The sequence below is a fragment of the Microbacterium paulum genome (genome assembly GCF_015707995.1).
Taxonomy (GTDB): domain Bacteria; phylum Actinomycetota; class Actinomycetes; order Actinomycetales; family Microbacteriaceae; genus Microbacterium; species Microbacterium paulum.
This window is the reverse complement of record NZ_JAAGRY010000006.1, coordinates 1-56,142: the sequence shown is the minus strand read 5'-3', so window position 1 is coordinate 56,142 and position 56,142 is coordinate 1. Positions and strand designations below refer to the sequence as shown.

The 56,142-nt window shown below is 66.3% G+C and carries 54 protein-coding genes and 3 pseudogenes (1 of these 57 only partly in view); 32 read left to right on the top strand and 25 right to left on the bottom strand.

Translation table 11 applies throughout. The annotated features are described in order from the left end of the window. On the bottom strand, positions 1 to 2,024 hold the 5' portion of the coding sequence (locus G3N18_RS02945) for an alpha-galactosidase (protein ID WP_338038202.1). 163 nt of this gene lie to the left of the window's left edge; the window shows 2,024 of its 2,187 coding nt (coding positions 1-2,024); its start codon is at positions 2,022 to 2,024; its stop codon lies beyond the left edge, outside the window. 216 nt (positions 2,025 to 2,240) lie between these two features. Between G3N18_RS02945 and G3N18_RS02940 the strand changes: the two genes are divergently transcribed. Beyond that, positions 2,241 to 3,251, top strand: coding sequence for a LacI family DNA-binding transcriptional regulator (locus G3N18_RS02940; protein WP_196382818.1), 1,011 nt, complete (start codon positions 2,241 to 2,243; stop codon positions 3,249 to 3,251). Positions 3,252 to 3,291: 40 nt separating this feature from the next. Here G3N18_RS02940 and G3N18_RS02935 read toward each other — a convergent pair whose 3' ends face one another. Beyond that, complete coding sequence (locus tag G3N18_RS02935; protein ID WP_196382817.1) at positions 3,292 to 3,774, bottom strand: glycerate kinase; 483 nt, start codon at positions 3,772 to 3,774, stop codon at positions 3,292 to 3,294. On the opposite strand from G3N18_RS02935, the gene G3N18_RS02930 reads away from it, so the two are divergent. Next, positions 3,773 to 4,048, top strand: coding sequence for a substrate-binding domain-containing protein (locus G3N18_RS02930; RefSeq protein ID WP_196382816.1), 276 nt, complete (start codon positions 3,773 to 3,775; stop codon positions 4,046 to 4,048). The two genes, G3N18_RS02935 and G3N18_RS02930, sit on opposite strands and share 2 nt — an antisense overlap. Positions 4,049 to 4,308: 260 nt before the next feature. Here the strand turns inward: G3N18_RS02930 and G3N18_RS02925 are convergent, their stop codons facing one another. Beyond that, positions 4,309 to 4,626 (bottom strand): ArsR/SmtB family transcription factor, encoded by a 318-nt coding sequence (locus G3N18_RS02925; protein ID WP_196382815.1) that lies wholly within the window; start codon positions 4,624 to 4,626, stop codon positions 4,309 to 4,311. Between the two features lie 252 nt (positions 4,627 to 4,878). On the opposite strand from G3N18_RS02925, the gene G3N18_RS02920 reads away from it, so the two are divergent. The 10 genes from G3N18_RS02920 to G3N18_RS02875 are packed head-to-tail and all read left to right on the top strand — an operon-like array spanning position 4,879 to position 15,242. Further along, positions 4,879 to 5,607, top strand: coding sequence for a hypothetical protein (locus tag G3N18_RS02920; RefSeq protein WP_196382814.1), 729 nt, complete (start codon positions 4,879 to 4,881; stop codon positions 5,605 to 5,607). Position 5,608: 1 nt separating this feature from the next. Then, positions 5,609 to 6,235, top strand: coding sequence for a M23 family metallopeptidase (locus G3N18_RS02915; protein WP_196382813.1), 627 nt, complete (start codon positions 5,609 to 5,611; stop codon positions 6,233 to 6,235). A 21-nt stretch (positions 6,236 to 6,256) separates the two neighbouring features. Then, entirely contained in the window at positions 6,257 to 6,553 is a 297-nt protein-coding gene (locus tag G3N18_RS02910) for a hypothetical protein (protein WP_196382812.1), read from the top strand. Beyond that, positions 6,553 to 8,079 carry an LTA synthase family protein gene (locus G3N18_RS02905; protein ID WP_206692904.1) on the top strand — a complete coding sequence of 509 codons (1,527 nt, stop codon included), beginning with the start codon at positions 6,553 to 6,555 and terminating at the stop codon, positions 8,077 to 8,079. Before G3N18_RS02910 ends, G3N18_RS02905 begins: the two co-directional genes overlap by 1 nt. Next, a complete protein-coding gene (locus G3N18_RS02900) occupies positions 8,076 to 9,566 on the top strand; it encodes an SCO6880 family protein (protein ID WP_196382810.1) in 1,491 nt (496 codons plus the stop codon). Before G3N18_RS02905 ends, G3N18_RS02900 begins: the two co-directional genes overlap by 4 nt. Next, the gene (locus tag G3N18_RS02895) at positions 9,566 to 11,164 is read left to right on the top strand and encodes a hypothetical protein (protein WP_196382809.1); all 1,599 of its coding nucleotides are present in this window, start codon (positions 9,566 to 9,568) and stop codon (positions 11,162 to 11,164) included. Before G3N18_RS02900 ends, G3N18_RS02895 begins: the two co-directional genes overlap by 1 nt. Beyond that, positions 11,161 to 12,453, top strand: coding sequence for a MinD/ParA family ATP-binding protein (locus tag G3N18_RS02890; protein WP_196382808.1), 1,293 nt, complete (start codon positions 11,161 to 11,163; stop codon positions 12,451 to 12,453). Before G3N18_RS02895 ends, G3N18_RS02890 begins: the two co-directional genes overlap by 4 nt. An 8-nt stretch (positions 12,454 to 12,461) precedes the next feature. Continuing rightward, a complete protein-coding gene (locus G3N18_RS02885) occupies positions 12,462 to 14,303 on the top strand; it encodes a type IV secretory system conjugative DNA transfer family protein (protein ID WP_196382807.1) in 1,842 nt (613 codons plus the stop codon). Then, positions 14,300 to 14,785, top strand: coding sequence for a DUF4913 domain-containing protein (locus G3N18_RS02880; protein ID WP_196382806.1), 486 nt, complete (start codon positions 14,300 to 14,302; stop codon positions 14,783 to 14,785). Before G3N18_RS02885 ends, G3N18_RS02880 begins: the two co-directional genes overlap by 4 nt. Positions 14,786 to 14,801: 16 nt before the next feature. After that, positions 14,802 to 15,242, top strand: coding sequence for a single-stranded DNA-binding protein (locus G3N18_RS02875; RefSeq protein WP_196382805.1), 441 nt, complete (start codon positions 14,802 to 14,804; stop codon positions 15,240 to 15,242). Between the two features lie 76 nt (positions 15,243 to 15,318). Here G3N18_RS02875 and G3N18_RS02870 read toward each other — a convergent pair whose 3' ends face one another. Then, positions 15,319 to 15,579 carry a hypothetical protein gene (locus G3N18_RS02870; RefSeq protein WP_196382804.1) on the bottom strand — a complete coding sequence of 87 codons (261 nt, stop codon included), beginning with the start codon at positions 15,577 to 15,579 and terminating at the stop codon, positions 15,319 to 15,321. A 77-nt stretch (positions 15,580 to 15,656) separates the two neighbouring features. Between G3N18_RS02870 and G3N18_RS02865 the strand changes: the two genes are divergently transcribed. Further along, entirely contained in the window at positions 15,657 to 15,956 is a 300-nt protein-coding gene (locus G3N18_RS02865) for a hypothetical protein (RefSeq protein ID WP_141381484.1), read from the top strand. Here the strand turns inward: G3N18_RS02865 and G3N18_RS02860 are convergent, their stop codons facing one another. From G3N18_RS02860 to G3N18_RS02850, 3 genes are all read right to left on the bottom strand, one after another. Further along, entirely contained in the window at positions 15,957 to 18,947 is a 2,991-nt protein-coding gene (locus G3N18_RS02860; RefSeq protein ID WP_196382803.1) for an AAA family ATPase, read from the bottom strand. Between the two features lie 362 nt (positions 18,948 to 19,309). Then, the gene (locus G3N18_RS02855; protein WP_196382802.1) at positions 19,310 to 20,251 is read right to left on the bottom strand and encodes a hypothetical protein; all 942 of its coding nucleotides are present in this window, start codon (positions 20,249 to 20,251) and stop codon (positions 19,310 to 19,312) included. 104 nt (positions 20,252 to 20,355) lie between these two features. Further along, positions 20,356 to 20,916 carry a Pycsar system effector family protein gene (locus G3N18_RS02850; RefSeq protein WP_196382801.1) on the bottom strand — a complete coding sequence of 187 codons (561 nt, stop codon included), beginning with the start codon at positions 20,914 to 20,916 and terminating at the stop codon, positions 20,356 to 20,358. A 228-nt stretch (positions 20,917 to 21,144) separates the two neighbouring features. Here G3N18_RS02850 and G3N18_RS02845 point away from each other — a divergent pair, with 228 nt between their 5' ends. Then, positions 21,145 to 21,747 carry a hypothetical protein gene (locus G3N18_RS02845; protein ID WP_196382800.1) on the top strand — a complete coding sequence of 201 codons (603 nt, stop codon included), beginning with the start codon at positions 21,145 to 21,147 and terminating at the stop codon, positions 21,745 to 21,747. Between the two features lie 177 nt (positions 21,748 to 21,924). Here the strand turns inward: G3N18_RS02845 and G3N18_RS02840 are convergent, their stop codons facing one another. From G3N18_RS02840 to G3N18_RS02830, 3 genes are all read right to left on the bottom strand, one after another. Then, entirely contained in the window at positions 21,925 to 22,647 is a 723-nt protein-coding gene (locus G3N18_RS02840; protein WP_196382799.1) for a head GIN domain-containing protein, read from the bottom strand. A gap of 14 nt (positions 22,648 to 22,661) precedes the next feature. Next, positions 22,662 to 23,132: a DUF6326 family protein gene (locus G3N18_RS02835; protein ID WP_076689277.1), complete on the bottom strand. Its 471-nt coding sequence runs from the start codon at positions 23,130 to 23,132 to the stop codon at positions 22,662 to 22,664. Positions 23,133 to 23,199: 67 nt separating this feature from the next. Next, positions 23,200 to 24,192, bottom strand: a complete 993-nt coding sequence (locus G3N18_RS02830) for an NAD(P)-dependent alcohol dehydrogenase (protein ID WP_230403788.1) — start codon at positions 24,190 to 24,192, stop codon at positions 23,200 to 23,202. A 133-nt stretch (positions 24,193 to 24,325) separates the two neighbouring features. On the opposite strand from G3N18_RS02830, the gene G3N18_RS02825 reads away from it, so the two are divergent. The 3 genes from G3N18_RS02825 to G3N18_RS02815 are packed head-to-tail and all read left to right on the top strand — an operon-like array spanning position 24,326 to position 26,833. Further along, positions 24,326 to 25,012: a DUF2306 domain-containing protein gene (locus G3N18_RS02825; protein WP_196382798.1), complete on the top strand. Its 687-nt coding sequence runs from the start codon at positions 24,326 to 24,328 to the stop codon at positions 25,010 to 25,012. A 31-nt stretch (positions 25,013 to 25,043) separates the two neighbouring features. Further along, positions 25,044 to 26,159, top strand: coding sequence for a sensor histidine kinase (locus G3N18_RS02820; RefSeq protein ID WP_076689282.1), 1,116 nt, complete (start codon positions 25,044 to 25,046; stop codon positions 26,157 to 26,159). Continuing rightward, entirely contained in the window at positions 26,156 to 26,833 is a 678-nt protein-coding gene (locus G3N18_RS02815) for a response regulator (protein ID WP_076689284.1), read from the top strand. The genes G3N18_RS02820 and G3N18_RS02815 overlap by 4 nt, the downstream gene beginning before the upstream one ends. Here G3N18_RS02815 and G3N18_RS02810 read toward each other — a convergent pair. Continuing rightward, positions 26,830 to 28,086: a DUF6596 domain-containing protein gene (locus G3N18_RS02810; RefSeq protein ID WP_196382797.1), complete on the bottom strand. Its 1,257-nt coding sequence runs from the start codon at positions 28,084 to 28,086 to the stop codon at positions 26,830 to 26,832. The two genes, G3N18_RS02815 and G3N18_RS02810, sit on opposite strands and share 4 nt — an antisense overlap. Then, the gene (locus tag G3N18_RS02805) at positions 28,083 to 28,475 is read right to left on the bottom strand and encodes a YciI family protein (RefSeq protein WP_076689288.1); all 393 of its coding nucleotides are present in this window, start codon (positions 28,473 to 28,475) and stop codon (positions 28,083 to 28,085) included. Before G3N18_RS02805 ends, G3N18_RS02810 begins: the two co-directional genes overlap by 4 nt. A gap of 242 nt (positions 28,476 to 28,717) precedes the next feature. On the opposite strand from G3N18_RS02805, the gene G3N18_RS02800 reads away from it, so the two are divergent. Next, the gene (locus G3N18_RS02800) at positions 28,718 to 29,350 is read left to right on the top strand and encodes a hypothetical protein (RefSeq protein ID WP_196382796.1); all 633 of its coding nucleotides are present in this window, start codon (positions 28,718 to 28,720) and stop codon (positions 29,348 to 29,350) included. A 170-nt stretch (positions 29,351 to 29,520) separates the two neighbouring features. Here G3N18_RS02800 and G3N18_RS02795 read toward each other — a convergent pair whose 3' ends face one another. The 3 genes from G3N18_RS02795 to G3N18_RS02785 all read right to left on the bottom strand — a co-directional run bounded on the left by G3N18_RS02795 (position 29,521) and on the right by G3N18_RS02785 (position 31,272). Beyond that, positions 29,521 to 30,123, bottom strand: a complete 603-nt coding sequence (locus G3N18_RS02795) for a cadmium resistance transporter (RefSeq protein WP_016997609.1) — start codon at positions 30,121 to 30,123, stop codon at positions 29,521 to 29,523. Next, positions 30,120 to 30,479: a Cd(II)/Pb(II)-sensing metalloregulatory transcriptional regulator CmtR gene (gene cmtR / locus G3N18_RS02790; protein ID WP_006590980.1), complete on the bottom strand. Its 360-nt coding sequence runs from the start codon at positions 30,477 to 30,479 to the stop codon at positions 30,120 to 30,122. Before cmtR ends, G3N18_RS02795 begins: the two co-directional genes overlap by 4 nt. A gap of 481 nt (positions 30,480 to 30,960) precedes the next feature. After that, the gene (locus G3N18_RS02785; protein WP_196382795.1) at positions 30,961 to 31,272 is read right to left on the bottom strand and encodes a hypothetical protein; all 312 of its coding nucleotides are present in this window, start codon (positions 31,270 to 31,272) and stop codon (positions 30,961 to 30,963) included. A 314-nt stretch (positions 31,273 to 31,586) separates the two neighbouring features. Between G3N18_RS02785 and G3N18_RS02780 the strand changes: the two genes are divergently transcribed. Continuing rightward, positions 31,587 to 32,993 carry an IS1380 family transposase gene (locus G3N18_RS02780; RefSeq protein ID WP_196382794.1) on the top strand — a complete coding sequence of 469 codons (1,407 nt, stop codon included), beginning with the start codon at positions 31,587 to 31,589 and terminating at the stop codon, positions 32,991 to 32,993. A 209-nt stretch (positions 32,994 to 33,202) separates the two neighbouring features. Here G3N18_RS02780 and G3N18_RS02775 read toward each other — a convergent pair whose 3' ends face one another. Both G3N18_RS02775 and G3N18_RS02770 read right to left on the bottom strand, forming a co-directional pair. Then, positions 33,203 to 34,552 carry a dihydrolipoyl dehydrogenase family protein gene (locus G3N18_RS02775; protein WP_082750005.1) on the bottom strand — a complete coding sequence of 450 codons (1,350 nt, stop codon included), beginning with the start codon at positions 34,550 to 34,552 and terminating at the stop codon, positions 33,203 to 33,205. Next, on the bottom strand, positions 34,549 to 34,863 hold the full coding sequence (locus G3N18_RS02770; RefSeq protein WP_060921760.1) for a hypothetical protein: 315 nt from the start codon (positions 34,861 to 34,863) through the stop codon (positions 34,549 to 34,551). The genes G3N18_RS02775 and G3N18_RS02770 overlap by 4 nt, the downstream gene beginning before the upstream one ends. A gap of 54 nt (positions 34,864 to 34,917) precedes the next feature. Between G3N18_RS02770 and G3N18_RS02765 the strand changes: the two genes are divergently transcribed. The 4 genes from G3N18_RS02765 (at position 34,918) to G3N18_RS02750 (ending at position 38,309) form a co-directional block, all read left to right on the top strand. Then, entirely contained in the window at positions 34,918 to 35,322 is a 405-nt protein-coding gene (locus tag G3N18_RS02765; protein WP_183151636.1) for a heavy metal-responsive transcriptional regulator, read from the top strand. A 185-nt stretch (positions 35,323 to 35,507) separates the two neighbouring features. Next, positions 35,508 to 36,104: a recombinase family protein gene (locus G3N18_RS02760; RefSeq protein ID WP_061015563.1), complete on the top strand. Its 597-nt coding sequence runs from the start codon at positions 35,508 to 35,510 to the stop codon at positions 36,102 to 36,104. A gap of 7 nt (positions 36,105 to 36,111) precedes the next feature. Further along, entirely contained in the window at positions 36,112 to 37,500 is a 1,389-nt protein-coding gene (locus G3N18_RS02755) for a Mu transposase C-terminal domain-containing protein (protein ID WP_196382793.1), read from the top strand. Continuing rightward, positions 37,500 to 38,309 (top strand): AAA family ATPase, encoded by an 810-nt coding sequence (locus tag G3N18_RS02750; protein ID WP_196382792.1) that lies wholly within the window; start codon positions 37,500 to 37,502, stop codon positions 38,307 to 38,309. Before G3N18_RS02755 ends, G3N18_RS02750 begins: the two co-directional genes overlap by 1 nt. Before the next feature lie 110 nt (positions 38,310 to 38,419). Here the strand turns inward: G3N18_RS02750 and G3N18_RS02745 are convergent, their stop codons facing one another. Next, complete coding sequence (locus G3N18_RS02745) at positions 38,420 to 39,922, bottom strand: pentapeptide repeat-containing protein (protein ID WP_196382791.1); 1,503 nt, start codon at positions 39,920 to 39,922, stop codon at positions 38,420 to 38,422. 256 nt (positions 39,923 to 40,178) lie between these two features. After that, positions 40,179 to 40,706: a DUF4238 domain-containing protein gene (locus tag G3N18_RS02740; RefSeq protein WP_206692903.1), complete on the bottom strand. Its 528-nt coding sequence runs from the start codon at positions 40,704 to 40,706 to the stop codon at positions 40,179 to 40,181. Positions 40,707 to 40,743: 37 nt separating this feature from the next. Here G3N18_RS02740 and G3N18_RS02735 point away from each other — a divergent pair. The 3 genes and pseudogenes from G3N18_RS02735 to istA form a co-directional block, all read left to right on the top strand. Next, positions 40,744 to 41,076, top strand: a pseudogene (locus G3N18_RS02735) (IS30 family transposase); the annotation flags it as partial. Positions 41,077 to 41,224: 148 nt separating this feature from the next. Beyond that, complete coding sequence (locus G3N18_RS02730) at positions 41,225 to 42,580, top strand: FAD-dependent oxidoreductase (RefSeq protein ID WP_055085869.1); 1,356 nt, start codon at positions 41,225 to 41,227, stop codon at positions 42,578 to 42,580. Between the two features lie 9 nt (positions 42,581 to 42,589). Continuing rightward, positions 42,590 to 43,497 (top strand): annotated as a pseudogene (gene istA / locus G3N18_RS02725) (IS21 family transposase); the annotation flags it as partial. Between the two features lie 9 nt (positions 43,498 to 43,506). Here the strand turns inward: istA and G3N18_RS16550 are convergent. Next, positions 43,507 to 43,746: pseudogene (locus tag G3N18_RS16550) on the bottom strand (DUF4238 domain-containing protein); the annotation flags it as partial. A gap of 384 nt (positions 43,747 to 44,130) precedes the next feature. Between G3N18_RS16550 and G3N18_RS02715 the strand changes: the two are divergent. Together G3N18_RS02715 and G3N18_RS02710 are read left to right on the top strand one after the other, a co-directional pair. Further along, positions 44,131 to 44,883 (top strand): hypothetical protein, encoded by a 753-nt coding sequence (locus G3N18_RS02715; protein WP_196382789.1) that lies wholly within the window; start codon positions 44,131 to 44,133, stop codon positions 44,881 to 44,883. Between the two features lie 176 nt (positions 44,884 to 45,059). Then, entirely contained in the window at positions 45,060 to 45,221 is a 162-nt protein-coding gene (locus tag G3N18_RS02710) for a hypothetical protein (protein WP_196382788.1), read from the top strand. Positions 45,222 to 45,297: 76 nt separating this feature from the next. On the opposite strand, the gene G3N18_RS16270 is transcribed toward G3N18_RS02710, so the two are convergent. Then, entirely contained in the window at positions 45,298 to 45,429 is a 132-nt protein-coding gene (locus G3N18_RS16270; protein WP_268932568.1) for a hypothetical protein, read from the bottom strand. Positions 45,430 to 45,899: 470 nt separating this feature from the next. Beyond that, positions 45,900 to 46,031, bottom strand: coding sequence for a hypothetical protein (locus tag G3N18_RS16265; RefSeq protein WP_268932567.1), 132 nt, complete (start codon positions 46,029 to 46,031; stop codon positions 45,900 to 45,902). A 259-nt stretch (positions 46,032 to 46,290) separates the two neighbouring features. Here G3N18_RS16265 and G3N18_RS02705 point away from each other — a divergent pair, with 259 nt between their 5' ends. The 3 genes from G3N18_RS02705 to G3N18_RS02695 all read left to right on the top strand — a co-directional run bounded on the left by G3N18_RS02705 (position 46,291) and on the right by G3N18_RS02695 (position 49,910). After that, positions 46,291 to 47,073: a hypothetical protein gene (locus G3N18_RS02705; protein WP_196382787.1), complete on the top strand. Its 783-nt coding sequence runs from the start codon at positions 46,291 to 46,293 to the stop codon at positions 47,071 to 47,073. Next, positions 47,070 to 48,233, top strand: coding sequence for a helix-turn-helix domain-containing protein (locus tag G3N18_RS02700; RefSeq protein WP_206692902.1), 1,164 nt, complete (start codon positions 47,070 to 47,072; stop codon positions 48,231 to 48,233). Before G3N18_RS02705 ends, G3N18_RS02700 begins: the two co-directional genes overlap by 4 nt. 645 nt (positions 48,234 to 48,878) lie before the next feature. Beyond that, positions 48,879 to 49,910, top strand: a complete 1,032-nt coding sequence (locus G3N18_RS02695) for an Abi family protein (protein ID WP_196382786.1) — start codon at positions 48,879 to 48,881, stop codon at positions 49,908 to 49,910. A gap of 176 nt (positions 49,911 to 50,086) precedes the next feature. On the opposite strand, the gene G3N18_RS02690 is transcribed toward G3N18_RS02695, so the two are convergent. Both G3N18_RS02690 and G3N18_RS02685 read right to left on the bottom strand, forming a co-directional pair. Beyond that, complete coding sequence (locus tag G3N18_RS02690; protein WP_196382785.1) at positions 50,087 to 52,582, bottom strand: DEAD/DEAH box helicase; 2,496 nt, start codon at positions 52,580 to 52,582, stop codon at positions 50,087 to 50,089. Continuing rightward, on the bottom strand, positions 52,579 to 54,354 hold the full coding sequence (locus G3N18_RS02685) for a site-specific DNA-methyltransferase (protein WP_196382784.1): 1,776 nt from the start codon (positions 54,352 to 54,354) through the stop codon (positions 52,579 to 52,581). The genes G3N18_RS02690 and G3N18_RS02685 overlap by 4 nt, the downstream gene beginning before the upstream one ends. A 333-nt stretch (positions 54,355 to 54,687) precedes the next feature. On the opposite strand from G3N18_RS02685, the gene G3N18_RS02680 reads away from it, so the two are divergent. Further along, a complete protein-coding gene (locus G3N18_RS02680; RefSeq protein ID WP_196382783.1) occupies positions 54,688 to 54,891 on the top strand; it encodes a hypothetical protein in 204 nt (67 codons plus the stop codon). A gap of 55 nt (positions 54,892 to 54,946) precedes the next feature. On the opposite strand, the gene G3N18_RS02675 is transcribed toward G3N18_RS02680, so the two are convergent. Next, positions 54,947 to 55,849, bottom strand: coding sequence for a hypothetical protein (locus G3N18_RS02675; RefSeq protein ID WP_196382782.1), 903 nt, complete (start codon positions 55,847 to 55,849; stop codon positions 54,947 to 54,949). Positions 55,850 to 56,142 lie beyond the last annotated feature (293 nt).

Genomic DNA, 56,142 nt, shown 5'->3' with positions numbered 1-56,142 from the left:
ACGCGCACACGGTAGGCACGCTCGGGGACGAGCCCCGGCAGGTGCACCCGGCCCACGGGCGACATCCCGGCCCGGCGCAGCGCGGTCAGCTCGAACAGGCCTCGACGTGCGTCGGGGTCGACGACGCCCCGCAGCGCCAGCGTTCCGTCGCCGACATCGCGACGGTGCAGTCTTCCGGTGAACAGCGTCTCGCGGTGGCGGCGGAAGCACTCGACCCAGCCGGCCAGCGCGTTCAGCTCGGCCTCGTCGGCGGAGGTCAGATCCCACTCCACGCCGAGATGACCGAAGAGCGCGCCCGTCGCGCGGAAGGCGAGCGTGCTCGTGCGTCCCGTGGTGCGCGAACGCGGCCCCGACACGTGCGCCCCGAGCATCTCGAGCGGCATGAGCTGGCTCGTCCATCGCATGATGTCGTAGCGCTCGAGCGGGTCGATGCAGTCGGACGGCCAGAATCGCTGCACGTGCTCGGCCATGCCGAGATCGATGCGGCCGCCTCCCGAGGCGCAGCTCTCGATCTCCAGGCCGGGCCGGCGTTCGGCGAGGGCATCCATCAGGCGATAGCACGCGAGGGTCTGTTCGTGCACGGCGGCGCGCCCCGCGTGCCCCACGTCGCCCGCCGAGACGAGCTCGCGGTTGTGATCCCATTTGAGATACGAGATGTCGTACTCGTCGAGTATCGCGGCGAGCTGGGAGTGGACGTGGGCGAACGCATCCGGGTCGGTGAGGTTCAGCACCTGCTGATGACGCCACGACACGGGCAGTGCGCCGCCCGCGGAGAGGATCCAGTCGGGATGTGCACGCGCCACGTCCGAGTCGGGGTTCACCATCTCGGGCTCCACCCAAAGCCCGAATTCCATGCCGAGCTCCCGCACGCGGTTCACCAGCGGATGCAGACCCGCGGGCCAGACATCCGTGTCGACGCGCCAGTCGCCGAGCCCGGCACGCTCGGTGCGACGCCCGGCGAACCATCCGTCGTCGAGCACGAAGCGCTCCACCCCGACCCGCGCCGCGACCTCGGCCAGCTCCAGCAGCCGCGTCAGGTCGTGATCGAAGTAGACCGCCTCCCAGACGTTGAGGGTCACGGGTCGATCGAAGCCGGGATGGCCGGGTCGCGAGCGCAGCCAGGCATGCACCTGGTGGGCGAGGGCGTCGAGGCCGTTTCCGGACCCGAAATAGACCCAGGGCGAGCGATAGTCTTCCCCTGTCCCGAGACGGATCTCGCCGGGCAGCAGCAGCTCCCCGCCCGCGAGGATCTGGATGCCACCGTGGTCGCGCTCGATCCACGATCGCTGATTACCCGAGAAGCCGACGTGCACTCCGAAGACCTCGCCGGCGCCGAAGTCGAACCCGGTCGCGCCGCAGACGAGCATGGGTGCCGCCGCGAATCCGGGGCGCCCCTCGCGTGATTCGTGCACGTGCGCATGCGGGCCCACCGGCCCCCGGAAAGCCGCGCGCTCGCGGCTCCACCGCCCGCCGAAGTCCAGCAGCTCGTCCGCCTCGAGCGGAGCGGGCAGGGCGACGGCGAGCTCGTCGAGGTGATAGGCCGACTCACCGTCGTTGCGCAACGTGGCGCGTGACCGGACCAGCCCGGAGGCCAGCAGTTCCACCTCGACGATCAGCTCCAGCTCCGACGTCTCGTCGACGAGCGTGAACCGCAGCCCGCCGTCGGCCATGCGCACGACGTCCGCGGAGCGGTGCGCACCGGAGTCCGCTTCGATCGACCGGAGCCGGAACGCGGGCGTCCACGCCGAGCCGTCGACGCGATGGCCGCCGATCCCCGGCCGTCCCTTCCAGGCATCGGACTCCAGCATGAGCAGACGCGGACGCACGGGCACGGCGTAGCCGTGCGACAGGTCGCGCGGCGCGATCACGGCATCGGCGAGCCCGACCACATCGCGATCGGAGAGTTCGCCGGCATCGGCGCCCCAGTGGGCGATGACCGGTACGCCACCGTCCCGGCAGTCGAGCAGCAGGGACGCACCTGCGACGCGCACGTAAGCGAACGCGACACCCGGCAGCAAGACCACGACGACTCCGTCTCGAAACTCGATGCGGGCTTCGATTGCCCGCGCTTGCGGTCGCCGATGTGGCGCCGTCGAGAAATCTACTCCAGTAGATATTCCGAATGCAACTGTTTCACGGCTTTGGAGTTCGAATGAATCACCTCGAGTAGACTTCGCGGGACGAGCCCGGACGTTCCCTAGGCGCGCGGCCGTCGGGACGCTACTCTCTGCTGGAGACCCATGACCCTTTCCGGACCCCCACGACCAGCGACCCGCGCCGACGTCGCGCGTCTTGCCGGTGTCAGCACGGCGGTGGTCAGCTATGTCGTCAACGACGGTCCTCGCCCGGTCGCCGACGCAACGCGAGATCGCGTCCTGCGGGCGATCCGCTCCCTCGACTATCGGCCGAACGCCAGCGCCCGCGCGCTCAAGCGGGGATCGACCAAGCTGCTCGGTCTGGTGCTGTCCGAGATCATCAATCCGTTCCACTCCGAGTGCATCGACGCGCTGGACAGCGCGGCGTCCCGCCGCGGCTACTCGATCCTGCTGGCCAGTACGCACGGCGATCCGGAGCGGGAGCGCCTGATGCGCGCCAGCCTCGTCGAGCGCGGCGTCGACGGCATGATCTTCCTGTCGCTCTTCCCCGACGATCCGGCGGACGCGGCCACCCGCGCCGTGGACGCGGGTATCCCGAGACTCATCCTCGACCGCTCCCATCCCGCGCAGGGCTTCTCCACGGTCGGGGCGGACGCCGTCGAAGGCGCGCGGCTCGCCACGGAGCACCTGCTCTCGCACGGGCATCGCCGCATCGCCTACATCGAAGGACCGCTGCACCCCATCGTCCGCGACGGCCGGCGCTCCGGATGGGAGAACGCGCTTGCCGCCGCGGGAATCCGCGCGCCCGCGCCGGTGGTCACCGACTGGAGCCGGGCGGGCGGCGCCGAGGCCGTGCGGATTCTGATGGATTCACCCGAGCCTCCGACGGCGGTCTTCGCCGGATCGGATCTGACGGCGGTGGGCGCACTGCAGGCGCTGCACGAGCGCGGCCTCCGCGTGCCCGAGGACGTCGCGATCGTCTCCTTCGACGGGACCGCCGAATCGGAGTACGCGTGGCCGCCACTGACCACGGTCCGCCAGCCGTTCGGGAAGATGGCGCAGGCGGCGATCGAGTCGTTCGTCGACGGTCCGAAGACGCCACGGGCCCAGGTGTTCCCGATGCAGCTGATCCTGCGCGCGTCCTGCGGCTGCTGACGTCCTCCCGACGCGACCGCCGGGCCGCCTCGTCACGCCGCTACGGGCGCTTCGGTGCCTCGAGGACGAGGGGGAGGTCGGCGAAGACGTGCTCCGCGGCGAGCGCGAGCACGCGGGCCGCGTCGTCGAACGCCTCCGCCGGGGATGCCGCACGGTCGAGGAGCGTATCGATTCGCGAGATCCCGGACGCCGCGAGCTCGTCCTCGGTCAGGGTGCTGCGTCCGCACAGCGCGACGACGAACGCGCCCGCGTCGGCCGCGCGGCGGGCGAGGGCGATCGGCCCCTTGCCCTGGAGCGACTGCGCGTCCAGCGACCCTTCGCCCACCACGACGATGTCGCTGTCCGCGACGGCCGCGTCGAACCCGATCAGGGCGGCGATCTCATCGGCTCCCGAGCGGATGCCACCGATGCCGAGCGCCACGAACGGCGCCGCGAACCCGCCCGCGGCTCCTGCTCCCGGCACCTGCGCGACCGGGACGGCGGTGCGGTCCTCGAACAGGGCACCCCAGTCTCTCACTCTCATGGAGGGCTGGTCGCCCGCGAACCCGCAGATCGACGCGATCATCTCGATGAACGACAACATGGCCTGCGTTGCGCTCGAGGCTGTCGAGGGCAAGTCGGGCTTCGAGAACACTCTCGCGTTCGGTGTCGACGGCACGCCCGAAGCGACGCTGCTCATCCAGAACGGCGTGATGGCGGCTACCTCGCTCCAGAACGCGCAGGAACTCGCACAACTGAATTTGAAAGCCGCTCACGACCTGCCGACCTGCCGACCTGCCGACCTGCCTCAAGGATGAGGTCAACGGCAACGTCGGCAACCCGCTCATCACGAAGGACAACGCGCAGGAGTACATCGATCCGTACAAGAAGGCCGGACTCATCAATTGACATCGATCCATCATCAAATGGAAGCGCCCCGGGAACAGTCCAGGCGCGCTTACCCATGGGCGCAGCAGTACTGCCGTGCGAACATCTCCCACCGTCAGCCGCGGGTGGGAGGGCTCGCCCTCCACTGAAACGGGGCGATTCAGGGGTTAGTCTGCACTGCGCGTTCTGCTCAGACCTCCCCGAGCACCTGCCCCAACTGCAGGTACAGCTCGCTGACTGCCGTGGCCTCTACCCGGTACCGCACCCACTGGCCCCGCGTTGCCGTCTCGCGCGGCGGATCGGGCACGACGAGCCCGTACTCGACCAGCGTCGCGAGCGCTTTCGCCGTGGTCGCCTTCGGGATGTCGAGTGCAGCCGTGATCTCTGCGCGGAGCGAGTCGGGGTGCTCGCGCAGGTAGCCGATGATCATGGCTCGGACTCGATTGCCGAGAGCGTTGATGGGATCCTCCGCGTGCTCACTGTTCGCGGGGCGGGTGTATCGGGGCACGGAACCATTGTCGCGGCTGCGGATGCACGCGTCCAACAAACTGATCAAGTTAATTCTTCACTTGCAGAGTGTATCGCTGTACTATCCACATATGTCAACGGTGCGAATGACGTCAAGAGCGTGGATGCCGAAGTTATCCACAGCCTCTGGCACGCGCGCTCGAGACGCGCGTAGCATTCGGCCACGGCCGTTCGCCACGGTTCGTCCTGGGGCAACGGCCGCCATCCTTTCCGTGCACGGAGGAGGCCGATGATGTCCGCACGATCGAACAGAGCACGCGCCTGGGCAATCGTCGGCGGCAGTGTGCTCCTCATCGGAATCGTCGCGGTCGTCGTCTCTGCGATCGCAGGACGCACCGGGACACCTGATCCCACGCCTTCATCGACAGCTGGCCGTGGTCCGACCACCACCGCGCCCGCCACCGGCGGCGTCGGTGAGTTCGTCGACGCCAACGTGGTGAAGAAGGGTTGGGTGCCAGAACCCATCACGACGGATGCCGACACGTACATTCGAGCGGCCCTCGCCGCGGCATCCACTTTCGACTCGACGCTGTCGACTCGCGATGAATGGCTCTCCTACCTCGACACGTGGCTCACTCCTGACACGCGCTACGACGAGTCCGAGCGCGCCGCAGACCTGCAGGCGGTGAAAGTCGAGCTTCGGCAAGCAGTGGTCATTCCGCAAGACCAATGGGACTCGCTCGCGCAGGAGAACGGTCGAGTCGCCGCCAAAGCGAGCGGCGATATCGCTCGCCAATCAGTGCCGGCAGACCAGACCGGCGACATGACCATCGGGACTGCCGATGTGGTGCTCACGACCACGTCGAGCGACGGGAGTTCTGGGGAACTCTCCTACGACGAGACGATTCGGGTGAGCGTGCAGGTCCTGTGCGGCGCGGGGTCGATCCCGACGCCGAACAGTGCGCAGCAGGCTGGGGACTGCAAGATCGTGCGCTACTTCACGGAGCCGCTGGAGCCCTGACATGCCCGCGCCGGTTGCAGGAGCTGCAGTCGTCCTCGGACGGTCGAGGACCGGCCGGAAGATCATCGCGGTTGCGCTGATCATCTCCTTCATCGTCGGGGGGCTCCTCTTCGCGCCGGCGTGGATCGTCCCCCTCGCCATCGCGGGTTCCGTGGCTGGTCCGGCCGCTCCCGGCCCTGTGCACGGCGCCGTCACCAACGGCAACTGGGGCTACCCGCTCGAGGGCGAGTGGACGGTTGGCCGGGGGTTCGGTTGGCAGCCCGTCGACGGGTGCGCCTACTGCCCCTCCGACCACAAGGGTTTCGACATGACGTCGGTCGCAATGCCCTGCGGCGCCATCATCCACGCGGCGAGCGCAGGGCACGTCGTCAACGCCGGGCCGATGCCCGGGTGGGGCAATACGGTGCGCATCGATCACGGCGGCGGAATCGTCACGCTCTACGGCCACATGCAGTGGGACTCGTTGCTGGTCGCAGTGGGCCAAGACGTCGACATCGGCGCCCCGTTGGGAGCCGAGGGCAGTACGGGCAAGAGCACGGGCTGCCACCTCCACTACGAGATTCAGCGCGACGGCGTCGCGATCGACCCGGAACCGTTCATGGCGGCACTGGGACTCCCCTTGCAGTAGATCACCACGAGAGGAACGTTCATGTATTCCACCATCAGGCCGCTCGACGTGGATGTCCCAGACATCCAGCCGGATTTCTCGGCACCCTTCTTCCAGGGCTTTCAGACGATCGCGTCGTACATCCTCGCCGCCGCTCTACTTGTCGTGCTCATCATGCTGATCCTTGCCGGAGCCGCACTCGCTTTCCGAGGGATCGCCTCCGACCGAGTGCGCACCTGGGCAGGCGAGAACATCCTCTGGATCTTCATCGCTGCCGCGGTGCTCGGCTCGGCGAGCGGGCTCTTCCAGTGGTTCGTCGGGTTCGACTTCGGGTTCTGATGAACGCGCGCTGGATGGTCGCACTCGGGATCCTCATCGGTGTCCTGATGAGCTCCGTCGCGCCCGCAGCGCAGGCCGCGCCCTCCGTTGACGTCGCTGACGTCGCTGCAGCAAGTACGCCGTCAGGGCGCGAACTGTTCGCCGAACCGTGGACGGCGCCGTATTTTCCGGTGCACTGTCTGGAGTCGGCCGCACAGGTCTCGTGCACGCCGGAGTCGCCCGCAGACTCGGTCGCCCAAAAGTGCTTCCTTCGTGTCATCCTCACGAGCGGTGAGCGCGCAACCGTCTGCACGACCTACGAAGCCCACACCCACGCCATTCAGGCCGCCGGCGGCAAGGAAGGAATCATCCAGTTCGGCTGCAGCCTGGGCGATGGCGTCTGCGGCATGTTCGAGAACGCCGGGCGCGGAATGGCGGCTGGGACGACGGCGGCGATGTTCGCCGTCGCAGAAACGATGCGTTTCGACACGTCCACGGCGTTGTGGAGTGCCGCGGTCGGTGAGTGGTCGTTCTGGCGATGGGCAGTGCTCGCGGTCATGTTCGCCGCGATGGTCTGGGCGATCGCGGCAGCCATCGTCTCGGGCGAGCGAGACCAGCTCGCGAGCGCCATCATCCGCTCATTTCTCGCATTTCCGGCGACGGCCGCGACGCTGTGGTTGACCGGCCACGTATTGAATGCGATCGATGACCTCACCTGGTACGTCATGAACCGCGACGGGCCCGCGGTTCTGTTCCGCACTCTGCAGCAGGTGATGTGGGCGGGAGGAAAAGCCAACTACTTCTTCGGGTTCGTCATCATCGGACTCCTGCTCATCGCGATGGTGCTTCTGATGCTCGTCTTCGCCTTTCGCAACATCGCCCTCGCAGCACTCATCATGGTTGGTCCCCTCGCCTGGATGCTCTTTCCCGTGCGCTCGATCGGGCCGCAGTGGGTCGTGCGGTACCTGTCAGCGGTCCTCGTCCTTCTGCTCACCGGACCTCTGACCGTCGGTTTCGTCACGTTGATCATCAACGGGCTGGCTTCTCTCGAAACGATCTGGAACCCCCAGGCATGGCCGTTGCTCGTCGGCCTGATATTCGTCGCCTTCGCGCCCTTTGCCGTGTTCGGCCTCTTCAGCTTTATCGGGGCGGTGGCGTCGGATGCCGGCGGTTCAAGTGTCGGCTCGCGTGCCGGCCACGCCGCCTCCACAGTGGCACGCAAAGCGATGAGCGTGCCGGCCCGCATCAACGCTCACCCCGCGGGGCGCGCGCCGTCGAACCCGAGTGGACCTCGATCGTCAACACGTTCGTCGGTGTCCGGAGTGAAGAGACCCTCTGGCACGACCGAGACGTCATCCGCCACCTCGAGCCGTTCGAGCACGTCCTCGGGTTCGACCACGGCCACGTCCCCGGGTTCGACAACGACAGGACCCAAGACGGCGAAGGCCAGCGCACCGACCAACGCCAGACCCGGACAGAATCCCCGCCCGTCTGGAGGGCCTCAATCCACACCGGCGCCGAGCCGCCCTGACCGGAGAACCTCATGACCCTCGACGACTACGCCCGTCCCGTGCGACTCCCGCGCCGATCACGGCAGGGGATCGTCATGGGGATGGATGGCTGGCAGCTTGCCTTCGTCACCGTTGCGGCCGCCTTTGTGCTGCTGTTCGTGAACCGATTCGGGCCTTTGGGCCTCCTCTACGGGGCACCGATCTATCTGGCGTTCGGTGCGCTCGCCGTCACCACCATCCACGGCGTTTCCGCGCCTCGAATGATCGGACTGTGGACCATGAAGCAACTACGCCACGCAACGGGGGCGACGGAGCAGACCTACCGCCCCGAAGGGCCTCACCTCGCGGGAACCCTCAACCTGCCCGGCGTCCGTGCGTCGGTGCAGCTCTGGGAGATCGACGGCCTCGCCGCTGCCTACAACCCGCGCGACCGCTCTGTCTCTGTCACGGCCGAGCTCGAGGTGCAGGGCTTTCTCATGAATGACCTGCCCGAACGGTTCGAGCTCGCGCAGCAATGGGAACGCGTGCTGGCATCTTTCACCCAGCGCCCCGGGATCAAGCGGGTCAGTCTGCAGGAACGCACACTGCCCACGACGATCCGCGCGGCACGAGACCACTACGAGAGCGTGCAGCAGCATCGCAATCTCGACAGCCAATCCCCCGTTGCAGAGAACTACGCAGAAGTGATGGATGCCTCCGAGCGCTTCGCCGTCGCGCACCGCAACTACCTCACCTTCACGATCGACCTGATCGGTCAGAGCGCCCAGCTGCGCGCGCTCGGCGGCGGAAAGGATGCGATCCTCTCCCTTGCCGCGATCGAGGCGGCGAACCTCGCCGACGCGCTGCGGGCAGCCAAGATCCGTGTGCGCCGTTGGCTCTCTCCCCGAGACATCGCCGCGCTCGCCCGCATCGCGTTCGATCCCGACTTCGCGGCGACCGTGCAGAATCGGGCCGGCGACCTCGAAGGTGTGGATCCGTCAGCCATCGGCCCCATGCATCTCGAAGAGCCGTCACGCCGCAACGCGGTCGTGCTGACCGACTCCGGCATCCACACGACGATGTGGATCCACGAGTGGCCACGGTCCGACGCTCCGATCGGGTTCCTCTCCCCCCTCGTGTACGCCAGGCACCCGGTCAGCGGAGAAGCGGTAAGCCACATCTTCACGCTTGTCCTCACGCCGGTCCCCGTTTCCAAGGCACTCAAGCGCATTCGCGACGAGAAGAAGATCTGGCGCGGAAACGAGCAGCTGCGCGCGAAGCGCGGCACCGACGGCTCGGCTGCAGATGCCGCGGACTGGGAAGCACTCGAACGCCAAGAAGAAGAAATCGTCGCAGGTCACGGCGAGTACCGCTACGGCGCCTACCTGACCATCAGCGCGTCGGACGACGAAGAACTCGATCAAGCGATCGCCGGCATGCGGAACGCTCTTTCGCGCGCAGGCATGGAGGCGCAGACCTTGTACTGCCAGCAGGCGGAGGCACTCATGGTCAACGCCTTGCCGTTGGGACTGGGGATGAAGTGATGGCACGCAAGACCGTTATCTTCGAGCCCGGCGATGCCGACCGCCGCGAGCGCCGTCGGCTGCGCAAGTCTGCGCGCGCGGCCGAACGGGCGCCGGCGACGGAGTCCTCGAGCCGCCGGGATCGCCGACTACCGGATGCTGCGGTGCCCGGCCCGTTCGGACCGGGCCTGTCGGAGGGCGGGTACTGGAACCTCGCGGTATCAGCGATCCCACCGCACCAGGCAACGTCGCAGCACATCGCCGGCATTTACCCGTTCGTCGCCGATGGTGGTCTCGGCCACCGCGGGCCGATCGTGGGCGTCGACCTGAACGCCGACGCGCTGTGGCACTTCTCGCCGTGGGAGGCCTACGTCGACACGAGCGACCGTGGGGCGTTCTCGACCAACATCCTGGTTCTGGGCGCCTACCGTTCAGGAAAGTCGGCGACGGTGAAGACGCTCGCCACGCGTTCGATCGCGTTCGGTCATCAGGTGGTCGTTCCCTCCGACCCGAAAGGCGAGTGGGTCACCGTCGCCGAGGCGATTCCCGGCCGGAGCGTCATCCGCCTCGGCGGCGGCACCGGTGCCCGTCTGAACCCGCTCGCACGCGGCCCCCGGCGCACCGGAACCAGCGACGAGCAGCACGAGCAGATGGTGAAGCAACGCCGCATCGCGACTCTCATCGCCCTGGTCGAGATGGCGCTCGGCACTGTTCGGCTGACCGCTGTCGAGCACGCGGCGATCCACGACGCTTTGGAACGGTGCATCGACCGGACCGCCGATCACCCGACGCTGCGCGGCGTCTACGACGAGCTGGGCGAAATGGCATCCGAAGCCAACACAGACCCTCACTCCCAGCAGGGCGCACTGCAGCCTCGATTCGTGCTTCGGCGGTTCGTGACCGGAGACCTTTCGGGTCTCTTCGAAGACGAGTCCACCGTCGAGTTCGACCAGGATGCCCCGATCGTCGTCACCGACACCAGCGAACTCTTCGCGCGCGGTGAGCTCGCCGCGCAACTGACACAGGTATGCACGACGGCGTGGATCCAGGCCGTGATCAGCGACAGGGGCGCGCACCGCACTCGTTACGTCGTGCGCGAAGAAGGCTGGCGCGACATGACCTCGCTCGCCGCCCTGCAGATGTTCCAGCAGTGGTTGAAGCTGTCGCGGCACTACGGCATCAGCAACATCGTCATCCTGCACAAGATCGGCGACCTCGACGCCGTCGGCGAGGCCGATTCCGTCGAGCGAGCGCTCGCGTACTCGATCATCGGCGACATCGAGAACAAGTTCGTCTTCCGCGTGAACCAGCAAGAGTACCGGGGCCTCCGCGACCGGTTACAGCTACCTCCAGCACATGCCGACCTCGCCCGGCAGCTGCGCAAGGGTGAGTTTCTCGCCTATGTGGGGCAGTACTCGTACCTTGTCGACTGCTTCGCGACCAGCACCGACTGGGAGCGAAACCTCTTTCAGACCGACGACGCCATCGATTCAGGCGACCACGACGACGACGCAGAGAACCTCGCGGTCGACCTCGACGCACTCTGGCCTATCGACGAAGAGATCGACACCGACATCGGCGGGTGGCTTTCCACCCCCTCCCCGGAGGAGCAGAAATGAGCACCACACTCAACCGAGCCTTCGCGACCGTCGAAGGGTCGACGGCAAGGTTCACGACACTCGACGGGCGCAGCGAAGATCTCGCCGCGCAAGACGGATCCGACATCCGGCGGGCGATCATCCAGCGCGCGATTGTCGAGGCTCGCCGCACCGGTTCCACAGTCGAGCTGGTGACGTCGGGCGACCGCGGCAGCCACCGCATCCACGTCGCTCCTGACGGCACGTCCTCGCCTGTCGATGACGGCGCGTCGACGCTGCGGCGCACGCGGAATGATCCCGACCTCGCGTCAAACCTGGACGCTGACACCCCGTCAGCAGTCGTCGACGAACTCCCGACCACCGAAACGCCTCACCCTGTCGAGCCGGCACCGACCGCGAAGCGCGCCTCATTCATCCCCGCGAGCACTGGGCCGAGCGAGCGAGCGAACGGGTGGCGCGCGCTGCTTGCTCGATGGGGGTTGGTGGTGAAGCCGTCACCCACGCAGGTTGAGCACGACGAACGCATTCGTCTCGCGTCCCGGCACTGGGCGGGCTGCCGCACGATCGCCGTCGTCAATGGCAAGGGAGGTGTCGGCAAGACGCTGACCACCGCGATGCTGTCGGCGGTGTTCGGTCGCTTTGGAGGCGGCAACGTGTTGGCGTGGGACAACAACGACACTCGCGGTACCCTCGGCTGGCGCACCGAGACGGGACTCTACGACACCACCATCCGCGACCTGCTGCCCGCAACATCGAACCTGCTCTCCCCCGATGCCGGCGTCTCTGACATCACCCGCTTCGTTCATCACCAATCGGCTGATCGATACGATGTGCTGCGTTCGAACCCCGAGTTGCTCGCGGCCGATCAGCGCCTCACATCGACCGAGTTCGAACAGCTCATGCGGGTCGCCGCGAGGTACTACCGGCTCGTCGTCTTCGATTCCGGCAACGACGAGTCGGCTGACCGCTGGCTGAGCATGGTCGACCACAGCACGCAGCTCGTTGTGCCGACGTTGACCGCACCCGAGTCAGCCGAGTCGGCCGCGCTCCTCCTCGAAGCGCTCGGAGCACGCGACGAACGGTCACACGATCTCGCGCGCAATGCCGTCGTGGTGGTTACGCAGGCCGAGCCGGCCCGTCCGGCCGAGCTGCGCGACATCGTGCTCGGCTTCGAGGGCCGTGTGCGTGACATCGTGGTCATCCCGTTCGACCCGGTCCTCAAGCGCGGTCCGCTCCGGTTCGATGACCTGCGCACTCCGACACGCGAAGCCTGGATCCGCGCGGCAGCCGCAACCGCTGCAGGGTTGTGAGGGATGGCATGAACGAGAGCGTGCTCGGCAAAGTCGTCGCGGTCGGCATCGCGATCGCGTTCCTGCTGAGCGTAGCCTTCGCGTTCATCGGCGAGACGGTCACGACGTGGATTTGCGGCACCGCACCGCAGGCCGACCATCTGTTCTCGGGGCTCTGGCTCGCGCTCACCGGACAGGCCGACGTGTACGAGGCATCCGGTGCGTGCGCGTTGCCGGTGTGGCAGATCCGCGTCGCCGATCTGCTGGCTGTCTTTATCGTTGTCGGCGGGGGCATCGCGCTCATCGTTTGGTACCGCCGCTACCGGCACTCAGACCGCGCGTTCATCGCGGATCTTCGAATGCGCCCAGGGTTCGCGACAGCAGCCGACATCCGCTCGCACCTCTCAGCGAAGGCTGCCATTCGCCGTGCGAAGCAGCTGCGCCCCGACCTCACACACCCGGCGGCGACCGATGTCGCCTGGCGGGTCGGAGCGTCACGCGGCATGGACGTGTTCGTATCCATCGAAGACTCCGTGACGCTCGAAGGACCTCCTCGGTCCGGCAAGGGATACCGCGTTCTGATCTCCGCGATCCTTGACTGGGCGGGTCCGCTCATCACGACCTCGACCACGAATGACAACCTGACTGCGACGATGCAGATGCGGGCACGCCGCGGAACGGTGCACGTTTTCGATCCGCAGGGGCTGTCCGGCATCCGCGACACGCTCCGCATAGACCCGATAGCGGGATGTGCAGACCCACTCGTCGCGATGCAGCGGGGCATGGCGATCATCACGGGCACCGCGCTCGGGCGCAGCAGCCAGAATGAAGAATGGGCGCAGGCCGCGGGGATCATCCTGGCCCGCCTTTTGCACGCTGCGGCGGTCGGCGGCGGGACGATCGATGACCTCTACGACTGGGGATCGAGCCCTTTCGCCGCCCGAAATGCCGTGCCCTTCCTCCGGGTGGCAGGAGCACCTGGCTGGGCGGAGAGTCTTGCGGCAACCATCAACGGTGACGAGAAGTTGCTTTCGTCGATCTGGTTCGGCGTGCAGAACGCTGTCGCGCCGCTCGCCGTCCCGCAAGTGCGTGACAGCCTGCAGCCGCGTGAGGGCGACGCGCCCCTCGTCGTCGAGGAGTTCCTCGCCGACGAGAACACCCTGTATCTGATCGGGTCGGCCGCAGGCGCCACGGCCATGGGAGGCTGGATCAGCGCACTGCTCGACAGCATTGTCGAGGATGCCAGAACGAAGGCACTCGCGACCCCCGGATCGCGTCTCCAGCTGCCGCTGGGGCTGATTCTCGACGAGATCGTGAATATGTTCCGGTGGGCGAACCTCCCCCGCATCATGGCCGACGGCGGAGGCCGCGGAATCTGCACCCTGGTTGTGCTGCAAGCTCTGTCGCAGGCTGAGACGGCGTGGTCGCGGGCTGAGGCTGACACCATCTGGGCTGCGGCGACCGCGAAGGTGGTGCTCGGCGGCGCATCCCACGTCGATCACCTGCGCGACATCGAAGCACTGCTCGGAGTTCGCGACACGAGCCGACGACAGCGCTCGTGGTCGACCCAGCAGACCGGACACAACACGACTCTCGTGAACGAACGCCGGCCGCTGATGTCAGTCGACGAGATCAGACGGATGCCACCCGAGATCGGCCTGCTCGCCTACCGCAACCAACGCACGGTATTGCTCGACCTTGCGGGGTGGGACGCCCGGCGCGATGCGCGGGACGTCAGCGCAGGCAAGGCTCTCACCGAGCGCGAGCAACGCGCCGTGTTCGCCGAAGCAATCACGGCTCCGCACACCCCCACGTCTCCGATCCCGTCGACGCCCTCGGTAGAAGTCCCGGCGAAGGAGGGCGAGGCATGAGCGATGACCCGAACGAGAAGATGCTGCAAGCACTTGCCCACCAGTCCGCGGGTCGCCCCGACCCGGGGCCGAGCTCGTACGCAAGTCGCACCGTCGACTGGCGAACGCTCACCGATGAGCGCGCACCGGTGGAATGGGGAGCGCTACGCGCATGGGTCGAGTGGTTTACCGTGCGCTTCGATGTGCCCGCCAATGTCGTGCCGGATTGCTGGTGGCGCCACGGCGAGATCGTCGAGGAGCTGGCCGCCCTGCGCTCCGCACATCTCCTGCTCTTCGATCCGTCCGATCGAGGGACGGGCCCGAGCACATGGCTGCAGTATCTGTCGACCGCTCTTCCCCGCCTCACGCGTGCGGGCGGTGGGTGTACGCGTGAGCATCGGGAGCAGCTCTCTCGCTCGTGGGTGAACGCCACCGACGAGCAGGCATGGACCGCATGGGTCACTCAGTCCCATGCTCACCAGGACGGCTCCGGCCGCCCCTGATCGAAAGGAAAGAGAGATGACAACGAGAATCCCGGTCACGCTCGAGGGCAACCTCACCGCTGACCCCGAGCACGGTGAAGCCGATGCCGGCAACCGGTGGGCGAGGTTCACCGTCGCGGTCAACGACCGGCGCCTCAACGAGACCACGGGTGTGTGGGAAGACGCCGGCACCGTCTTCCATCGCGTCGTCGTGTTCAACCAGCAGGCCAGCCATGTCGCCGCGTCGCTCCGCAAGGGTGACAGCGTGCTCGTCGCCGGCGACCTGCGGTTCGGGTCGTACACCGACAAGGAGTCGGGCGTGACCCGCGAGACGCGCGACGTCGTCGCTGAGAACGTGGGCGCTTCGCTCAAGTTCACCAACGTCGGTGTCGACCGCGCCCCAAAAGCTAGCGGCCCCGCAGCAACGGGGCCGGTAGCAGAACCGGCGCGGTACGCCGACTCGGGCATCACTCGCTGAACCGTCGAGAACAGGAGCGGGCGAGAGTCATCGTACTCTCGCCCGCTCCGCTGCGTTCGTGTGAACGGCAACCGAATCACGCGTAGCAGTGGAAGACACGCCACCCTTCCTCGGTGGGATAAACGTCGAACACCATGCTCTCGCCGGCGTTGTCGGTGCCCTGAAACCGCCAGCCATAAAAGCCACGCTCGGCTCGGGGATCGGTCGCCCACACGCTGTCGCGGAGCCGAGTGGGGACGTCGCTGACTCGCCAGCGGCGCCCTGCGTAGAACATGCGTGAGGGCACGTCGTCCTCGAACCACAAGGTGAGTTCATGTTCCACGAATACATCGATCATGGTTCCATAGTGTAGAAGTTTTGTTCGATCACGCCTAGCGTGAAGTGGCGCCGAGATGTCGAAAGGAAGCCGAGGTTGTGGGGACGAACCGCCGCTATGCCGAGTCGATCGATCGCGGCATCAACGAACGGATCCTCGACGGAATCGCTCGAGAAGGCAAGTTAGAAACCTTGACGAAAGTTGAGCTCGAACTCGATGCACGAACCGTGACAACCGACCCGAAGCCGGCAAAGGTTCGCGCGTGGGTCCGGTTCGGGAGCACGCCAGTGATCGTGGATGCCGAAGCGTGCATGTGGACCGAGCACGCGGTGGCGATCCGTTTCCGCGCCGACAAACGCGAGTGGCGCTGCTGGGTCTGGCGGGGCGCGGTGCGGTGATCAGCGACCGAGGGAGGTCGTCGCCCGCGCACCAACAGGCGCTGCCACCCAAGCGTCGTCCGAATCGAGCCGCATCTCGGTCGACGGATTGGCGTGAGCAGCGAGCAGCGCTTCAAGACGCTTCTCGGCAGCCTCGCGAGCCGCGATGTCCGTCAGCACATCAGCATCGACATCGTCGGCGCGCTCCCTGTTCGCCGATCCCCGAGCGTGGGTGATGGCGGCTCGACCCTGGATGCGGGACTCCAGGAGCTGCAGCGCGCTGAACGCTTCAGCGATCTGCTCGTCAATAGAGCTTGTGGCATCCGGCTGGCGATCGCGGGCCGCGCGCGCCAGTTCGGCGCGTGCTGCGTCTCGCGAGTCATCGATCGTCACCTCGGGAAGCCCGCGCATCATCGCGTCAGCGATCACTCCTGCGGCAGTTTGGTGCGGCCTGACGAGAGCGATCGCATCATTGCGCAGGCGCCCGCGCGTCATCCCGACGTACAGTCCGGCGGCATCCACACCGGGGCCGACCATCGAGACGTCGGTCGTCTCGCCTTGGATGCCGTGCACAGTCGAGGCGTAGGCGAGGTGCACGTGGTCGGCGGCATAGTCTGCGCTCACGTGGCGGATGTCCGCACTGTCTGTCGTACTCACCAGCTGGATACCCTCGGCGTTGATGTCGCGCACGAGCCACATAGCTCGGTTCTCCACCCCCGCGACGCTGTCGTTGAGACGCGTCTGGACGATGTCGCCGATCAGGATGCGTTGATCGTCCATCCCCACCGCGATCGCCCGTAGGTCAAGTTCCCCACGGTCGACCCGCCGTTGCTGAATCTCGTCGTTGATCGCGTCGGCTTCGTCGTTCGTGGCTACGACAAGCGCGATGCGCTGACGAGCGGATGCCGCGGTGAAGTACGCGTGCAGCATCACGTCTCGCGCCATGCGCTCGTCGGTGACGGCGTGCACCTGCCCACGCTGAGCCAGCGCTCCGGCCACTTCGAGGGCGGCGTCTCGCGACTCCGGGTCGCGCATTCGCAACGTCAGCGCCGCGTAGTCAGCGTCCCGGAAGCGGTGTACCGCCGACATCTCAACGACCGCACCACTGCGACGTGCCATGCACGCCATCGCTCCGGAGTGCCCCACGGGCATCGCTTGGAGGTGGTCGCCCACCATTGCGATCTGCGCGCCCGTTTCCTCGGCCAGCTCCGCGAGTGCACGAGCTGTGTGCAGGTCGACCATGCCGGCCTCATCCACGACGATGCGGGCGTCGACCTCGATTGGGTATCGGCGGGGTCCGAGATAGGCGATGCCCGCGGCATCCACCTCACCGACGCGGAGTCGCATCCAGGCCTCTCGACCAGCCCCGTCGTAGCCCCATCGCCACCCGTGATCGGCGAGCAGCGCGTGAAGGCTTGACGCATCCGCGCCGATCTCGCGGGCCGCGACCGACGCCGCCTTCTTTGTCGGCGCGACGACGATCATGCGGCGGTACTGCAGCCGAAGCGCCTCGCTCGCGAGCCGGAGCATCGTGGTCTTGCCCGCGCCGGCAGGTCCCGTGATGGCGACGAGTCGGTTCGTTCCGGCGATCGCCGCGGCAGCATCGAGCTGCCCGCGATCGAGGTCGACTCCAGCCAGGGCGCGGGCCGCAACGCGGTCGAGCACGTCTTCGCTGATGTTGATACCCGCAGCATTGAGCCTGTCGAACCTCTCGGCGAGTTCGAGCTTGAGCAAAGCGGTCTGCGGCGTCATGAAGGCTTTGACATGCTGGGGTCGGTCCGCGTCGATGCTCAGTACATCGACGAGCTCAGTCGTCGCGCGCGCGACGACGTCATCGATCAAAGGCGCAAGATCGTCGCGACTAGCGATGACGCCGGAGGAGGCGACCGCTCGCGTCGCGCCAGCCCGGACGTCGATGAGACTGAACCTCCCTCCGGATGCCGCGGACCGGCTGTCGGCGTCGACAAGGGCTTTGGCGGCGAGGAGGTCACGGTCTGGATCCGCTGGAGCTCGCGCGGCGACCGGTCGAGGCTCGACCGGTGACAACAGTGCAGGTTCGATCGCCGCGATCTCGTCGCGAACCAGCTGCTCCCACTCCCCCTCGTCGAGGTGCTGCGGTTTTGTCGGGCGGTCTTTCGACCACGCGAACCGGTCGATCTGGCGGATGATGTCGCGGTCGGGTTCCTGGCCGGGATGGTCCGCTCGCCATGCGGCGAGCTTGACCGCTCGATTCGCTTCGATCTGGTTGGAGCGGCGCGACATCGGTCGGACTGCGGCGGCGACCTCAGCCACCTCGCCATCGTCGTTGATCGTGTATCCATGCCGCGCCAATGCCTCGATCCACTGCGGATCGGTGCGCGCAGCGAGCTCACCCTCGGCATTGATCAACGTGTGCAGCTTCATCGCGACCCGCGAGTCGACGTTCGACCACGCGCCGTCCACTCCCTGCACCTTGACGCTCAGCCAGAGGTGGCGGTGGATGTGGGGGTCGAGCGCGCGCGAGCGTCGATGCTGCAGTTCGACGACTTCGAGCCGGCGGATGCTCTCTCGGATCTTGCCCCCGGCGCCGCGCCGACCGTTGAGTTCGCGCTGCCAGATGCGGATGACGCGATCGCGCAGCCGGTCTTGCAGCGCTTCGAACTCGACCGCGAGTTCCGGGTGCAGGATCGCGACGAGGCTGAACGACTTGGGCGCGTTGATCGTCCCGTCGAGCAGAAGGTCCGCTTGCGGCGAAGAAAGAACACGTCCGCGATGCTCGCCCGTGAGCGGATCGAAGCCGTCAACCCACTGGCAGAGCTGCCCCTTCGAGAGCTGGTCGGTCTCGATCGCTCCGTCTTCGACCGCGAACCTCGTGACCGTCCGCTGCCCGGTCTCGCTGTAGGCGGCGAGCGCCTCAACACCGCTCGAGAGTCGCATCGACGCATCGCACGTGCCCTCCAACGCGTAGGAGATCGCCGACCGCACCCCGTGCGAATCAACGCCGCGCTTCCAGCGCTCCAGTCCCCCGCGCATGCTCGCATACTACGCTCTTGCGTCTATTCGCGGCATGGATTCACAGAAAGTGCCTGCGTGCATTGCTCTTCTCTGTGGACGAGCTCGGCCGCCGTATGCACGCGGCGCCGTCGAGATGGCGGCCATGAGATGTCGGCTGGTATGAAGGTTCGCCATGACGAGCGGAGCGTTTGGCGCACCGCTTACGCGACTCAGAGCGGGCCGGTCAACTGAGACGCTTGCCAACCGGGCGCGGTACTCGCCGGCCATTGATCACCATTGCCCGCTGGAGGACCGCTCTGCGTTCCCGCGAGGAGCGCAATGTCGACGCGTCCAACGCCCGGCGAGGAACGTCTCGACCTTCAGCGTGAGCCGCGGTCCCCTTAGCGGAGTCCCAGCCTGCGAGCACGGAGATCCCGCCGCTTCTGCTGAGACGTCACTCGCAAGGCGTTCGCAAACAGCGACTTGAAAAGCACGGCCCGTGCGTCATCGGCGTCCTCACGCTTCGTCAAGCCGTCGAGGACAGCCGTCACGTACTCGTCACCATGAACGTCGCACCAGGTCGCAGACAGCATGCGTCCGTCGCGCTCAGAGTTGCCCTCCGGGATCTTCTCGATGTTGACGTCGGACCACAGTGTGGCACTGGGGCCATCGCTGCACGGGCAGGTGATGGTGAGGTAGTCGTTCTTCTCGATCTGATCCCACACCGACCCCGTGGCGATGAGTTCGTGCCGGTCGGCCTGCTGTGCTGCCTTCGTCGCGAAATTCACGGGTGTCCCGGCCCACACGGGCTCCTGCTCGGAAAGGTTTCGCGGCGTCCCGATCCGCTTCACGAGGACGCGACCGCTCGCGACTCCCACCTTGAAGCCGGTCGGGTGCTCCTCGGCGTGCGCGGGCCACTTGTTCTCGAGGCGCGGCACCAGTGACTTCTCACTGAAGGTCTTCACGGTGATCCCGGAGCACATGGCTCGCTCGTACCGCTGTTCGCCCCAAAAGAGCGCGAACGCTCCGTCTCCCTGGATAGCGATGAAGTCGGCGCCGAAACGGTTGAAGATGCTTACCGTCCCGCCGGTGGCTGCCTGATAGATGCTTGCCGTCGAGGCTGCATGCTTTCCTGTTCCGAGGTGTGTCGAGGACTTGAGGTCTGCGACGACCGCTACGACGTCGGGGATCTGAATCCATTTGCGCGCCTGGATGGGGAGGTCCGCGACATCGAAGTCGTCACTCCACTCCTCGACCGTCGGCTTGGAGGCGAACTCTTCCTTCGTACTGTCGTCGAGCGACTCAAGCAAGACGTCTAGGTCTACGTCCGTCTTTTGAGGCATTGGGCCCTCCCGCTAAGAACGATAGGCGGGACCTCCGACACCCGACCCGCCCGGGATACGCCGCGCTGAACGTAGGAGGCGTCCCTACGCGAGTGCGTCACCGTTCAGCTGTTCGTGACGCCGATGATTATGGCCAGCGCCGCCACTGCCGCCCCAGCGAGTAGGGCGAACCGGATCGCCCACAGTGCGTACTTCGCCTTGACCGTCGCGATCTTCGCGTTCGCGTGAATTTGGTCGGCGAGGTCTCTTACCAGTTCGTCGGGGTCGGCTGACAGCGTGCGGAGGACTTGGCTGTACCCCGTCCGATCCCCTTTGAAGTTGGTGGAGATGCTTGCGAAGAAGACCCGGTTGATTGCCTCGGGGTCCGCATCCTTGTCATTGATGCGAGGCGTGAGGGTCCATCCGCAGAGGGCCACCGTTGTCACGAGAAGGAGACATGCAAGGACCACGCACACGTCGAACAGGATGGTCCGTGCATCGAAGTCCTTCGTCAGGTTGAACGCCATTGTCGCGAGGACACCTGTGAAGGCGAGGGTCACTCCTGCCTTCGCGTCGGAGTGACGGATCCACTCGTTTACGAGCCCGAGGAGCTTCCACGCGTGGTCAGGGTTGGGCACGACGGGTGCAGGGCGGCCGTGTACGCGCGAAAAGAGTCTGAGCGCCATGGTGTCAACCTACTGACGTCGCACTCGAGTTACTGGACGACGTGCGGTGCCCTCGCGTCGAATCGACGGCACCTAGCATGAGCCGTACCCCACCGGAAGCCCGTGGCGGGCGCCCGATTTCCAAAACGGGCCCCGCTTGCGTGCACTGCCCGTATACGGATCGCGTGTCGGCTGGCTTCCATAGGATCGATAGGTCGGAAGTCCGACGACAGACCTGGGGAGTTCTTCGTGAAGATTCGTGGTGCGATCGTTTCGCTTATCGCTTGTTCGATGTTCGTGCTGGGCGGGTGCTCTGCCGGCGGAGACGTTGAGACCGACAGTTCGTCCGCCTCGCCTGCCGCGATTGAGGTCGAGGAGGATCTGGTCACCGTCGATGTGCGGATTGCCCGGTCGCTCCTGGACCAGGGCGGGTCGCTCTCCGACGAAGAGATCGTGGCCGGCGCAAAGGAGAAGGGCATCGCCGCGGTCGTTGAGGGCGACACGGTCGTCTACACGATGACGAAGCCTCAGCGTGACGAGATGCTCGCGCAGATGCGTTCTTCCGCGCAGGACGCCGCCGATGAGTTGATCGCTGACGACACGAACTCCGTAACTGGGGTGGAGTTCAACGACGCGATGACGTCGGTCAAGGTGTCTGTCGATGCTGCGAGGTACGGTGCGCTGGAGAGCTTGCTCGCGCTCGGGTTCTACATCCAAGGCGCGCTCTACCAGCAGTTCAATGGCGTCGCTCCCGACGACATCGACGTGATCGTCGAATTCGTCGACGACGCGACGGGCGCGGTGCTGGACACCGGGTCGTACCGGGAGATGGGCGAGAACCTCGGCCAGTAGGACTTCCCGCTCGGATCCCACCGCGCGGAGCGGCGCCCTCTGCGTGCACTGCCCGGAAGGGGATCGCCACGGCGAGGGGACCAATGGGAGGCCGCTGCCTATGCTTCGCGTCACCCATGCGCTCCCCGACCACGTCGGTGTGCATCGCCGCGACCCAGCCGCGCATGGGAGCGCGGCTCAGCCGGCAGCGATCTCACCGCTGCCGCTGGTGCCTCTTGTGATCTGTGCGGGGTCGCCCGTGTAGACGAGTTCGCTGCTGCCGCTCACGGTGGCGTCGAGGTCTTCGCTGACGTGCACGCGGGCGTCGGCGCTTCCCCTGAGCGAAGCGCTCGCGGTCTTCGTGCGCAGGTCGCCGGCGTCGACGTCGGCCGACCCGTCCAGGGTCAGCTGCAGCGACTCGCTCGCTCCTTCGACGGTGACGTCGCCCGAGCCCACGACCGTCACGGTCAGGTCGTCGGTCTCGACTCCCGTGAGCGTCGCACTGCCCGAGCCGCGGATCTCGATCGTGCCCGTCCGGCCGAATGCGCCGGCGCCTGACACGCTCCCCGAGCCCGTGATCCGCACTCGGTCGAGGCTCCGGACGGTGAGCTCGTACCGGATGAGCGTCGGCCCCAGCGCCCCGAGGTCGGAGTCGAGCACGAGCGTGCCGTCGTCCACCTCGGCCGTGAGCGACGAGATCACATTGCTCGCCGCGGTGATCGTGAGCGACTCGGTCTCACCGACTGTGACGGTGAGGTCGCCGCTCGTGCGCAGATCGAGTGCCGACACCCCGGCGATGTCTCGCTCCTGGGTCGCCCGCGGACCGGCGAGAAGCACCGGCCCGCAGGCTGCGAGCGGCGCGGTGACGGCGAGCGCTGCAACCACCAGGGTCGTGCGGCCGATCATACGACGGATGCCCATTCGCGCTGCGCCTCTCAGCGACGGATCTCGTCGACCGGCACCGGCGCCGCGGCCGGGATGCGCGGCCATGCCCACGACGCGCGCAGGATGAACGCGAGCAGCAGCAGCTCGACGCCGATCGAGAGGACGTAGAAGGGCGCCCACTCCCAGCTCTCCCCGACCGCGTTGAAAGCGGTGACGGGGATGTACAGCGCGGCCACCAGGAGGTTCGCGATCCGGTTCGCCTGAGCGGGGAGCACCACCGAGAGAGTGATCATGAGCGACGGGACTGCGAGCAGCGCGAGGAACGCGGTCATCAGGGGCGGGCTGATCTCGAACTCGAACACGAGCCCGGCCTGGATGTCGTCGAGGATTCCCGGTCGGTACAGGTGGTAGTAGTCGACGTAGATGTAGAGGAACATGAGGCTCGCCCATGCGGCGGCGAGCTTCGCCTGCACAGGCATCGCCACGGTGGCGAGCGGGGCCTGGAGCTTCGGAATGGTCATCGGTCCTTCTTTCCTTGAGGTGATCCGCCGGAGTGGCGGCAGGTTCGGTGCGCCCGAGTCGCGCTCGTCAGACGGCGACCACGACCTTCCCCCGGGTGTGGCCGGCGCCGACGTGGGCGAGGGCCTCGGCCGCGGCTTCGAGAGGGTAGGTGCGGTCGATGGCGGGCGCGACCTCTCCGGTGGCGAGCAGGTCGGCGAGGGCGAGCAGGTCCTGGCGCCTGCCGACGGATGTGAACGGCCTCAGCCGCTGTCGGGTGAACCCCGACAGGATGCGCGCCTTCGCGATGCGCCCCAGCGGCCCGAACCAGCGTCCACCGCGCCCGCTGTTGGGGATCAGGGTGCCGGTCGGCGCGAGCGCGGCGCGCACCTCGGCCAGCGGCTGCGCCTCGACGTTGTCGAAGATCACGTCGTACCGGCTCCCGGCGCGGGTGACGTCGGTCGCCGTGTAGTCGATGACGTGGTCGGCGCCGAGCATCCGGACCATTTCGAGGTTGGCGGTGCGGCACACGCCGGTCACCTCGGCGCCGAGCGCCTTCGCGATCTGCACCGCGAACGAGCCGACTCCGCCCGACGCGCCGGTGACCAGCACCGTCTGGCCCGGCTGCACCTTCGCGATATCGCGCAGAGCCTGCAGCGCGGTCATGCCCGACGTGGGCACCGCCGCCGCCTCTGTGATCGACAAGCCCGGGGGGACGGGAACGAGGTTCTCGGCCCTCACGCACGCGTACTGGGCGAGCGCACCCGAGCCGGTCCATCCGAACACCTCGTCGCCGGGGTGCAGTGCGGTGACATCGGTGCCCACCGCGGTCACGACACCGGCGAGGTCCATGCCGGGGATGCCGTGGCGCGGGCGCCGCAGCCCGAACATCAGGCGCACCATGTACGGTTCGCCGGTCATGACGAAGTAGTCACCCGGATGCACTGAGGCGGCACCCACCCGCACGAGCACCTCACCGCGCCCGGGCTCCGGTACGGCGACATCGCTCATCTCGAGCACCGAGGGCGGCCCGTAGCGGTGCTGCACCGCGGCTCGCATCGTCAGGGTCGTGTTCGTTGTCATGGCTCGAGCATCGCCGTCGCACCGGCGCCGCGTCATCGGCCGGGAGGCCCTCATCCCGTCAGCCGAAAGTACGGTTCGCAGTCCGTGCCGACGACGGATGCCCCGAGCCGGCCGCCCCGGCGAGCATCGAGGCATGTCGTATCCCACGAATGCCACCCGCCCGACAGCCGCGCACGGCACAACGCGCGCGAAGACGGGATGGCCGGTGATCGCGGGCCTGGTGCTGCTGAGCGTGCTCCCGGTGATCGGCGGCGCGCTTCGCCTGGGAGAGGTGAGCGCCGACCCCGGGAGCGCCCCGAGCGGGGTCGCGGCGGTGGCGATCGTCACGCACATCGTGGCGATGACGGTGTTCTGCCTGCTCGGCGGGTTCCAGTTCTCACCCGCGCTGCGAACCCGGCGCCGCTGGCACCGCACCGCCGGCCGCACCCTGATCCCCTCCGGGTTCCTCGCGGCGGCATCCGCGATCTGGTTGGCGGTCTTCTTCGGCGGGCCGCCCGATGAGTTCGCGACCGCGATGGTCCGTCTCGTCTTCGCCGCGGCGATGGCGGTATTCCTCGTGGAGGCGGTCATCGCGATCCGGCGACGAGACTTCACCGCGCACGGAGCCTGGATGACACGCGCGTACGCGCTCGCCGTCACCGGCGGAACCCAGGCGGTCGTCTCCATCGTGTGGTCGATCCCGTTCGGCGAGCCCGCTGCCGCCGGCGAGACGTGGGTCGTCGCGGCGGGGTTCGTGATCAACGCCGTCGTGGCCGAGGTGCTGATCCGGCGACGGGCCGCCCGGCGGATGCCCTGCGTGCCCGCCCACGCGACTCCGTGAGCATCCGGTCGTGCGCTTGTATCCTGACCCGGTGACCGGGCTCTGGCGTTCCGCGTGGACTGCGCCCGGCGCCGTGCCGTCACCGCCGCGCCGGGTCTGGCGGGACTGGCTGCTGCTCGCCCTCATCACGTCCACAGCGGTGGTCGAGGCACTCTTCCGCACCGACCTCGCACACCCGCTGCCCGCGGCGATCGCGCTGCTCGCGGTGGCGCCGACGGTGCTGTGGCGGCGCACCCGGCCGCTGCTCATGCTCGTGATCGTGATGGTGCCGGTCGATCTGCTGCTGCCCGACTCGGCCCTGTACGCGAGCCTGTTCGTCGTGGTGATGGTGTACGCCCTGTTCCGGTGGGGATCGGGACGCGACCTCATGATCGGCTCGGCCGTGATGCTCGTCAGCCTCGCCCTCACGTTCAGCCGGGGCGGCGGCATCGACGAGCTGGTCGGCGGGTTCGCGCTGCTGCTCGCTGCGGTGCTGCTGGGCGTCGCGCTGCGCAGCCGGGCGGCGTCGAGGGAGCGGCTGCTCGACAGCATCCGCACACGAGAGCGCGAGCACCTCGCGCGCGACCTGCACGACACCGTCGCCCACCACGTGTCAGCCATCGCGATCCGCGCGCAGGCGGGCCTGGCGGTGGCGGCGCACGACCCGAGCGCCGCACGCGACGCACTCGGCGTGATCGAGTCCGAGGCCGCCAAGACCCTGGGCGAACTGCGGTCGATGGTGCGGGTGCTGCGGCACGGCGAGACGGCCGATCTCGCGCCGAGCCCCAGCCTCGGCGACATCGCGCAGCTCGCCGGTACACGGCCAGGCGGCGTGGTGGTCGCCGTGACGGTCGAAGGCGACGACGGCAGCATCCCGCCGCCGGTGGCCGCTGCGGTGTTCCGCATCGCGCAGGAGTCGGTGACCAACGCCCTCCGTCACGCGCGCCAGGTCACCGACGTCACCGTGCGCGTCGAGGCCGACGAGCAGGGCGTGCGGCTGAGCGCCACGAACGACGGAGACATCCCCACATCGCCCACGCCAGGCTTCGGCATCATCGGGATGATGGAGCGCGCCGCGCTGCTCGGCGGCACCTGCCACGCAGGACCGGCGCCGGGCGGCGGCTGGGCCGTCACCGCTGTGCTTCCTCGTGTTGGATGGGCACCATGACCATCCGCGTGCTCGTCGCCGACGACCAGGAGCTCGTGCGCACGGGGTTGAGCATGATCCTTCAGGCGCAGCCCGGCATCGAGGTCATCGGACAAGCGGTCGACGGCAACGAAGCGGTCGCCCTGGCGCGAAGCCTGCGACCAGACGTCTGCCTGTTCGACATCCGGATGCCGGGCCTCGACGGCATCGAGGCGACGCGCATGCTCGCAGGCCACGGCGTCCACGACCCGATGGCGGTCGTCATCATCACGACCTTCGACCTCGACGAGTACGTCTTCGCCGCGCTGCGGGCGGGTGCCAAGGGATTCCTGCTCAAGGATGCCGGCGCGGAGCTGCTCGCCCAGGCGATCCGCGCCGCCGCCCGCGGCGACGCCCTGATCGCCCCCAACGTCACGGTGCGGCTGCTCGAGGCCTTCGCCGGAACCGGCCCCGCCGACCCACTGCCGCAACCGGTCGAACCGCTCACCGAACGCGAGGAGCAGGTGCTCGCGGCAGTCGCGCGGGGGCTGAGCAACAGCGAGATTGCGAGCGAGCTCTACATCACGCTGAGCACGGTGAAGACGCACGTCGCGAGCCTCATGACCAAGCTCGACGCCCGCAACCGCGTCGAGATCGCCATCTGGGCGCACCAGACGGGGCGGACCCGCGCGCGAAGTGACGGCGAGCGGAACTAACTTCCCGTGCCGCTCAGCGGTCCGCCGCCGAGCTGGCCGCGGCGCCGGCTGAGGTAGGCCCGCTCGGCCGGATTTCCGGCGAGCTCGAGGGCACGATCGTATGCAGCGCGGGACTCGTCGCTGCGCCCGATCCGCCGCAGCAGGTCGGCGCGCGTCGCGTGGAAGGCGTGGTACCTGTCGAGGGCGTGCCCGAGTCGCTCGATGTCGGCCAGGGCGACATCGGGTCCGTCCAATTCGGCAATGGCGACCGCGCGATTGAGCCGTGTGATCGGGGAGGCGTCCACCTGCATCATGCGGTCGTAGAGGGCGACGATCTGAGCCCAATCAGTGTCGCGCGCGGACGCGGCCGACGTGTGGACGGCGTTGATGGATGCCAGAAGCTGATACCGGCCGGGTGGGCTCCCGCTGGCGATCCTCTCGCGCACCAGCCCGTGCCCCTCAGCGATGAGGGCGCGGTTCCACGCGCCTCTGTCCTGTTCGTCGAGCGTCACGAGCTCGCCCGTGGCGGACACGCGAGCCGCGCGGCGGGCATCGGTGAGGAGCATCAGTGCGAGCAGTCCGGTGACCTCGCCCTCATCGGGGAGGTGCGCGCGAAGCAGGCGGCTGAGGCGGACCGCCTCATCGGTGAGCTCGGTGCGCACCGGGTCGCCGTCTCCGGACCCGAGGTAGCCCTCGTTGTAGATCAGGTAGACCACTGCCAGCACTCCGGCGAGCCGCTCGTGCAGGTCGGCCGTCGACGGCACGCGGAAGGGGATCCCCGATGCTCTGATCTTCGCCTTCGCGCGGGTGATCCGCTGCGCCATCGTGGTCTCGGGCACCAGGAAGGCTCGGGCGATCTCGCCGACGGTCAGGCCGCCGACGAGGCGGAGCGTGAGGGCGATGCGGGACTCCACCGCGAGGGTGGGGTGACAGCAGACGAAGATCAGGCGGAGCCGGTCATCCTCTACGGGTCCCACCGGATCGTGGGCGCTGTGATCGCGCAGCATGTGAGCCGCCAGATGCTTGTCGGCTCGCCGCAACTCGCGGCGCAGTCGATCGATGGCTTTCCTCGTCGCGGTCGTCGTGAGCCACGCCCCGAGGTTGGGCGGAACGCCATCGCGCGGCCAATGCTCGAGCGCGGTGACATAGGCCTCGGCGGCGGCATCCTCCGCGACGTCGAGGTCGCCGAACCGGCGGGCAAGGCCCGCCACCACCCACGCCCACTCGTCGCGGTGGGCGCGGGCGAGGGCGTCCTCAACGGCTGAGGTCGTCACGACTCCTGTGCGTCGGCGCCGTGCTTCTCGACGATCTCGTCCATGCCCGAAGGGAAGCGGTGCACCTCTTGCGGCCAGTCGAGGGCGACTGCGAGACGTCCCGCCCAGTACCGCGCTGCCTCGTCATCGGCCGCCTCGATGACGGTGAAGCCGCCCAGGTGCTCCTTCGTCTCGACGAAGGGTCCGTCGGTGAACACGGCGGTGCCGTCTTTGCTCACGACGCTGAAGATGGCGGTGGACGCATCGATCCCGCCGTCCGCGTAGAGGAAGACACCCGCCCCCTGCATGTCGTCGATCACGGCTCTGGATGCCTCGCCTTTGGCGACGAGCTGCTCGCGGGTGTGCAAGGGCACCCACTCGTCGTTGAATGCGATCAGATACTTCGGCACTGTCGTGTCCTCTCATCGGACGAGGGCCGGTCGTCGGCTCCTCGGTACACCGACCCGAATCGGTCGATCCACCTGTTCTACGAACGGCGACGGTCGGATACGACACTAACTCCGAGGAATCCCGCCGATCCAGACTCCGACGTGGACCATCAGGACCGAGCGCTGAGGACGTCGAACGGGCGATGCCCGGAAGAGGATCCTTGACCACCGTAGCCAGTGGCGCCGGTCGATAAGGTCGAGGCATGCCCTCGCGCCGTGTCCGGATCGCAGTTCTGACAGCACTGCTCGTGGCGCTTTGCGGATGTTCAGCAAAGCCGCCTGGCACCGTCTCGTCAGCATCGCCCGACACAGACGGTGCGTCGCTGGCCGCTGAGACACCGAGCACGACACCGGCACCTGATCCCACACACTCGCCGGAGCCGGTTGCGGTGCCAAATTGCGCGGAGCTGCTTAGTCTCGAGCAGGTCCGTGTCACTCTCAACGACGACCGGGTGGAGGGCCCCGACCCCCTCGATGCGATCGAGGCGCCATCTGTGGTGGGGCCGGCAGCGCGTCATACGTTCGAAACCGCGACCGATGCGGTCGGTTGCAGCTACGGCATCCCGTATTCGGACGGCGGCTTCTACGTGATCGTTCTCGCAGTCGACGCGGCGTCAGCATCGGAGCTTGTGTCTGCGCTTGAAGCGTCCAATGAGTACGAACACACCACGCGCGGCGACATCGCCATGTTCTCGAAAGGGGTCCCCGAAGGTATAGGAACTTACCTCGGCTACGCACTCGATGAGAACGTTTGGGCGATCGTCCAAGGAACGATGGTCAGCTCGACGACATCTGTCAATATCGCAGCCGACGCCGTCACCGCCGTCTTGGGATAGGACGCTGAGCCGCCCACCACTGTGGCTTCGTTCGCTTGGTGGCGGGGTTTTTGCAGCGCTCCGTGGCGGTCTTGTTGCCGCGATCACGCAGGACTGGCTGCAGGTAGGTGTCGCGGTCTGAACCGAGAGGGGTGCGCCCGGTCGGGGCCGTTTGGATCGCTGCCGCTACGTCAGAGTCCGAAGGCTCCGCCGCTGACGAGGATCACGATGCCGAGGCCGATGAGAACGATGGGGAAGAGGATGTGCTCCCAGCGTTCGAGCACTTCGGCGATCGGGGGGCGGGTGGCGACGAACTTTGCCAGGGCCACCAGGACCGCGACGAGCGCGAGGAAGACGATGCAGTAGGCGACTACTGCGAGAGGTTCCACGCTGAGGAAGACAGGGGTGTAGACGCCGATGTTGTCGCCGCCGTTGGCAAGGGTGACGCCTGCGACTGTCCACACGCCGACCTTCTTGCCGGCAACCTTGGCCTCGTCGTCATCGTCGTCATCGTCTCCGCGCCAGGCCTGCCATGCGGCCCAGAGGCCGAGGCCCAGAGGGATGAGACCGAAGTACGGGATGGCTGCCGAGGGCAGGAATGCTCCGGCACCGATGGTCACCAGGACCGCGGCACCGAGGATGCCGGCGAATCCGAGGTACTGGCCGGCCAGAATGCGGGCGGTAGTGCCGCGCTGGCCTGCCCCTCGCGCGAAGAAGAGGGAGAGCACGATGATGTCGTCGATGTTGGTCGCTGCGAACAGGCCCATCGCCTGCAAGACCGAGGTGAGGATCATGCGCCCTCCCCAGCTGCGTCGCATCCGGGAAGCGAGCAGGCGGGATCGATGCACGGGGCGTCTTCGTCCACTGCCAGGGTGGCATCGACCAGTGCCGTCAGCGCCTGCGCCAGGTGCGAATCGGCGATCTCATATCGTGTCCGACGACCCTCGGGCTCGGAGACGACGATCCCGCAATCGCGCAGGCATGCCAGGTGGTTGGACACGTTCGGGCGTGTCAGGTCCAGATCTCGGGCCAGTTCCGCCGGGTAAGCGGGATGGTCGAGCAGGGTCAAGATGATCCGGGATCGAGTGGGGTCGGCCAGTGCACGACCCAGGCGGTTCATCACGTCGAGACGCGAAGCAATAGTCAGCATGGACTGAACTATACAGCGCGCACTGAACACTCGGTCACAGGCGTCAGCCCAGATCGCATGCCCGTAAGGGGATCGGCTAGTGACACACCTCTCCCCGAGCTCCTCCGGGCTGGAATCAGGCGGTGTCTGACTGTGGACATTGTCGCTTTTTGGCGGTGTTTTGTGATCGCTTAGCCCCGATCCACCGATGACCGTGGGTGCTGGGCAGCTAACGCGACTCGGAAATGTCCCTCTGACCGGGAAGGATGGAGCATCCCTGTGGTCCTATTCATCCAACCCTGACAGTCATCTCGTAGATGCAGCGCAAACAAGCCCCGGCGTCGGTGCCCGTAGCGTTGAGCGATCCGGACAAGGACGCGAACTGCAGGCTCCTGCGAAGATCCGTCGTTTCATGTGTTCCTCTCAAGTTGCCCCGCGAGCGCGAGACATCTTGAGAAAGTATCAATCCGGAATGCGCTTGCCTAGATGCTCCTGCATACATTTACGCCGCAGGGACCAAGAACGCGACGACTACGACGCCGACTCCACTCGCCACGATGATCGCTGCTACCCCGAGCGCCGACGAGAATCGTGGCGTGGGCCGACGTGTGAGCAACAGTGTCAGCAGCACGGCAAGGATGGAAACGAGCCCGGCGCCGACATATGCGATGGTTGCCTGCAGGGCGTAGTCCGGGGGCGGCGGTGCGGGATCCACGAGTGGTCGGGCGTAGCGGAAGCTCGCAACGTATATGAGCCCTAACACGACGAGCGCGGTGACGACCGACTCGAACACCCACACGGACCGGTTGCTCATCGACCCCTGCGCTTTCATCACAACCCTTTCTAACAGCTCAACACGGTTCTCGGTCTGGCAAGCGATCGATCAGGGTAGCCCCCTCCGCTGGAGCGGGATGCGGGGCTCGCATCGGCATGTCCCGACGCGCCACAGACCAGGGCAGAATCCATCGCGCGATCAAGCTCCATCAGTAAGCTCCTGAGCGCACCCTCGATTCACCGATGAATCGCAGTATTGAATGGGTGGGAGCATTGACCGGAAATGCCCCTCGGATCAGGGAAAATAGAGCTTGTCTAAGGTTCCAATTCCCAGAAACGAGAGGCATCTCGTAGATGCAATTCAAGCACGCTCCTGCCGCGGTGTCAGCGGTGTTCGATGATCCGAATCTCGTGTCGGCCGCGGGGCTGGTGCCGATGCTGCGACTCGCGCGTTCCGCGGGGCTGGACGAGCTCGCGCGTGAGCGGTTGAGCGTCCCGACGGACAAGGGCGCGAACGCGGGCGCGAAGGTGATGTCGCTGGTGGCGGGGATGCTCGCCGGGGCGGACTCGATCGACGACATGAATCTGCTCCGCCACGGCGGGATGGGCCGGTTGTTCGATCGGACGTATGCGCCATCGACGCTGGGATCGTTCCTTCGCGAGTTCCGGTTCGGACACGTCCGGCAGCTCGATGCGGTCGCCTCCCGCGTCCTGGCGAACCTCGCTTCGGCTGCGCCGCTGCTGCGGGTGCGGGCTGGTGAGCGGGTGATGGTGGATCTGGACGACACGATCATCGAGGTCCACGGATACCAGAAGCAGGGCGCCTCGTTCGGGTACTCCGGTGTCCGCGGTTTGAACGCACTGATCGCCACGGCATCGACGTCGGCATCGGCGCCGGTGATCCTCGGGCAGCGGCTGCGGCAGGGGAAGACCGGATCCCCGAAAGGCGCCGCACGGATCGTCGGTGACGCCCTCGCCACCCTGCGCCGCACCGGCGTCGCCGCAGGGGCTCGGCCGTTGCTGCGGGCGGATTCCGCGTTCTACGGCCACGCCACGATCGGCACCGCGATCAAAGCCGGCGCCGACGTGTCGGTGACCGTCCGGATGGACCCGGCGGTGAAGGCCGCGATCGCGACCATCCCGGATGACGCGTGGGAGATGATCGAGTACACCGACTCAATCCGTGACGAAGCCACAGGCCAGTTGATCTCCAAAGCCGAGGTCGCCGAGATCGACTTCACCGCGTTCCGCTCCCGCAAGAAAGCCGAACGCGTCGCGGGACGGCTGGTGGTCCGCCGGATCCCCGACCTGAACCCGGCACAGGCGGAGCAACCGACACTGTTCGACACCTGGCGGCACCACGCGTTCTTCACCACGACCAACACGGACGACATGGACACCGTGGTGGCGGACAAGACCCACCGCGCTCACGCGATCATCGAGCAAGTCCACGCCGACCTCAAAGCCGGGCCGCTCGCGCACCTGCCCTGCGGAGTGTTCACCGCGAACAGCGCCTGGCTCGTCCTCGCCGTGATCGCGTTCAACCTCACCCGGACTGCCGGAATCATCGCCGATCGGGTGGGACGGCTCGCGAGAGCGACGACCGCGACGATCCGCCGCACCCTGATCCACGTCCCGGCGCGGCTGGCGCGCTCCGCGCGCCGGATCACGCTGCACCTACCTGAGGCCTGGCCCTGGCAGAACGCGTTCACCCAGCTATTCACGATCACGCACGCGCCGCCACCAGTCGCGGCCGTCTGACCATGGCCACGACCGCGGCACGACCGAGGAGCCAGTGGACGACCGGGATGCGACGCCCGGAGCTCAACCCTGCCCACGACACGCCACCGCACACCGACCACGCCAGCCCGGCCCACCCAAAGCTCATCGGTGGATCGAGGCTTAGTGACGGGTGTGGCTGGCCGGCGACTGACGGAAAGCAGAGGTAGTCGGCTCTGTGTGTTAGTTGGTCAGAGTAGGGAGCCGAGGTCGGAGCCGAGGGAGGGGTAGGTGGCGGTGGTGGATTTGAGTTGCCGGGTGGTGAGACCCAGTTTGATGGCGATGCCGAAGGTGTTGATCAGTTCGGAGTAGCCGGGGCCGAGCAGGTGCGCGCCAAGGATCTGATCGGTGTCGGTATCGATGATGATCTTCGCGGCGGCGGTGGTTTCGGCGACCCGGTAGGTGGAGTACCAGTTGCTGGTGTCAGTGAAGCGAACGGCGGTGTTGTGGCTTGTGGCGGCTTCTTCTTCGAGGAGGCCGACCCGGTTCAGCTCCGGGATGGTGAACACGGTCGTGGGGACCCCGGTGTAGTCGGGTGCTGTGGTGGTTCCTTTGAGCATGTTCGACGCGGCGACTTTCCCCTCAAACACGGCCACCGGAGTCAGGGGACGTCCCGCGGTGTCGGCGGCGTCTCCTGCGGCATAGACGGCGGGGTTGGTGGTGCTTTGCAGGTGCCCGGCGACGGTGACTCCACGTAGGCTGCCGGCAATACCGGCAGCGTCCAAATGGAGGCCATCGAGGGCGGGGACGCGACCTGCTCCATGAACGACGAGGTCCGCGTCAAGACGGGTGGTCGTGCCGTGGGTGTTGATGCTGATCTGGAACCCGGCGGGGGCGGCCTCGATGGCGGTGACGTTGGTGTTTCGGTAGACGTGGATGCCGGCTTGCTCGGTGCGGGAGGTCAGCAACTCCACCAGGTCGGGGTCGAACTCGCGCAGGGGTCGCGGGCCGTGGTCGATGATCGTGCACTGCGCGCCGGCGCGGGCGGCGATGTGCGCGAACTCGAACGAGATGAAGCCGCCGCCGATGAACACGATCCGCTGCGGTAGAGCATCGAGGTCGAGGAATTGGGTGCTGTCGATGAGGTGTGCCGCACCGGGGAACGTCAACGGCCTCGGGGTGGCCCCGGTGGCGATGAGGAAGCGGTCGGCGTGGTGGGTAGTGCCATCGATGGTGAGGGTGTTCGGGCCAGTGAACTCGGCGTGGCCGTGAAAAGTGGTGGCACCGTTGCCGGTGAGTTCGTCTTCCATGCCTTTCGGGACACCGTCGGTGAAGCCGCGCTTGCGCCGCATCAGGGCCGGCCAGTCGACACGGAGGCCGCCTTCTGTAATGCCGGTGTCGTTCATCAGCCGGGCGGCATCGACGATTTCGGCGCCGCGGCGGAGGATCTTTTTCGGGTCGCATCCCCGGAGCGCGCAGGTACCGCCGTAGGGCAACGCGTCGACAATCCCGACCCGCCAGCCCTGCGCCGCACACTTGTTCGCAGCGGACGTGCCCGCCATGCCTGCACCGATGACCAGCAGATCGAACGCGTCACTCACCGGATACCCGCTTCGACGGTCCTGATGGCGTCCCGGATCTGCTCTGTCGTGGGCGACCCGGCAAGACCTGCCGGTGTCAAATACACCCGGCACGACAGGCCGGGCGGAGCTTCTGGCGCGGGAAACAGCGGCACACCGTCGGCCAGGAGAGTCGGGGACCCGCGGAAGTCGAGAGCTTCCGCTTCCTCCTGCGTCTCGATGAGCTGCCGGCTCACCGTGACGTCGGATCGTTCCGCGGCGATCACCGTGAGGCGATCCGCGGCCGTCTCCCAGTTCGGGCACCCATCGAAGTACTGCAACGTGATCTGCATGCATCGACCGTAAACGTTGCAGCCCGGTACAAGGTCAAGTGGTGAAATGGGGGTATGCGCATTGGAGACCTCGCCGCCACCACGGGAGTCAGCACCCAGACCCTTCGTTTCTACGAACGCGAAGGGCTACTTTCTGCACCGAGTCGACAAAGCAATGGATACCGGGTCTATGACGATGAGGTCGCTTCCCGCGTCGGATTCATTCGCGCCGCTCAATCTGCCGGATTGACGCTGGCCGACATCGCCGGAGTCCTCACTCTCCGGGAAGACGGGCAGGCGCCCTGCTCGCACGTGCACTCGCTGCTCGATGGCAAACTCAATGAAGTCAGGGTCCGTCAACAAGAACTCGCCCGTCTCGAAACAGAACTCGTCGACATGCTCACCACCAGTTCGGCCGTCGACCCAGCGACGTGCTCGGAGCGCAGCATCTGCAACGTCATCCCGCGGCCGCTACCGTAAACCCGTCGTTGTACGCACCAGCAGGGCATCTCGAAAAGCTACAGCTTTCTGAGACATCAGCCAGATGCCGGCTGCGTGATCCCCGCTCTGTGTGATCCCGGGTCAGCCTCCGTCTCAACAATGCGTCTCACCGGAAAGTGTCTCAGCGAGATGACGCGGAGGGTTTTGCGAGGCACAATGGCTGGGTGAGACTCCTTGGATACACCCGCGTAAGCACGGCCAATCAGGATGCGCAGCTGCAGCTCGACGCCCTCGTGATGGCCGGCGTTCAGAAGCGCGACGTGTTCGCCGATGTCACCTCTGGCAGCAAGACGGCCATCGAGCGCCGCGGGATGAAGAAGCTGCTCGAGCATGCAGAGCCCGGTGACACCGTCGTCGTCTGGCGAGTCGATCGCCTCGGCCGCTCCCTCATCGACGTGTTGAACACGGTGAACCTGTTACGCGAGCGCGGTGTACACGTGCGTTCCGTCTCGGACGGGATAGATCCAGCGACGTCGACGGGCCGGTTGATGTTGAACATGCTCGCCACGCTCGCTGAGTACGAGCGTGAACTGATCGTCGAGCGGGTGAATGCCGGGATCGCCGCAGCCAGGCAGAGTGGCACCCGCTTCGGTCGACCACTCTCGGACCCAGCGGTGATCGCCGACAAGCTCGCGATCGCCGCCGATGCCCGAGCAAAGGGGCGTACCGCCGAAGATGCAGCACGGCTCGTCGGGTGGAGTCGCGCCACGCTCTATCGCCACCAGCAAGCCCTCGCCGGCCGCGAGAGCACCACCATGTAGCGATGTCATGAGCGGCGAGGAGCGGTGGCGGATTCTTCGACTTCACGTCGAAGACCGGATACCTCTCACCGTTCTTGCCCGAGAAACCGGGATCGGCCTGCGCACGCTGCAACGCTGGCACCAGCTCTACCAAGAGCGCGGCATCACTGCCCTCGACCCTCAACCGAGAGTCGACGCGGGGACTCGTCGCACGGCGGGCGAATTGGTTGCGTTCATCGAGCACCTCGCGTTGACCAGGCCGAGGCCGGCACTCACGACGCTGCATCGCCTTGTCAGCGCAGAAGCAATGCGGCAGGGCCTGACGGTGCCCAGCTACGCCACCGTCCGAGATATTGTGCAGTCCCTCGATCCGGCTCTCGTGACGCTCGCCCTGGATGGACCCGCGGCTTATCGCGATCGACACGAGCTGGTGTACCGCCGCCGAGCCGACCGCCCCAACGAGATCTGGCAGGCCGATCACACCGAACTCGACATCCTCATCACCAGTGCCGCGGGCGGATGGTCGGATCGGCCCTGGCTCACGATCGTGATCGACGACCACTCACGCGCGATCTGCGGCTACACCGTCTTCACCGGCGCCCCTTCCGCGATGAACACAGCCCTCGCGCTCCGGCAGGCGATCTGGCGGAAGACCGACCCAACGTGGGCGATGTGCGGCATCCCCGACGTCCTCCACGTCGACCACGGCTCCGACTTCACCAGCCACCACCTCGAACGCACCGCCATCGAGCTGCGCATCCGGATCATCCACTCCACGGTGGGCCGGCCCCAAGGCCGCGGCAAGGTCGAACGCTTCTTCCGCACCATCAACACCGAACTCCTCGCCACCCTCCCCGGACATCTCAGACCCGGCGACAGAAACCCTCACGCCACTCTCGACCTGGCGGCGCTCGACCACACCATAGGCGCGTTCATCGCGACGTACAACGCGCGACCACACCGCGAGCTCGGAGTTTCGCCTCGGGACGCGTGGGTCGCGGACGGCTGGCTTCCGCGAATGCCCGAGAGCCTGGAACAACTCGATGGTCTCCTGCTCACCGTTCCGAAGAATCGGGTCGTGCAGCGCGACGGTATCCACTTCCAGGGCCAGTGCTACCTCGCCCCGACACTCGCACCTTTCGTCGGGCACACGATCACGATCCGCTACGACCCGCGCGACATCTCCGAGATCCGCGTGTACGACCGCGACACCTTCGTCTGCGTTGCCGTCGACGAAGCCCACCCCAATCTCCGCCTCAGCCTCCGCGACATCGAAACCGCTCGCCGAGCCCGTCGCCGAGAACTCCGACACGCGATTAATGACCGCATCCCCACCGCCGTCACCCGCGAGGAGCCGCGCGACGTCGCGCCGCCTCCGCATCGTCGGCGGCTTCGCACCTATGAAGAGGACGAGTGATGAACCAGGCCTTCATCGTCACCAAGGAGCACCGGCGCTTCACCGAGTTCGCGAACGCCGTCCGCAAAGAGAAAACCATCGGCATCTGCCACGGCGACGCCGGAGTCGGCAAGACCAACTCCGCCCGCCGCTACGCGAACTGGGACGCGCTCGAGCCTTACATCAACACGTGGGGACCTCGCGGCGACCACGACGCCAAGTACTACGCCCTCGCCAACCGAGCCCGCACCGTCTTCTACACACCCGAGGTCCTCTGCAGACCCAAAGACCTCATACACGACATCGAGCGCTGGCAGGCGAAGATCGAGATCTGCGCCGACGAACACCTCCGCTCACGGGAGACCGAACCGACCACCACGGCGATAGGCATGTCTCACCTCGTCGAGCTGCTCATCATTGACGAAGCCGAAAGGCTCACACCGACTGCGCTCGAGATGCTCCGCGACCGCCACGACCGCGAACACCTCTCCATGATCCTCATCGGCATGCCCGGAATCGACCAACGCTTCCGCCACTACCCACAGCTCTACAGCCGACTCGGCTTCTCCCACCACTACCGAACCCTCGGCCGAGAAGAACTCCTCTTCGTCCTCGACCGCCACTGGAAACACCTAGGACAGCAACTCGACCCAGAGGACTTCACCGACGCGCAGGCGATAGCTGCGATCGAACGCATCACCCGTGGCAACTTTCGTCTCCTTGAACGGCTCTTCCCTCAGATCGCCCGAGTGCTGAAGATCAACGGGCTTGAGACCATCACCGACGACGTCATCGAAGCCGCAGCTAGCATCCTCGTCATCGGCAACTAACGCCGCCAAGCGATCACAGAACACCGCCACCGAGCGATCAACTCCACAGCCCACCACGCTCCTCATGCGTGCAATGCCCGGATAGGGATCCCCAAACGAACGCCAGGTCCTTAGATTGCTTCGTGCACCAGCTGACCGTCGCCGCTGACCGTCACGCTCGCGAGGTCCACCTTCGCGTCGTCGCCGACCGTGACACCCGTGAGGTCCACCTTCCCGCCGTCGCCGATCGTCGCAGCCCCGAAGCCCACCCTCCCGGCGCCGCTGATCGTGACACTCGTGAGGTCCACCAGACCGCCGTCGTCGATCGTTGCGGCGTCAAGGTCCACCAGCCCACCGTCGCTGATCGTCGCACCCTTAAGGTTCACCCGCCCGCCGATCGTCGTGAACGTGAGGTTCACCTGCCCGCCGTCGCTGATCGTCGCGCCCTCAAGGTCCACCCGCCCGCCGTTCATCGTCATGAACGTGAGGTTCACCTGCCCGTCGTCGATGATCGTTGCACCCTCAAGGTTCACCTGCCCGTCGTTCATCGTCGTAAACGTGAGGTCCACCAGCCCGCCGTCGATGATCGTCGCACCCTCAAGGTTCACCCACCCGCGGATCGTTGCAAGCCCAAGGTTCACCTGCCCGCCGTCGCTGATCGTCGCACCCTTAAGGTTCACCCACACGCCCGGTCCGACCGTCGCGCCCTCGAGCTGCATACGCCCGCCGCCGCTGATCGTCGCACCCTCAAGGTCCACCCCTCCGCCCGGTCCGACCGTCGCGCCCTCGAGCTGCATACGCCCGGAGCCGCTGACCGTCGCACCCTGGAGGCCAATACGGAAATCGATGTGCGCACCTGAGAGGTCGATGCGTCGGTCATGCCAGTGCGGCGCTGCCTGTCCGGCGAGGTGGTTTCTGATGACGGTATAGCCGGCCTGCTTGACGGAGATCTCCTGCGCGGTGGTGCGTTGCGCGGCGTGACGTTCTTCACGCGAAAGCGTGTCCAACTGTTCTTGAGTGAGGGGAACGAGCATGTCGTCGGTGCGCGGGGCGCGGAGGTATCCGGTGAGGACTTCGATGCACACCTGTACCTCGTCGGGCTTCTCGAAGGCGTGCCAGTCGTCTGCGAGGGCGCCGAGGGCGAAGAGGGCTGCTTGCCGGTTGACGGGTGCGGGATCGCTGAGGAGCTTCACGGTGGTCACGAACCGTTCCCGCAGCGCCCGCTCGGTATCGATGCGCCTTTGGTCGTCGACCTCACCTTGACGTGCGCGTTCGCGCGCCTGGTCGTCGACGAGGCGCTGACGGTCCCGTTCTGCTGCTTCGAGCTCTTGACGGTGGCGGGACAGACTGAGGCCGACACCGACGAGCGCGATCGTCCCGCCAAGCCCGAAGAGCACAACGTTCGCGGCGGGCCCCAGAAACGCTGCACGCGCGCTCTCATCCAGCGTGGGGAACCAGTGCGCTAGGAGTCGATCGGGAACTTTCACGAGCAGGATCGCGCCGGCGATGACGTAAAGGACGACGCCGACGGTCACCCATACGCCGAACCGACGCCACAACGGCGGCCGCGACGGCGGGGCTGCCTCGATCTCAGCCGGGGTTTGCGGGTCCTGTGCGTCGGGTTGTGCGTCCACATCCCGATTGTGGGGCATCCCGGCTCGGGTGCGCGAGCGTGATTACCGACGCGCCTGCAGGGCGCGTGTGCGGCGGGCGAGGCGTTGCCGGCAGACGGGTGAGCACGTGCGACGTGGACGCCCGTTCGCAGCTTGCTCGATGGGTGCTCCGAGGATCCCCATCTGATACACCTGTGCAGCTACATCCTGAGGTTCGCAGGCAGCGCCGGGCCAACCAGTTGGCAGTAGACCCCGGACCAACGATCCGGCGTCTCGCTCACCCCGAGGAAGCTTCGCCGCCAAACCATGGTTCACCACTAAAGTCGCCGTCCCCGAACCCGATGGCGTCCATATTGGTGAGGACCGGCTCGTGTAGCTCGTCGGGCACGAATCTCTCGTCGTCTGGATGTCGATATACGTACTCGCGCGCGCTTTCCGCGGTGTGCTCATTGAAGAGCAGCTCCATCGCCGTGGTCCCGGCCTCAACGCGGTCAACCTTGCCCTGCACCACCGCCGTTCGGATCTCCTGAACCCTCGGATCATCGGCTTCGAGACGCTCGATCATGATCATCGGATCGCTCATCAGTAGGCCTAGCTTCCGCGTGAGTGGGACAGAGATTCCCCATGCGGTGGCGAAACCAACGCCAGACCAGAAGTCGTCGTCCTTTGCGTCGCGAATCAGACTTACGGGTGCGTCGCAGGTGATGAGCGAGCGTCGGTTGAATCGGACCAGCGTCCAGGGGCGCGTCACAAGGTATTTCGAAAGGTGTTCGGCGGTCTCGACCATATGGGTGATGTGGTCCATGGTGGCGATCGTGAGGGGAGGCCCACCAGGCTGCGCTCTGCCGCAGCAGCTGCGCAAGACCATCACCTGGGACCGCGGCAAGGAACTATCCGCTCACGCCACCTTCGCCCTGGAGACCGGCACGAAGGTCTACTTCGCTGACCCCCACAGCCCATGGCAGCGGCCCAGCAACGAGAACACCAACGGGCTGCTGCGTCAGTACTTCCCCAAGGGCACCGACCTGTCCCGCTGGACAGCAGAAGATCTGGAAGCCGTGGCCCACACCCTAAACAGCCGCCCCCGCAAGACCCTCGGCTGGAGAACACCGGCCGAGGTCTTCGAAGAGCAACTACAATCCTTGGAAGAAGCCGGTGTTGCGACGACCGGTTGAACCTGCCGTGGCTCCGACCAGCAGAGCGATGTCAGCAGTTGGCTTCCATCTCAGCGGTGCCGCTGGAAGGATGCCCACCGGCAAATCCCGCACCTCGTGGATTGCGAGCGTTGCGAGCGAGAGCGTGCCTACGCGAAGGAGAATTGTGATGGACGTTGACCTGCTGGTGATCGGCTGGGGCAAGGCAGGTAAGACCCTGGCGGGGCGCTTCGCGGCCGCCGGCAAGACCGTGGCGCTGGTGGAGCGCTCGCCCGAGATGTACGGCGGCACCTGCATCAACATCGGCTGCGTGCCGACCAAGGACCTCGTCGTCTCGGCCGAGGAGCGTCGCGACTCCGACGACCCGCAGGAGTTCTTCCGCACCGCCGTCGCCGGCCGCGACGCGCTGATCGGCACGCTCAACGCCGCGAACCACCAGATGCTGGAGAAGCCGGGCGTCACCCTGGTGGACGGCACCGCCCGGTTCACCGGCCCGCGGACGGTCGTCGTCGACACCGCCGAGGGCCAGGTGGAGCTCACCGGCGAGACCGTGGTGATCGGCACCGGTGCGACCTCGCGCCGCGTCGACCTGCCCGGCTTCGACTCACCGCGGGTGTTCGACTCGACCACCATCCAGCACATCGACCCGCTGCCCGAACGGCTGGTGATCGTGGGCGGCGGCTTCATTGGGCTGGAGTTCGCTAGCATGTTCACCCACTTCGGCTCCAAGGTCACCATCCTCGACCGCGGCGAGGAGTTCCTTCCCCGCGTCGACCGGGACGTGGCCGAGGCCGTGAGGCAGACCCTGCTCGACATGGGCGTCACCATCGAGCAGGGCGTCCGGCCCACGTCGCTGGACGACGACGGCACACACGCCGTGGTGCACACCACCAAGGGCGATTTCGCGGCCGAGGCCGTGCTGGTGGCCGCCGGACGCGTGCCGGTCACCGGCGAGCTGGGCCTGGAGGCCGCCGGCATCGAGGTGGACGAGCGGGGCTTCGTCGTCGTGGACGACCAGCTGCAGACCAGCGTCCCCGGTGTGTACGCGGTGGGCGACGTCAACGGCGGCCCGCAGTTCACCTACATCTCGCTGGACGACAACCGCATCGTGTGGGACGCGGTGATGGGCCAGGGCACGCGCCGCCGCAGCGACCGCGTGGCGGTGCCGAACACCACCTTCATCACCCCGCCGCTGTCGATGGTGGGCATGGACGAGACCCAGGCCCGCAAGTCCGGCCGCAACGTCCTGATGGCGAAGAAGGAGGTGGCGAAGATCGCCGCCATGCCCCGGCCGAAGATCGTCGGCGAGACCCACGGCCTGTTCAAGCTGTTCGTCGACGCCGACAGCCAAGAGATCCTCGGCGCGACGATCTTCTCCATCGACTCCCAGGAGCTGGTCAACATGGTCGCCCTGGCCATCCGGCTGGGCGCCAAGGTCTCCGACCTGCGCGACGGGATCTGGACCCACCCGTCCAGCACCGAGGCCTTCAACGAGGTGCTCGGCACCCTGGAGCCATTGGCCTGACCGGTGATGCGCCGGGTGGAAGCGATGGTGCCGCAGGACCACGCCCCGGCGCCGAGGCCGAGGTCGACTTCGGCGAGGTCTACGTCATCCTCGACGGCGTCAAGACCAAGTGCCACATGTTCGTCTACCGCCTGTCCCACTCCGGCAAGGCCATCCACCGCGTCTACCCGACGGGCGGGCAGGAGGCCTTCCTCGAAGGACACATCGAGGCCTTCCACGCCCTGGGTGGCATCCCGACCCGCCATATCCGCTACGACAACCTCACCTCCGTCGTCGTGCAGGTCATCCACGGCGGGAACCGGCTCCGCGACGAGAACGAACGCTGGGTGCTGTTCCGCTCCCACTATGGCTTCGACGCGTTCTACTCTCAGCCCGGCATCGACGGCGCCCACGAGAAGGGCGGCGTCGAGGGCGAGGTCGGCTGGTTCCGCAGAAACCATCTCACCCCCATGCCCGAGGTCGCCACCTTGGACGAACTCAACGACAAGATCCGCGCCTGGGAAGTCGACGACAACACCCGCCGCATCACCGGCCACGCCAACACGATCGGGCAGGACTACCACGCCGAGCTGCCCCACCTGGCACCGTTGCCGGCCGACGACTTCGACCCCGGCCTGATCCTCCACCCCCGGGTCGATCGCTCCGCCCTGATCACCGTCCGCATGGTCAAGTACTCCGTCCCCGCGCACCTGATCGGGCAACGCGTCCGCGTGTCCCTGCGGGCCTCGTGCGTGGTCGTGTTCGAGGGCCGCACCGTCGTCGCCACCCACCCTCGCCTCGGCACCCGTGGCGTGACCCGGGTCGAGTTGGACCACTACCTCGAAGTGCTGCGGCACAAGCCCGGCGCGTTCCCCGGCTCCACCGCCCTCGCGCAGAGCCTCGCGGTCGCTCTGGGGGAGCGGGAACTCGCCGCCTTCGATCCGACGAATGATCGCCATCGCGTCGCCTTCCACGTTACTGAGGATCTTCTCAAACCCGTCAGGATCCTCGTGGCCGGGCACCGTGTGAAAGTGCGTCTGGGCCGCCACGTTCTTGACTAGCGTTGTGAACGGTTCTCGGGCGCGGTCCAACGGCACGGCGGTGATCCGTTCCTTGCCAGTCGCGAAGCCGCGCAGATATCCCTGCGGCACGTAATGGTGCAGCTTCGCGGTGTTTCCTGACGCCATGCTCGGATCGTCTCATGAGGACCGGACAGCTGCCCGACCACAGATCAGTAGTACGCGGTCGTCTGACGTACCGCTAACGGTGGGGCGCGGGCGATGCCGCCGTCTGTAAATCGCCTGATAGAACACGCCGATCCGCCCGGTCTTCATCGCGTTTTGTCGAGAAGGTCACGAAGTCCCCGACCGCTGGGAAGGTCGCCGCCACCGGTCGCTCGTTCACCGTCGCTGGCAAGCATTTTCGGCGTACTCGGTTCTCGCACCGGAACTCTGACCGGGTACTCGCACTGGGTACTCGCAACGGTTCTTCTATATAGCAACGGCCAGGCGGGTTCTTTGCCGAATGCCATCGGCGGCACTATGGAGTCGGAGCAGGGCAACATAGTTCCTATGACACGCAAACTTGGCTTCGGTGAGAAGGAAACAATCGAAGCGATGCTCACCGCCTCCAAGCGCCCGAGCGAGATGGTCCAGATCCGCAACGCCTTCGTGCAGCGCGGAAAGAAGGGCGCCCCCGAGCCTGGGCGCCTTGCCGAGATGGTGGCGGCACACGATGCCGGCGGCCTGGACCTGTTCCTACTCCACCGCATGATCGCCAGCTCGGATCCGTGGGACGCAGGTAAAGACGCAGGCGTATGGGCGCGGGCCCTCGGACTCTCCGTGTCAGATAGCCAGATGCACGCCGAACGTGTCTCTCGGATTTTCCGCCGCCTGGACGAGAACTACAAGCTCGTCAGCCGAGACAAGGCGCGCCGGGGAGGCAAGGTCACCTCTCTTCACGAGGACGGGTCCGGTGATGCATACACGTCCCCGACCAAGCGCTACCTCCGCCTCCCGTTCGCGTACTGGCAGCAGGAGTGGCACCGTCAGCTCACCATGCCGGCGAAGGCGGTCCTGCTGATTTCGCTCACACTGGAGCCCGGCTTCGTGATCCCGCTGACACAGGTGAAGGCCTGGTACGGGATCTCCCCCGACACCTGGTCGACCGGCGCAGCCGAACTCGAGAAGGCCGGCTTAGTCACAACCAAGCGAGGCAAGAGACGGAACTGGATGAAGGGACTCGCATACAACTACGACCTCGAATACACGCTGGCCTCACCGTTCGACACCCGCTCGCTGCCCGGCTTCAAGGGGGTGCCGTAGTGCGCTCATAGGACACCAAAAGAAAGAACCGCGATCCAGGCGTTTCGTCCGGAAACGGGCGAACGCCCGGTGTTGGTAGCACCGAGCGCTCAAATCCACCAGGTCACTTTAGGAGACCCAGAATGAATGATAGCCCGCCAGAGTCCTCTGAGCCAGGCAATGCCCGCGAGGTCAACGTGACCGTGAACGTCAACACCGGACCGTCCCCCGCGGCCTCACCCCCGGCGACCTCCCTCGTGACGCTCATCGGATCGGTGATCGTCGGACTGGTCACAATCACGGCTGTGATCGGTCAGCTGACCGCCAGCGGCGTCCTCACAATCACGTTCTTCCCGTGATGGGCGCGGACACCGCCACCCTCGGCCCCGTCTCGAGGGCGGCGGTGTTGGGCCGCCCTACCCGTGTCCGTGCAGATCACCCCGAGCGCTCGATGAGGGTCGGGTCCGTGGGGTCGGCGGTGCGGGTGTTGTTGACCTTCGGGTCGATGTCATAGCTGGTGATCGTGCCGGCAACGCGGTCGGATTCGTCGGTGAGCAGCTGCACCATGTCCTGCTTGCCCGCATCGCTCAGGGATCGGCAGCGGACGCCCCGTCGGGTTCGAGCCCGTCCACTCTTCCGACTCAGCCAAACCGGCCAGCGACGTCAGGGTCTCTTCCCATGCGAGCTTGCTCAGCTCGGCACTTTCTGGGTCTCCCGGGCTGCGTCGCGGTCCCCGATAGGGGAAGAAGGCGAATGCTCGCAGACGGTCAGCATGACCATCGGTCACGGGACCAATCTCCGCGGATACGCGCCGCGCGACATCTGCGGGTGTGGGAACCAAGGTCATGGCGGCAGACTAGCGTCGAATCTTCGCCGAACCCCCGCCTCCGCGGCCCAGCGGTCTGGAAAGTCGCGGTCGTAACCCCGTCAGGCTGACCCCAGCAGGGAGGCAAACCCTCGGGGACCATGCTGGGGCAGTTGATGGGAGCAGTCACAGCAGAGGGCGCCGACGGCAACGCCGTCGACCCCCTCGATGCTCAGCCCTTGCCGAGCGTCGAGCCCGCCTTCGACTTGGCCGGCTTGCTCGACGAGTTAGACGCGAGCGTCCGTCCCGCCTTGCTCAGCGAGGCCTTCGAGGGCTTGGACGACCGAGACGACGACTTCGCCATGATGCACTCCTTCTCTGTTACTGAGAAGCACATCACTCGACCGGACTTGAGTCCATTCGTGCAGAGACCACAGAGCCCCTAGAGTCAAGGAGTCGACCAGACACCTCAGCCCCGACCTGCTGCGTCCAGAGCCCGTCTCTGAACTGCCGGTCGGGGCTCCTTCGTGGAATCCACACTCTATAGCGCGCCTACGACGAAAAAGTTGACACACGGGTGATTCCATGAACACAAATACTGGCTGTGGGTGTACTCTGATCCCGTGATCACCCGCGAACGCGCCCTCGATGTCCTCCAGGCTAACGATGTCGCGCGCGGTATCGCATGGGCCTTCAACTCCGCCTGCGAGCAGGCGCTCGACGACCTCACCCGCGGCAACGGGTACGGAGCGCTCACCGCCGGGGTCGGTAGGTACGAACTCATCGCTGACCGCCTCGACCGTGTCTTCTCCTGTGGAGAGTATGAAGTCGCCGAAGGCATGGAGTTGGTCGGCCTCGATGTGCTCTACGAGGGACTGAGCGAGCGGGCGCGTCTCACGATGCCCGTGATCCCCGCCGGCACCGTGACCCGTTCGAACTTCCGCGGCAGCAACGGCTGGACGGTTGGCGGGTTCCGATTCATCACTCACTCGTTCTCGCGAGGTCAGATCGCACGCATCGACTGGACAAAGGCGAGCCCGACGCTTCAGGCGGTTGCCCGCCAGCGGCCCGACGAGACGGAACTTCTGACGATGCTCGACGTGATGCTCGACATCGAGCAGCGCAACGATCTCGCTTCTCAGGATGACCTTCCGACGGTGCCCATGCCCACGCTGGTCCTGGTGCATGCCTTGGACCGCGAGACAGCCGAACGCGAACTCGCCATCGGTCACGCCCGCTACAACGACGACCTCGGGTGGCCGTGGCATTGGCATGAGGATCTTTTGAGTGGACCGGAGCCCGACCAGGCCGGCCGTGTGGTCCCCGACGCTCCCGCGCCGACGCAGCAGGAACCGGACGTCACTGTGCGCCTGCGCAAGAAGGATGAAGCGGAGGAGGCGGGTTGAGCACGCCGCAGGTGCCCACCCTCTTCGCCGGCGACCGGCTAACGCTCGCACGTCAGCTCGAGGGTCTGCGCAAGAGTGACCTGGCCGCCCGCATCGAGAAGAGTGCGACGACCGTCGCTGCGTGGGAGGCAGGAACGAAGCGTCCCACCGCTGCCAACGTGGCTCAGTTGGCGTTGGGTTTGGGTGTGACACCGGCGTTCTTCGCACCCCGAGGCACAGAATCGACTACCGAGGACGCTGTCCCTCACTTCCGCTCGCTGCGGTCAACGAGCCAGCGGGCTCGTGACCAGGCTTTCGCGTATGGACTGCTTGCCGTCGACATCGCGGACGCCATCGAGAAGCATGTCGAGTTCCCCGAGGCCGACGTTCCTTCCTTCGAGGTGTCAGCCGACGACGTGGGAGACGGCCCAGAGGAGGCAGCCCGCGAGCTCCGGCGCGCATGGGGCATCGACACGGGACCGATGAAACACATGGTGCGCCTGCTTGAGAACCGCGGCGTGCTCGTCGTGTTCAGTCCGACGCAAACATCCTCGGTGGACGCGTACTCCTTCGAGTCCGCGAGCCGACCGGTAGTCGTCCTCAACCCCGTCAAGAGCGACTACTACCGACAGCGGTTCGACGTCGCTCACGAACTCGGCCACCTCGTGATGCATCGTGACGCCGAGCCCGGAGGCCGAGCCGTCGAGGAGCAGGCCAACCGATTCGCGTCGGAGCTGCTGATGCCGGCGGCGGAGATTCGGAACGTGTTGCCGACCGCGATGAACGCTCGCGCGTGGGACACCCTCGGGACGCTCAAGGAGCAATGGGGCGTCAGCATCCAGGCGCTCCTCTTCCGCGCGCGCCGGTTGGGCGCCATCAGCGACGTGACCTACCGCAACGCCATCATCACCCTGAGCCAGCGCGGTTGGCGCAGGAACGAGCCCGGACTGGTGACAGCAGTCGAGCAGCCGTCCATGCTGCCTCGATCGACGGAGCTGCTGGAGGCGTCGGGCATCCCGCGCGAGTCTCTCGTGGATCAGGCACGCGCGCCCCGCGACCTCTTCGACATCGCCGTTGCACGGGTCCCTCGCTTCGATGGCCGTGACGATGACGTAGAGGTCCAGAGCAGAGCGTCCAACATCGTCCCACTTCTCACAGGCCGCGCGGTCAGCAGGGACTAGAGGTGAGCCTCGGGAGGAGTGCATACCTTCGGTGTGATCTGGGCTCTGTTGCCGGCGTCCAGGCGATTGCGTGGGGGAGTTGAACCGTCAGGGGACTAACTCACCCCCTACTCGGCCAGTGAGTCGACCCCCGCGGTATAACGCAACCACGAGCGTGGCGGCTTCGACGCCATCGACCGTTGAGGTCAAGTAGAGGGTCGGTTCGTGCACCCTCGGCTAGCGGCCAGCCGATCGTGATCCCGCGATCGCAAACTCACGGAAGTTTGGAGCAGTGGCGCGATAGTGGGTGCCTCGAATCGCGAGGACGAAGGTCGAGTCGATGCTTGTCACCCGCTGAACGACCGTCTAGCGTTCGGGCGTCAGAGCCGCTGTCGGCGTCGTCCAGCCGTGCCGCTTTCCGACGGGCTCGACGCTCTGGCATGCATCCCGACTCACGTGAGCGCGCACCGATCGCGACCCTCGCGAATCGCAACTCGGTCGGTCTCAGCCTCCACCCCTGTCGAGCTGGGAGTTGTCAACAGATACGCGGACGGAAGTGGAGAATGCCCTCACTTGTGTGTACTTTGGTTTCATACACACCGGCCCCTCTTCCGACTCACTGAGTTGGTAAGGGCCGGTTTTCTTTCGCGTGGATAGAGTCGGTTGGTGCAGCCCTACCAGAAGCCCTTCCTGACGATACGTCAGCAGATCGCGCACCTGGAATCGAAGGGCCTGAACTGCGGCGATCCCGGCCTGGCTGCTGAAGCTCTGCACGACCTGGGGTACTACCGGCTCACCGCTTACACTTACCCGTTCCGACGATTGCTCGAACCTTCGGAGCCTCGTGACACACCATTGCAGTTTCGCGCTGATGAGTATGTCGGCGGCGCGAGACTCGCGGATGGCGTCGCGCTCGCCAAGTTCGACGCTGGCCTCCGAGACAAGGTCTTCGACGGAATCACGATGCTGGAACTCAGCCTTCGGTTTCAGGTCGCCCACGTACTCGGTCGACGCGATCCCTTCGGGCACACCGCTCGCGCCTCCCTCGACGCACGAGCGTGCGACTCACCGCCGCCGGCGCCGCTCCGCCACAAGTTCGCGACGGAGCTTGACTACTGGCTCGATAGTTACGACAGGCTCGTGGACAGGGCGAGCAGCGAGGACTTCATCCAGCACACGAAAGCTAAGTACTCGTCCGAGATTCCGATCTGGATTGCGGTCGAAACCTTCGACTTCGGGGGTCTGACGCGTCTATACGGGCTTCTTGAACGCAGCGATCAGAACGCGATCGCGAAGAGGTTCGGGATGTCCGACGGTCGCCTGTTTCACCGCTGGCTCATCGGCCTCGGGGTCGTGCGCAACCACTGCGCTCATCACAACCGACTGTGGAACCGACGCCTTTCAACGACTCTTGCGGCGGTGCCAGCAGCGACCGTCTCGAGCAGACTTCACCACCTCTCGGCCGTCACAGAACGCTCGAAGCTATACTCCTGGATGGCCGTGCTTGGCTATAGCCTCCGCAGCTACAACGACACCTCGAACTGGCACCGGACGTTCAAGACGCAGATGTCGAAGTTCCCGGCCAGCCTCTCAGTGACGCCGGACGGCGACATGGGATTCCCCGCGGGCTGGCAGACGGAGGAGCTTTGGTCCTCACCGCCGGCAGCAGTGAGGACTCTTCCAACGCCGATTCAGTAGGTGCAAGCCGAACCGCCTTCCTCGCTAGAGCGACTGGCTATCGTCCGCAGACTCGGATTGCTTGTCGCTCGGCGCTACGGAGAACCATCACGACAGCGGCGGCTGGAATGCGGGCATGGGGCCTGATCTCGCCTGACGGCCTGGCTGGGCGTTGCGGATGGACCCTCCGCGCATGCTTACGCCTCGATGTGGGCCGCGAGCACCAGCGCCTTCCACGACGCCGCAGCCTTCCTGATGTCGCTCTCGGTGACGAAGAGGTACTTCCACTCGCCGTAGTCACCGTCGTCCGTCACCGCACGAGCCCACTCACGCGCCGCGGCGGCTTTCGCGACGACATCAGGGTCTTGCGCACTGTCGTCCGCCTTGGCCTCGACGACCCACTGCACACCGTCCTTGTCGAGCACCACGAAGTCCGGATAGTAGGGCGAGGCGCCCGACCGTGGAATGTTCGCGGCTCCGCTTGTGTATACGCGCTGCCACCAGGTGATGTTCGGGTCCAGGTCCATGAGCTTGGCGACCTGGAACTCCGTCGTACCTGCGTCGAAAATCTGCACAGGCATGATGGCCTTCTTCCATCCGGTGAACTGCCGGTGCGGGACGAATGCGTCATTGTGGGCGTCGAGGGAGTCGCTGACCAGGACCGGCTCGACAGGCAGATCTACCGGAGTGATCGCGTACGTGGTGGTCTGCGGGACCTTCCGGAACTCCTCTCGTACGAGCTTACGGATGCCGTCCACCGCCGCCGCCCGCCTCTGTGCGCCCCACTGGTCGGTGTCGTTCGTGGCGCCCGCTCCTGCGAGGAATGCCTTGACGATGCGATCCGCGGCGCCCTTCGATTCCTTGACACGCGGAGTCTCCGGCGCTCGCCCGACGGCGGTGACGAGGTCCTCCCGCACAGTGTCGATGCCGCTGAGCTCCTGGTCGGCCTGTGCGTGCGCCTGCGGGACTTGCTTGAGCGTCGCGTCGTCCTCGCCGACCACCTCGCCCTCGACAGCGACGCGTGCGATGATGACGTCGAACTCCTCCTTGAAGCGCTCGCCCGCCTTCTTCGCGGTCGGCGAGTCGATGCTGCTGAGGCTGAACGGGGTCGGAACGAGACGTGGTGTACGGACCGGGAATATCACCTGCGGAGCTCCCGCTACGCGCTCAGCTTGAGCGGGTGCCGGCTGGGCAACGCGGGTATCCGTCTCCACAAGGACCAGGCCGGGCTGGGGCAGTTCCTCGTCGGCGCCCTCCTCGCCGGGCACCATGAGCTCGTCACCGTCCCAGCGCGGGGCATCGACTGGCTGGACCTCTTCAGCGACGCCGTCCTCGGGCTGGATGGGCGCGTCAGGCAGGTTTGCGGGGTCCTCGAGACCCGAGAGCTCGGGAATCACGGCCGCACCTGAGTCATCGACAGGTGCCGGCTTGACCGACCGCACGAGCCGCTGACGCAGAATCTCCTTCTGGGCGAGCAGCTGCTTGTACGAGTCGTGCGCGACAAGGTCCACCTGGTCGACCATGGGGACTCCGGTCCGCTTCCCGAACGGCAGGCGAAGCCCACGACCGAGAATCTGCTCCGTGAGAGTCTGAGAGGCAAGCTTTCGTAGCGTGACGATGACCGCGATGTTCTTAACGTCCCAGCCCTCTTTGAGCATGTTCACCGAGACGATGGCTCGAATGGGTGAATCAGGCTTCTCGACATCCGCGAGGGCCTGCAGCGCCTCATCGCTGGACTTTGAGGTCACGACGAGCACGGCATTCGGGTCCCCGATGAATCCTGCGCCCGCGAGCAGTTGCCCCGTCTCGTCGGCCTCGTCGACGTCACGACATACGACGAACAGCACGGGCGGCACAGTCGCGGCGCCAGGGGTGGTTGCGACATATGCCGAGTAGGCGTCCGCCTTTAGTCGCAACAGCGCGCACGCGTCAGCGAGTTGAGTGCGATGGTCGTCTGTTCCGTCGACTCGGTAGGCGATGACCGGCACCTTCACATGTCCCTCTGCGATTGCGCGGGCGAGTGAGTACTGGGAGACGATGCGACCAGCGTCGATGTCTGACTGGTCGGGGGTCGCGGTGAGGCCGACCAGCGCGACCGGATTCAGGTCGCGGATCGCGGCGCTGAACGCTTTCGCTTTCTCGTGGTAGAGATGATGCTCGTCCGCGATGATGACGAGGTCGTCGAGTCCGTGGAGCAGGTCGTAGAGCCCCGCGCCGAGGGTCTCGTCCGCTTGGCGAACCTTCCGAGACAGCTCCCCTCGCGGAGCGATGAGCTGCTGGACGTTGAACACGAACACCTTGAGCTCATCGGGATTGCGCAGAGCCGCGCCGACAGCCTGCCGCTGGAACGACTCTGGCGTGATGATGTACGGCACGAGCTCGGCGCCTGCTACGTATTTTGCGTGGGCCTCATCGAAGTTCGCGACGGTCTTGGCCTGAATTGTGGAGCCCGGGGTCACCACGAGTACATGACGAACCCCCTGCGCCGCGAGGTAATCAACGAGCGCCGACATCAGGTAGGTCTTGCCGACACCGGTTGCGAGGTCTGCCACCATTTCGACATAGCTTCCGTTTACGTCCGCGAGCTTGCGCACGATGTCGCCCAGCGCCTTGCGATTCGGGGTCCGCAGGTCAAAGCGCGCCGCAATCTCGGCAATAAGGTCGAGATCGTAAGCGATGCTCACAGCGGTCATGACACGATGCCCTTCGAGAAGACCTGGTCGGGTGCTTGCCGGATTCGAGAGCCGGGCGACAACTCACGGAGTCGCTGCTCCGCCTCGGGAAGGACTGCCTTGGCGACAATCACTGCGCGCTCCCGCTCCCCGAGCCCTGCCACAACAGCGTCCACGACGCGCTCGTCGACGACACCGTCCACGACTGCGAGGCGCTGACGATTGCGAGCGCCCGCGAACACCGGGTGGTCAGGGGTGAGGGTGAACTTGAGCTGGCCAGCGGTTGCACGAGACCACGCGCCGTTAGTCGCGGCCGGCGACAAGAACACCTCACCGGTCTCGTCGTCTACCTCATACATGGAGGGCCCGAGCTTGGCGTACGCGAAGCCTCCACCGCCTTCCCAGAGTGGCGTGTCGTCCCAGTGGGTCGCGGTCACGTCGCGCAGTAGCTTGAGGGTTGCGGCTCCAGCGCCCGCGGTCCTCGGGTCACCGACAACCTTGCGGAGCAGACTCTGGAACTTGACCGCCTCATCGGCCGTCATCCCCTCCGGAAGCGCGTCCTTTGCGACTCGGACCCGGCGGGCCGTGATGCCACCCGGGTCCTCTCCAGCGACTACCTTCTCGAGTCGCGGCTTCGTGAAGGTGTCAATAGTGGACTCTTGCAGCTCGACGCTCACCCAGCGGCGGCCAAGCTTGTGCGCCGTTGCGGCCGTTGAGCCCGAGCCCGCGAACACGTCTGCCACGAGGTCGCCGGGGTTTGTGGCGATCTCGATGATGCGCTGCATGAGCGTCTCGGGCTTGGGCGTGTCGAACGGCACCGGGACGTCGGGGAACATCTTGTTCAGATGGTCTCTCTTGGCATCCTGGTTGGTGCCTACCTCGTCGGCCGTCCACCAGTCCCGAGGCACCAGGCCGTCTTGCACGTCGGTGAGGTACCGCTTGATTACCGGCAGTGAGTCGCCGGTTCTCCCGAACCAGACCCGACCCTCGCTCCGGGCGAGTTCCAGTCCCTCCTTCGTGAACCGCCAGCCCCCGCCCTTGGGTGTGACGACCCTGCCACTGGGGAGAGTGACTGGGAAGCGCGAGGCGTCGGTGCCGCTCTTGGCTGCACCGTCACCACCCTGCATCCACGGACCCCGGGGGTCGTTGTCGGGGTTCTTGTATCTGGCGTTCTGGCCGTCGCGCGGGAGAAGGTTGCGAACGGCCTTCCACTTCTTGCCGCGCGGTGCGTAGACGAGGATCGTGTCGTAGGCGCTCGAGACGTCTGTGTCGTTCCGGCGTCCTTTGTCCTTCTCCCATGCGATCGCCGCGATGAACTTGTCGGCGCCGAGCTCCTCGTCGAGCAGTAGTCGCATGCGGTGGACCTCGACCTGGTCCAGGTGGACCCAGAGGCTGCCGTCGGGGTGGAGGAGGTCGATCAGCATGCGGATGCGGTCCTGCATGAGGGTCAGCCACACGCTGTGCTCGAGCTGGTCCTCGTAGTGGTCGAAGGACTTCGCGGTGTTGAACGGCGGGTCGATATAGGCCAGTTTGACCCTGCCGCGATACCGGGCGGCGTACTCCGGGATGGTCGTCAGGCTCCGCAGAGCGTCACCGGAGTCGCCGAGGATGAGCAGGTTGCCGTCAGTGTTGTCGCCGACAGTCTCAACCGTGTCGATGGTGCGGACCTCGCGCACGCGCACGTCATTTCGGTCGACCCAGGTGTAGTCGTACTTTCCGTCCTGGGCTGAGATGAGCCCGAGGCCCTTCCCCATCCATGCGAGCTCTAGCTGCCCCGCCGGCTTCCGTCTCATAGAACCCCGAGCCTACAGAAGGGCGGCTCGGACAGCCTGCCGTCGGGAGGGCATGTCGAGGGCCCCCCAGTGAAGCGGGGCTGCGACCGCCGAGGGCGCGGCCGGCGACCGATCTGGCCGGCTACCAGGACTGGATCCTCACAGCTATCTCCACGACCTACGGTCCTGAGCGCGCAGCCCTCCCCGCCGCAATCCCAAACGCACGCGTGCGTCGCCCCAGCGAGCGCCGCACGTTTGAGGATCCCTCGTGCTGGTGCGGATACAGGAAGTGCGAGGCGGAGGTTCCTGTTCAAGTCGTGCAGCGAGACCGAGGGCTCCGTCGGAGCGCCTGTCGTGACATCCCCCGGCCTCCCCGTCGGCTCAGCAATCTCTAGCGATTGGAGCCAGGCCGAGCTCATTCCCGTCGGCGACGACGAGCTCGCACTCGACGGCAAGAACCGAACCGAGAACAACACGTTTCGTCTCATCCGCGAGGGACGCCACGGATTCCGCGTCAAGAAGCCCTTCGACTTTGTGCGCGTGACACTTGAGGGCTGAGAACGAACTCGGGCCGCCACTCCGGGTAGGCGTGGGAGTGGGGTCCAGACGACAACTACTTCGCTCGTCGCACCAGACCCGCATCGAAGAGCTGGACGAGGGTGGTTGCTAGCCCGACGGCAACGGTCGCCTCATCCATGGAGACGTCACCAGGAGCGGATGGCTGGCCACCGTGGCGGTCGTGCTGGCCGTGCCAAAGTGCCCGCATCATGCCGATCAGCACATCACGCGTTGGAGTTTCCTGGTGTTCTCTTCCGAGAGGGAGGTCCCAGTCGTTCTGGTCGCTCATCTGAGCGATCACCGTCCCAAGGGTCGCCCTCACATTCTTCGGCGACACAACGGGTATCGAGGCGTCCTCAACAGCAAGGATCGCGAGTCGGAACCCCTCACTGGGATTTGGATCTATCCCGTAGACATTCTCCCAAGCCTTCGCGAGTCTCACACCCGCGCGCCCGGCACGCGCCATCGTCTCGTCTGCCCCGGCTTGTACTCCTTCCGGGACGCGCCGCACCAGACCCGGTTGACCAGACCGCGTCCCCACCCTCCAAGCGGATTTCCCGCGTACCAATAGCTCCTCGAGGACGTCCGGACGCCGGGGAGACCCAAAGGCGACGATGTAGTCCGCGACCTGTAACGGATCTGACTTGTTCTGGAGCAGGGTAAGCATGGAATCCAACTGGGTTCGACCTGCCGTTGAGTTAGCCCCCGCGAAACGCAGATTCGGCGCCACAACCCGCAACGCCTGAGCCAAAGACTCTGCCAAGCCTTCGTTCAGGTGATCCACTGAACCCGAACCGTCCCGATACCTCCGACGCTCGGTGAGAGATTCCCGCACCCAGGCCCAGAATGCGGCACCGATCCATGCAGGCAGCCCGTCGTGGAGGGCGTCGTACTCGGCGATATCGTCCGCGTCATCGACGCCTAGCGGGCGCCACGCGGCGTGAGTCTCGTCCGTCATCTGTTCTCCCTGGTGCTCCGCTACTAGTAGCGGCGGTGCGCCGACGATAGCGCGCCGCTGGCTCGTCGTCGCGAACGTATCAGTTTCAGGTGCCTCAGCTTCTGACGTGGCTGTGGCGAGAAAGGAAGCGCAATATGCTCCGGCCATGGATGTTGTCGATTCCCGGGTGACCTCGACGCAGTTCCCTCGACCTTGCATTTCTTCACGACGACGCTGCAGCGATCGTCCGGCCTACATGAGGCGCGCGACAGAGCGCGTGATTGCCAAGAGCCGCGGACTGAACGCCGGCGTGC

Excerpts from the sequence above, each read along its gene's own strand:
- G3N18_RS02940 (WP_196382818.1), top strand. The coding sequence starts at position 2,241 with ATGACCCTTTCCGGACCCCCACGACCAGCGACCCGCGCCGACGTCGCG.
- G3N18_RS02930 (WP_196382816.1), top strand. The coding sequence starts at position 3,773 with ATGGAGGGCTGGTCGCCCGCGAACCCGCAGATCGACGCGATCATCTCG.
- G3N18_RS02935 (WP_196382817.1), bottom strand. The coding sequence starts at position 3,774 with ATGAGAGTGAGAGACTGGGGTGCCCTGTTCGAGGACCGCACCGCCGTC.
- G3N18_RS02920 (WP_196382814.1), top strand. The coding sequence starts at position 4,879 with ATGTCCGCACGATCGAACAGAGCACGCGCCTGGGCAATCGTCGGCGGC.
- G3N18_RS02915 (WP_196382813.1), top strand. The coding sequence starts at position 5,609 with ATGCCCGCGCCGGTTGCAGGAGCTGCAGTCGTCCTCGGACGGTCGAGG.
- G3N18_RS02910 (WP_196382812.1), top strand. The coding sequence starts at position 6,257 with ATGTATTCCACCATCAGGCCGCTCGACGTGGATGTCCCAGACATCCAG.
- G3N18_RS02905 (WP_206692904.1), top strand. The coding sequence starts at position 6,553 with ATGAACGCGCGCTGGATGGTCGCACTCGGGATCCTCATCGGTGTCCTG.
- G3N18_RS02900 (WP_196382810.1), top strand. The coding sequence starts at position 8,076 with ATGACCCTCGACGACTACGCCCGTCCCGTGCGACTCCCGCGCCGATCA.
- G3N18_RS02895 (WP_196382809.1), top strand. The coding sequence starts at position 9,566 with ATGGCACGCAAGACCGTTATCTTCGAGCCCGGCGATGCCGACCGCCGC.
- G3N18_RS02890 (WP_196382808.1), top strand. The coding sequence starts at position 11,161 with ATGAGCACCACACTCAACCGAGCCTTCGCGACCGTCGAAGGGTCGACG.
- G3N18_RS02885 (WP_196382807.1), top strand. The coding sequence starts at position 12,462 with ATGAACGAGAGCGTGCTCGGCAAAGTCGTCGCGGTCGGCATCGCGATC.
- G3N18_RS02880 (WP_196382806.1), top strand. The coding sequence starts at position 14,300 with ATGAGCGATGACCCGAACGAGAAGATGCTGCAAGCACTTGCCCACCAG.
- G3N18_RS02875 (WP_196382805.1), top strand. The coding sequence starts at position 14,802 with ATGACAACGAGAATCCCGGTCACGCTCGAGGGCAACCTCACCGCTGAC.
- G3N18_RS02870 (WP_196382804.1), bottom strand. The coding sequence starts at position 15,579 with ATGATCGATGTATTCGTGGAACATGAACTCACCTTGTGGTTCGAGGAC.
- G3N18_RS02860 (WP_196382803.1), bottom strand. The coding sequence starts at position 18,947 with ATGCGCGGGGGACTGGAGCGCTGGAAGCGCGGCGTTGATTCGCACGGG.
- G3N18_RS02855 (WP_196382802.1), bottom strand. The coding sequence starts at position 20,251 with ATGCCTCAAAAGACGGACGTAGACCTAGACGTCTTGCTTGAGTCGCTC.
- G3N18_RS02850 (WP_196382801.1), bottom strand. The coding sequence starts at position 20,916 with ATGGCGCTCAGACTCTTTTCGCGCGTACACGGCCGCCCTGCACCCGTC.
- G3N18_RS02840 (WP_196382799.1), bottom strand. The coding sequence starts at position 22,647 with ATGGGCATCCGTCGTATGATCGGCCGCACGACCCTGGTGGTTGCAGCG.
- G3N18_RS02835 (WP_076689277.1), bottom strand. The coding sequence starts at position 23,132 with ATGACCATTCCGAAGCTCCAGGCCCCGCTCGCCACCGTGGCGATGCCT.
- G3N18_RS02830 (WP_230403788.1), bottom strand. The coding sequence starts at position 24,192 with ATGACAACGAACACGACCCTGACGATGCGAGCCGCGGTGCAGCACCGC.
- G3N18_RS02825 (WP_196382798.1), top strand. The coding sequence starts at position 24,326 with ATGTCGTATCCCACGAATGCCACCCGCCCGACAGCCGCGCACGGCACA.
- G3N18_RS02815 (WP_076689284.1), top strand. The coding sequence starts at position 26,156 with ATGACCATCCGCGTGCTCGTCGCCGACGACCAGGAGCTCGTGCGCACG.
- G3N18_RS02800 (WP_196382796.1), top strand. The coding sequence starts at position 28,718 with ATGCCCTCGCGCCGTGTCCGGATCGCAGTTCTGACAGCACTGCTCGTG.
- G3N18_RS02795 (WP_016997609.1), bottom strand. The coding sequence starts at position 30,123 with ATGATCCTCACCTCGGTCTTGCAGGCGATGGGCCTGTTCGCAGCGACC.
- cmtR (WP_006590980.1), bottom strand. The coding sequence starts at position 30,479 with ATGCTGACTATTGCTTCGCGTCTCGACGTGATGAACCGCCTGGGTCGT.
- G3N18_RS02785 (WP_196382795.1), bottom strand. The coding sequence starts at position 31,272 with ATGAGCAACCGGTCCGTGTGGGTGTTCGAGTCGGTCGTCACCGCGCTC.
- G3N18_RS02780 (WP_196382794.1), top strand. The coding sequence starts at position 31,587 with ATGCAATTCAAGCACGCTCCTGCCGCGGTGTCAGCGGTGTTCGATGAT.
- G3N18_RS02770 (WP_060921760.1), bottom strand. The coding sequence starts at position 34,863 with ATGCAGATCACGTTGCAGTACTTCGATGGGTGCCCGAACTGGGAGACG.
- G3N18_RS02765 (WP_183151636.1), top strand. The coding sequence starts at position 34,918 with ATGCGCATTGGAGACCTCGCCGCCACCACGGGAGTCAGCACCCAGACC.
- G3N18_RS02755 (WP_196382793.1), top strand. The coding sequence starts at position 36,112 with ATGAGCGGCGAGGAGCGGTGGCGGATTCTTCGACTTCACGTCGAAGAC.
- G3N18_RS02750 (WP_196382792.1), top strand. The coding sequence starts at position 37,500 with ATGAACCAGGCCTTCATCGTCACCAAGGAGCACCGGCGCTTCACCGAG.
- G3N18_RS02740 (WP_206692903.1), bottom strand. The coding sequence starts at position 40,706 with ATGGACCACATCACCCATATGGTCGAGACCGCCGAACACCTTTCGAAA.
- G3N18_RS02730 (WP_055085869.1), top strand. The coding sequence starts at position 41,225 with ATGGACGTTGACCTGCTGGTGATCGGCTGGGGCAAGGCAGGTAAGACC.
- G3N18_RS02715 (WP_196382789.1), top strand. The coding sequence starts at position 44,131 with ATGACACGCAAACTTGGCTTCGGTGAGAAGGAAACAATCGAAGCGATG.
- G3N18_RS16270 (WP_268932568.1), bottom strand. The coding sequence starts at position 45,429 with ATGGTGCAGCTGCTCACCGACGAATCCGACCGCGTTGCCGGCACGATC.
- G3N18_RS16265 (WP_268932567.1), bottom strand. The coding sequence starts at position 46,031 with ATGGCGAAGTCGTCGTCTCGGTCGTCCAAGCCCTCGAAGGCCTCGCTG.
- G3N18_RS02690 (WP_196382785.1), bottom strand. The coding sequence starts at position 52,582 with ATGACCGCTGTGAGCATCGCTTACGATCTCGACCTTATTGCCGAGATT.
- G3N18_RS02685 (WP_196382784.1), bottom strand. The coding sequence starts at position 54,354 with ATGAGACGGAAGCCGGCGGGGCAGCTAGAGCTCGCATGGATGGGGAAG.
- G3N18_RS02675 (WP_196382782.1), bottom strand. The coding sequence starts at position 55,849 with ATGACGGACGAGACTCACGCCGCGTGGCGCCCGCTAGGCGTCGATGAC.